This is a genomic window from Bradyrhizobium sp. 147, assembly GCF_023073935.1.
GTDB lineage: Bacteria > Pseudomonadota > Alphaproteobacteria > Rhizobiales > Xanthobacteraceae > Bradyrhizobium.
This window is the reverse complement of the sequence record NZ_JADPKL010000135.1, coordinates 1-57,671: the sequence shown is the minus strand read 5'-3', so window position 1 is coordinate 57,671 and position 57,671 is coordinate 1. Positions and strand designations below refer to the sequence as shown.

The following is a 57,671-nucleotide window of genomic DNA, read 5'->3' as shown; positions in this document are numbered from 1 at the left end:
GGAACGGTGCTCAATGTCGACGGCGGATTCGGCGCCTGATTCAGGCGCCATCCGCTCAAATCAAGGAATTACGCACATGATCGAACTCAGACCCTTCGCAAAGCTCGGCGGCGCCGATCATGGCTGGCTCAAGGCCAAGCATCATTTCTCCTTCGCCAGCCACTACGACCCGAACAACATGGGCCACGGTGCCCTGCGGGTGTGGAACGACGACGAGATCGCGCCGAACACCGGCTTTCCCGCTCATCCCCACGCCAACATGGAAATCATCACCTATGTGCGCGAGGGCGCGATCACCCATCAGGACAGCCTCGGCAACGAGGGACGCACCGCGGCCGGCGACGTGCAGGTGATGAGCGCCGGCAGCGGCATCCGCCACTCCGAGTACAATCTCGAGCCGACCAGAACGCGGATCTTCCAGATCTGGATCGAGCCGACCGCACGCGGCGGTCAGCCGACCTGGGGCTCGAGACCATTCCCCAAGGCGGACCGTTCCGGCAAGCTCGTCACCATCGCGAGCGGCTTCAACGGCGACACCGACGCGCTGCCGATCCGCGCCGATGCGCGGGTGCTCGCCACCACCCTGAAGGCCGGCGAGAGCGCAGAATACACGCCGCAGAAGTCACGGCACCTCTACCTGGTGCCGGCTGCGGGCGCGGTCGAGATCAATGGCGTTCGCGTCGAAGCCCGCGACGGTGCCGCAATCCGCGACGAGGACAGGCTGAAGATCACCGCTCTGGAAGATTCGGAGCTCGTGCTCGTCGATGCGGCGTAGGCGCCGCCAGCACACAGCAACTCGTCATGCCCGGCCTTGAGCCGGGGATGCATCGCCTTCGTAAAGAGCTTTTTGAAAAGCGATGGGTTGCCGGGTCAAGCCCGGCAACGACGGCGAACAAATAACTCACCTCGTCATCCAACGGAGACCACCCATGACCAAAGTTCTCGTCCTCTATTATTCCGCCTATGGCCACATCGAGGCGATGGCGAATGCCGTTGCCGAAGGCGCGCGCGAGGCCGGCGCCAATGTCGACGTCAAGCGCGTGCCGGAGCTGGTGCCGGCGGAGGTCGCGAAAGCCTCGCACTACAAGCTCGATCAGGCCGCCCCCATCGCCAAGATCGAAGATCTCGCCAATTACGACGCGATCATCGTCGGTACCGGCACCCGGTTCGGCCGGATGGCCTCGCAGATGGCCAACTTCCTCGACCAGGCCGGCGGGCTGTGGGCCAAGGGCGCGCTCCATGGCAAGGTCGGCGGCGCGTTCACGTCGAGCGCGACCCAGCATGGCGGCCAGGAGACGACACTGTTCTCGATCATCACCAACCTGCTGCATTTCGGCATGATCGTCGTCGGCATGAATTACGGCTTCGCCGGACAGATGAAGCTCGACGAGGTCACGGGTGGCGCACCCTACGGCGCCACCACCATCACCGGCGGCGATGGCAGCCGCCAGCCCAGCGCCAACGAGCTCGCCGGCGCACGCTATCAGGGCCGCCAGATCGCGGAGACCGCCAGGAAACTACATGGCTGAGCTGCACGGCTGACGCGATCGCGGGGCGGCATTCTCGTTCGGGAATGCCGCTTTAGCGCGTCCCCTTGCCCATCGCCCGCGCCGCAAGCGCGGCGAGCCTCGGGTGACGGCGCAGGCCCTGCGCGGCGTGGTCGCGCCATGCATAGGGCAGGCCCCGCCAGGACAGTGCGATGCTGACATCGGTCAGCGGGACCCTCTGAGCGCCGAAGCGGCGCTTATAGTCCTGATTGCCGATGCTGAGATCGAAGCGGCGCACGCCCCGTGCATGCAGTGCGGCCATGGTGCGCTCGGCGACGAGCAGCCCGGGCGAGCAGCTCGACCATGAATCACCGGCGTGGCTGATGCGCAGCAGGTAGTAGGTCGCATCCTGCCTGACGCCGAGCGAGGTGGCGACGACGCCCTCGTCGCAGACCAGCGCCGAGAGGACGGCATAGCCTTCCGCGACACCCTGGCGGGCGATCTCGCGGTAAAATCGCGCATGGCTCTCGTCGTTGAGGATAAATGGCGAGCCGAGCTTTCTCATGCGCGCCTGCTGCTGAACATCCATGACATCCAGCAGCTCATGCGCGCGAGCGACATCCGCAGCGATCTCGAACCGCGCGCCGGCATGACGGCTGAAGACGCGCCAGCAGCGCGGCATCTGCATGCGCTTGATCGAGGCCCGGTAAGCCTCATAGTCGTCACCCATCAGCACCAGATTGCCGTTGAGCGAGGAGGATCCGATCCGGCCGAGCGAGACCAGCGGGTTCGGCTTGGCGCCGATTTGGGCCGGCATCTTCCTCAGGCGCAGCAGATCGAAGCCATCGGGCAAGGCGCGTAGCGCATCGATTAACGCCTTGCTGATGGCATCTGGCGCATCCACCCCAAGCGACAGGATCGGCGCATTGTTATCGGAGACGCCGAGATCGGCAAATTCGACCACGCGGATGCCGCGCCTGATATGGCTGATCATCGGCACAAGAGCGATGTCCTTGCCGGTCGGGGCATCGGAGATCACGGCGATCAGCGGTGCGAGGTCGTGGAACGCCTCGTACCAGGCGCCGAGCCAGTAACCGTGCTGGAATGCGGTGCGATGGCTTGCATTCAGGCGCAATGCGGCCGGCCGCCAGTCGCGTATGAAATCGACCGCGATTCCCGACGTGCGCGACACCCGGCCTTCTGATTGCTCGACGCTGAGGAACGTCATCCGCGGGACATAGGATTACTGAATGTTTCCGGATAGATTATGTTTTGCCGCGCAGGACAAGTAACGTCGCTGCTTATCGTTAAGCGATGCCAATCAAGCCGCCCGCTGCGACAAGGTGTCAGTGCTCCGGTTCCACCTGCCCTGCGCACTGGAACCGAGCCAGGAAGTGCAAGCCGGCCGCTGCGACAGTGAACATGAACCAGATCGGACTCTGTCGGTCGAGCAGGAAGGTCTCGGTGGCTCCGTAATACAGGCCGAACAGCCATACGGTCAGGAACAGCTTTGCCAGCGCGCGACTGCGGTTATGCGCCTGGGCCGACTGGAAATTGCCGAGCGGTGCGAGCACGAAGACGAGGATCACCAGCAGCAGCCCCGGCAGGCCGATGGTGACCGCGAGGTCGAGATAGCTGTTGTGGCTGTGCGCCGCGCTCGTCGCCCATTCCGCGCCTTGCGCGGTCTGCCGCTCGGTCAAATCATCCCAAAAGGCCGCATAGCCGTGGCCGATGATCGGCTTCTCGGCGACGGCTGCGAGCGCGAATTCCCAGATGGCGGAGCGGCCGGTGAAGGTGGGGTCGAGCGGAAGCAGCCGCGTCATGGCGCCGAGCGCCGGACTCAAGACGCTGCCCACCGTCAGCAGGTTCATCGCGATCAGCGGCACGAAACAGATGATCCGCTTCAGCCACAGGCCCCGCGTGACGTAGACCAGCGACGCCAGCGCGTAGATCGCAAGGCAGAGCACCGAGGACGTCTTGCCGCCGGTGAAGATCAGGAAGATGCCGGCAAGCACCGCGATCGCCGGCCCCATCACGAACGAGCCGACACCGCAAAGGTAGATGCCGACATAGACCAGGACGGTCATCACCGGCGAGGCGACGTTCTTGTGGCCGAAACTGCCGCGCCAGTCACCGGCAAGCTGCGGCTCGGTGATGTCGAACGCGGTGTGAATCGAATATTGCGGCGCGAGGAAGACGCCGAGATAGCAGAGCACGAGCAGCGCGAGCGCGGCACCGCCGAGGCACAGGTTGAAGCTGCGCTGCGTCGGCGGCAATAGCGGCAGGAGCACGGCGAGCGACGTCACGCTCGCCGCGAGCACGAACCGCTGAAACGAAACGCCGCGGTTCTCGGAAAAGGCGATGTTGATCAAGAGCCAACCGATGAGACAGAGATGCAGCGGCGTCAGCAGGGACTTCACCGCTGGCGCATCGGTCACGGCGACGAACAGCACGGCGACCACGGCCAAGAGGCCGAAGGCGATGTAGGTCAGCGCCATTCGCCCGCTGACGACAGTAGCGAAATTCTCACTCCGCAGGTCCGGAAACGGATCGAGCGTCACCAGGATCAACAGCAAGGTCGCGACGGCGACGAGACAGCGCGCTGCCCGCACCGCGTTCAGCCCTGCGAGCCCGCCGCGCAGGACGTGGCCCAACGATCGGGCCTCGACGTCAGTCATGTCAGCGGCGCTGCGATCCAAGCTGCGATCCATAGCTTAAGGCAGGTGAGGCCGGGAAGCTTCAGCTTCTAGCTCACCGTCGTTAACCATCCGTCAACCAGCATGCCGAAGACGACAGGCACATTCTGCGCGGCAGCGCTGCCGCACCCTGCTAGGTTTGCCGCAGGTTCAATGTCACCGGCTTAACGTTATTCCACGAATCCGGCGCCGCGCAGGCGCTCGCGGCAGCGACTTGCCCATAATGCGGGTATCATCCGCAGCAGCCGAGATTTCGATTGCTGGCATTGCCGGCTCGGCAGACGCGCCCTGGTTAACGGATCATTAAAGACGAGCCGCAGCTTGATCACCGCCGACGAGGTTCTCGAACTAACGGCTGCCTCACGCGTGATGCCGGCGGCGCGCCTGCCGCTGCCGGTGAACCCGGGCGCGTCGGTATCTGTCGTCATTCCCGCCAAGAACGCTTCGGCCTATATCGGTGAAACCATCGCCAGCGCGCTGGCGCAACGCGATGTCGCCGAAATCATCGTCGTAGACGACGGCTCGACCGACGACACGATTGCGATCGTCCGCGCCATGCGTGATCCACGGCTGCGCATGATACAAAACGACTCCGCGGGCGTGTCAGCGGCGCGCAATCTTGGCGCGCGGCAGGCGGTCGGCGATTGGCTGCTCTTCCTCGATGCCGACGACCGCCTGCGTTCCGATGGCGTGGCGGCCCTGCTGGCGGCAGCGCGCGCCGCTCCGCGCGCGGTTCTCGTCTATGGCGACTACAACACGATCGACAGCGAGGGACGGCAGATCGGCCGGCGCGATCTGCTGAAGGGACGCCGCAAGCCGACCGGCGACGTGCTGACGCGGCTCGCAGCCGGCAACTTCATCGTCAATGGCGGCATCGTGCTCACCCGTGCGGAGGCTTTCCGCGCTGTGGGCGGCTTCGACGTCTCCCTCAGATATTGTGAGGATTGGCATTGCTGGTGCCGACTTGCCGCGATCGGCGAGTTCGAATTCGCGCCAAAGCTCCTACTCGACTATCGCCTGCACACGGCGAACACGATGAATGCGGCGGTGCGGACGCCGCAGGATTTCTTCCCGGCGGTCGCGCGAGTCTTCGGCGACGGGCTGATCCTGGCGAGACTGCCCGAAGGCACGGCCGGCGCGCTGCGCCGGGCCGCCGAGATTCATCTCGTCACCTATTCGGCGATGCAGGCGGTCCGCTTCGGCAGATATCGCGACGCCTTCGCCTATCTCGCTATGGTCGGCCGGCGGTCGCTCAAATCGCTGCCGCGCTCCGCGCTCCGGGTCGTCCTCGCCCGCTTTGGCATCTAGCTCCGCTGCAGGACGTCAGGACACGATCTTCGAGGCTTCATAGGGCTTCGGCTCGATGCCGAATGCCGCAAGCACGGAGCCGAGCGCGACCATCACGGGATGCATCGCGACGACTGTCTTCGACGATGTCAGCAGACCGGCCGCACGCACCAGCGACAGCGGCAACCGGCCAACCATCTGCGCAAACACCAGCATCCGCGCCGCTGCGCTCTGCGCAGCCTTGGACTGCACGCGATAATTGATCGCGCCGATGCGCAAGCCTCGCTTCGCGATCCAGCCGAGGCTGGTGCGGCTTTGCGGCACGGTTTCGGTGATGACCGCCTCCGCCGTCCAGTGGAATGTCATGCCGGCATCGCGGCACCGCACGAAGAAATCGCAGTCGCCACCGCCGAGGAAATTGAAGCGCAGGTCGAAGGCCGGACGCTCGAACCGCTCGAACACCGCGCGCGTGATCAGACAATTGCCGCAGCCATAGATCAGCGGCACCGCGCCGCTGTAATCATAGGCGGGACAGAACGCGGGATGACGCGACAGCCAGGGCTGGCTGTCGTCGTCGAAGACCGGCAACACCGGCCCGCCGACCACGTCGGCGCCGGTCGCCTCCGCGGTGCGAACCATCAGCTCGAGCCAATCGGGCGAAGCGATCTCGTCGTCGTCGATCATCAGGAAGCGGGTCGCGGCGGGAAACAGGGCCTGGGCCGTCTCGAACGCGGCGTTGATCGCCTGGCAATTGCCCTGCCGCTTCTCGACGAGGCAGATGCCCTGGAGCCTGCCGTCGGCGAGATATTCCGCGGCGACCGGCGCGCTCTCACGCCGCGCGGCATCGTTCTCGACCATGACGACCGCAAAGGAGCGAGCTGTGCGCTGGCTGACCAGCGAGTCCAACGTCAGCCGCAGATGCTGCGGGCGGCGGAAGCAGGGAATGCAGACGACGATGCCGACCGACAGGTCGATGACGCTGGAGCTCGCCGCGATCTCGCGGTTGGGATCGCACACGAGGTCCGAGAAGCGCCTCGCGGACAAGTCTGTCGGGATCAATGTCATGACGTCCTAGATGTCCGAGATATGTTGAAAAAGCCCTGCTTCGATCGCGCGGATCGGCCGCGTCCCGCGGCGGCACATCGCGGCGGGACAGATGCGTCCCAAAATGAACGTCCGGCGAGCGGAAAATCCTCGCGCACGCCGGCGATCTCCAGTCATCTTGGCACAAACATCATGCAGTTAACCGCCTTCGCACGCTTCTGCAGCGAAACCTCGCACCCGTGTTAGTGCAACTCGCGGTCCAATGCGCCGGCAACAGCTCAACATGAACAATGCCCTAGTTAACGCCTATGCGCATTAACCCGACCGTAAGCACTGCGATCAGTGACACGGCGCGGCATCAGATTTGCTCTTCGGGCAAGCGAGTTTTTTCCTGTAAATTTGAATAGAACAAGTGCGGTCAGAAAATCATGAACAAGCCAGCGACGATCGAGTTCGCGACAGCCACGGCAATCAACGTCTCCGCGGCCACTCCCCCCACCCAGGCGCTGCACGATCTGATCCCTGGCGAAGCCCGCGACAGCCTGCTCGCAATTCATGACGTGCTGCGCCGCGAGCTGCCGCAGGGCCGGCTCGCCATCTATGAAGCCGGCGGTGGCTCGTGCAGCGTTCTGCCGCCGGAATTGCCGAGCCGCAGCCACGTCACCGTCGTCGACATCGACGAGGATCAGGTCCGCAACAATACCTACGCCGACGAGGCGATCCTCGGTGACGTCCAGACCTACCGTTTCGGGCAAGAGACCTTCGATCTCGTGATCTGTTACAACGTGATCGAGCATCTTCCCGACGTCGAAGCTGCACTGCTGAATTTCCGCGATGCGCTCAAGCGCGGCGGATTGATCCTGATCGGCGCCCCCAACCCGCGCTCGCTGTCCGGCGTGGTCACCAAATACTCGCCGCACTGGTTCCACGTCTGGTTTTACCGGAACATCCGCGGCATCAAGGATGCCGGCCTGCCGGGCGAGCCGCCGTTCCCGACGTTCTTCCATCCGCTGGTGACATTGCCGAGGCTCGAAGCGTTCGCGGCCGCCAACGGTCTCGAGATGATCTATCGTCGTGAAGTCGAGAGCCCGCGCTATCCCGAGATGCGCCGGCGCAAGCCTTTGTTTGCGGTCCTCGTCGACGCTGGGGCCGCGGTGCTGAACGCCGTGCTGCCGCGCGGCACCGACGTCCGCCGCGGCGATTATCACGTCATCCTGCGAAAGAGCTGACGGCCATGCGCGCGCAGCGGATCGCACAACAAGCGAAGCTTCGCGGCCACGCTGCGTGCGGTAACGAACCGTTAATCTCTGAGCGACCTCAGCGTCGCGGCGACGCACCGAAGAACGGCATGCGCTTAAACGCTTTGTTTGCCATTTCGGTGAATAGTCCCTCAATGAGTATGGTTAATTTTCCCTGTTGCGTTGATTGGGCACCTATGTCCCGGGTGCGTGGCGTGAACCGAAGAGTAACCCCTCAGCCCGCGGCAGTTGGAATGAAAGCTGGGGATCATGCTTGACTATAACCAGCCGATTGATCGGGCTAGATCGGAGGCCCCGCAAGGAAAGCCTCAGGCCGGTCTCAGCGTGCTGGAGTTCGCCAATCTGCTCTGGCGGCGAAAGGTCGCGATTGCCGCCGCCGCCCTGCTCGGCGCGACGCTCGCGGTCACCGTCGGCAAGAGCCTGACGCCCCGCTACACCGCCACCGCACAGCTCTATGTCGACCCGCGCGAGCTTCAGCTCGTCGATCGCGAGCTGACGCCGCGCGCGCAGGACGTCTCCGGCATGTCCATGGTGGTGGAGAGCCAGGCGCGCCTGATCACCTCCAATAGCGTGCTGCTCCAGGTCATCCAGCAAGCCGGCCTCGACAAGGATCCGGAATTCGGCGGTGGCGAGGGCACCAGCCTGATGTCCTCGCTGCTCGGCCTGATCGGCCTTCAGCCCCGCGCGCCCTCGGCCGCGGAAAAGAAGGAAGTGCAGCTCGCGGCGCTCGACGCGCTGAACCGCCACATCACGGTCCGCAAGACCGAGAAGAGCTTCATCGTCGACATCGAGGTCTGGTCGACGGACCCCGCGAAAGCGGCGATGCTCGCCAACACGCTGACCAATGCCTACCTTGCGGAATCCCGCAACTCGCAGGCCTCGGCCGCACGGCGCGCCACCAATGATCTCTCCGGCCGTCTGAAGGAGCTGCGCGAGCGGCTGCGCAACGCCGAGACCGCGCTTGCCACCTACAAGGCACAGAACAATTTCGTCGGCACCCAGGACACGCTGATCAGCGACCAGCAGCTCTCCGCCAGCAACCAGCGGCTGGCCGCGGCCCGCGCGGCGACGATGGATGCGCAGGCGCGGCTCGACCAGATCGAGGCGAGCCGGCGCACGGCGGCGGATGCGGGCGCAATCCCCGAGGCGCTGCAATCGCCGACGATTGCGAACCTGCGCGCGCAATATGCCGACGCCCGCAAGAAATATGCGGAACAAGCCGGCGAGCTCGGCCCGCGCCACCCGGCGCTGCGCCAGACCGAGAAGCAGGTCGAGGATCTCAAGCGCACCATCAACGAGGAAATCGATCGCTTCGCCCAATCCGCCAAGAACGACCTGACGCGTGCCCGCGACTTCGAAGCCTCGCTCAACCGGGCGCTGGAAGCGCAGAAGCGGCAGAGCGTCCAGCTTAGCCAGGCCGCAGTCCGCCTGCGCGAGCTCGAACGCGAGGCCGACGCCAGCCGCGACGTTTACCAGTCCTTCCTCAAGCGTTCTCGCGAGACCGAGGAGCAGGAGAGCCTGAACACCTCCGCAGCCCGCGTCATCGGCGAAGCGACGGTGCCGCAGCGGCGCTCGTTTCCGCCGGCGATGAGCCTGTTTGCCATGATCGGCTTCATCTTCGGTGCGGTCGCGGCGTCAAGCTGGTTCGCTGCGGCCGAGCTCCTGTTCTCTCGTGCGAGCGCGCCGGCGCCAACACCTGCCCGTCCACAGCGCACGCCGGTGCCGGATGCAACGCGAGCTCCGCAGCGCGCGCGGGCTCCAGAGCTCTCGGAGGCCTCGCCGCCCCCGCAGGTCTCAGGGGCTCCGGAAGTAGAGCAAGCTCCGCCGGAACTTGCCGCACCTCCGTTACAGCCTTCGATCGTCGAGAAGCCCCTGATCGAGAAGCCGCTGATCGCACGCCTCCAGGAGGCCGACGTCATTCACACGCTCGGCGCCATTCTCGCCACTGGCGGCGGCGTCGATCTCACCCGGCTGGGCTGGCCGACGCTGCGCCCCGGCTTTCCCCTCACCACGCTGCTCAATGCCTGGCGCGACATGCGCGCTGCCGTGGCCCGGCGCGCCGGTGGCAAGGCGATGCCCGTCATCGCACTCGTCGGGGCAGGCGAGACCACCGGGCGTAGCGTGACCGCATTGAATTTCGCACTGGCGGCCGCGCGCGACGGCACCCGCGTGCTGATGATCGATGCCGACCATCAGGCGCGTTCGCTCTCGAACAAGGTCGATCGTCGCGGCAAGAACGAGCCGAGCAGGCTCGGCTGGCTCTCGATTGGCAGCAAGGACGCCCGCGAGATCAAGACGGTCAACGGCATCTCGGTGCTGCCGGCCGCAGAGGGCGACGCCGGCAAGGCGGCCGACGCCATCCGCAAGGCGATTACACAGGCGCGAGCCGCGGGTGGCTATGATCTCGTGATCCTCGACGGCCCCGCGGTGCCGCTTTCGGCCGGCGGCCGTAAGCTGCTGGACGACACCGACGCGCTAGTGGCGGTGCTGCCGACCAGCCTCGACATCAACGACAGCCTGGAAGAGATCTTGACCACGCTCGGTCGCGCCGAGCGCAAGCTCGTCGGCGTCGTGCTCGACGAGCTCACTCCCGCAGCCCAAACGCGCCAGCGAGGCAGGCAATATGCTTGAGCGTCGCGTCAACTTCGAGGGACGGGCGGCAACTGCCGACGTGCCGCGGATCACCGTCGGCGGCCTTCGCATGGCCGCGATCGACCTGGAAGCGACCGCCGATTTCATGATCGAGGCGACCGATCCTGACAAGCGCATCGGCCGGCCGCTGTTCCTGACCTCGGCCAATGGCGAGGTGCTGGCGCGCTGCTCGACCGAGCCGCAGACCGAGCGCCTGTTCCGCGTCGCCGACCTGATCAACGCCGATGGCCAGCCGCTGGTCGCGGCTTCGAAGCTACAATCCTGGTTTCCGCTGCCGGAGCGCGTCGCAACCACGGACCTGTTCCATGTCGTCGCGCGCAAGGCGGAAGCGCTCGGCCGCACCTTCTACATGCTCGGCGCCAGCGAGGCCGAGAACATCGCAGCGGTCGAGAACGTCCAGAAGATGTATCCGAATCTTAGGATCGTCGGCCGCAGCCATGGCTATCTGCGCGGCGAAGCGCTGCGCGCGAAGGTCGAGGAAATCAACGCGCTTGCGCCGGATTATCTCTGGGTTGCGCTCGGCGTGCCCAACGAGCAGGCATTCGTGGAGGAATTCACGCCGCATCTCACCAATGTTGGCGTTATCAAGACATCCGGCGGCCTATTCAACTTTTTGTCGGGCAGCCGCTCCCGCGCGCCGCAATGGATGCAGAAGATCGGACTCGAGTGGGCCTGGCGCACCTGGCTCGAGCCACGCCGCCTGTTCTGGCGCTATTTGACCACCAACCCCCGCGCGCTCTATCTTCTCTTCAGCCGTAACCGACCCGTCCGTTAGGGAAGAGCTGAACACGACATGACCGACCGACCGACCGTCCTCGTCACCGGGGGCGCGGGCTATATTGGCTCGCATGCCTGCCGCGCACTGACCGCCGCCGGCTATCAGCCCGTCGTCTATGACAATCTCTCGACGGGCCATCGCAGTTTCGTGACCGGCCCGCTGGTGACGGGCGATCTGCTCGACGGCACAGCACTGGCGCGCGCCTTCGCCGATCACAAGATCACGGCAGTGATGCATTTCGCGGCGGCGAGCCTCGTCGGGGAGTCCATGATCGACCCGCAGAAATATTACATCAACAACGTGCAAGGCACGCTGTCGCTGTTGCAGGCGATGCGTAACGCGAACTGCCATCGCATCGTGTTCTCCTCGACCGGCGCCGTCTACGGCAACGCCGATTCCAAGGAACTGCCGGAAGACTTTCCCTGCGTGCCGATCAACCCCTACGGCGCATCGAAATGGATGATCGAGCGCATGCTCGCCGATTACCGCGCGGCCTATGGCTTCGGCGCGTTCTGCCTGCGCTATTTCAACGCCAGCGGCGCCGACCCAGCCGGCGGCATCGGAGAACTGCGCGACAACGAAACCCATCTCATTCCGCGCGCCATGATGGCGCTTCAGGGTCATGTCGACTTCGCAGTGTTCGGCGACGACTACGGCACGCCCGACGGCACCGCGATCCGCGACTACATCCATGTCACCGATCTCGCCGCGGCGCATGTGGCGGCACTGAAGCTTCTGGAAGAAGGGCATGCCGGCGGCAGCTTCAATCTCGGCACCGGCTCCGGCTTTTCCGTGCGCGAGATCCTCAACGCCATCAGGCAGGAGACCGGACGCGAGGTGCCACACACCGTCAAGCCGCGCCGCGCCGGCGATCCCACCTATCTGGTCGCGGATCCCTCTGCTGCGAAGAAGGTGCTGAACTTCGTGCCGCGTCATTCCGACCTGCCTACGATCATCCGCACGGCCTGGGCCTGGCACCAGAAGGCGCATCCCTTCAGGTCGCGTTAGGTAACCGTCCTGCACCTTGCCGGCAGGGGCCTTCAGCGGCTAAAGAGACTATGACGACCGGCGTCGACCGCTTTTCCGGCCGCCGCATGTTTCAGGCCTGGCCGCCGATGGGAGCGGCAGACGTGGCTGCGCGACGCGAGCCGTTCTTCAACGTAAAGACCACGACCGAGTGCGCACATCGGCCTGCTTTCAGGCGGACCCAAGGAGCACTGAGCGAATGCATCAGGCCGCAAGCCTGCAATTCGAGCGCGTGGTGGACGAGTTCGCCCGCTGGCTCGCTGTGCCCGAGGACGAACGTTCGCCGGCGCCGGCCTGGTGGTGGGGACCCGCGATCGCGGTGCTCGACGTGCGCCAGCCTATGCCAAGTGCGTGGTCGCGCACGCTCGGCCTCGGCGAAGGATCGGCCTTTGCCGATGGCGCGCGCCTGCTTCTCGCGCTGTTTGAGGATCAGACCTCACTGCCGTGGCCGGAAGATTTTCCGCGCAAGGCGGAAAGCAAGGATGATGACGTCCGCGAGCTGCACCCGCAGCCCTCAGACGACAGCGCGTTTCAGCCGTAACGCTGCGGCCTCGGTTGCGGCAAGGTCCGGCTCCGGCTGGAGCGGCGGCGCGACGGGCAGTTCTATCGGCCGCAGCAGTTCGGCCATCTGCCGCGCCGGCAGCGGCTTGGAGATCAGATAGCCCTGCATCTCGTCGCAGCCATGGGTGCGCAAGAATGCCTCCTGCTCGGCGTTCTCGACGCCTTCGGCGACGACGGTCATGCCGAGCGCCTTGCCCATGCTGATGATCGCCTGCGCGATGGCCTGGTCTTCCGAATCCTGCGGCAGGTCGCGGACGAAGGAGCGGTCGATTTTTATGGTGTCGATCGGGAAGTGCTTCATCAGCGACATCGATGAATATCCGGTGCCGAAATCGTCGATGGCGAGGCGAATGCCGCGGCTCTGGATGGCGTCGAGCACCTTGAGCGCGCGCCCGACATTGCGCATCATCATGCTCTCGGTGACCTCAAGCTGGAGCAGCACCGGCGACATGCCGCTGGCAGCCAGCGCCTCATCGACGTCCTGCAACAGATGCTCGTCGGCAAACTGCCGCGGCGACAGGTTGACCGCCATCGACAAGGGCAGCAGGCCGCGGCGCTGCCAAGCCATCGCTTGGGCACAGGCTTCATTCAGCACCCAGCGGCCGATCGGCACGATCAGCCCGGTCTCCTCGGCAAGGGGAATGAATTGCGCCGGCGAGACGTTGCCGAGATCGGGATGCGTCCAGCGCAGCAGCGCTTCCACTCCGGTGATCTGGCCGGTCTCCATATCCACCTTGGGCTGGTAATTCAGCGAAAATTGCTGGCGCTCCAGCGCCCGGCGCAGCGCGCTCTCCAGCGACAGACGTTCGATCGATTGCGTCTTCACTTCCTTCGAGAAGAAGCGATAGCCGTTCTTGCCGTCTTCCTTGGCGAGATACATCGCCATGTCGGCATTCTTGGTCAGTGTCTGCGCGTCGGAGCCGTTGGTCGGATACATCGCAATGCCGATCGAGGCCGTGGTGTGGCACTCGTGCCCGGCCAGCTCCATGGGCTCGCCAAGCACGGCGAGCAGCCCGCTGGCGATGCGCTGGACCTCGTCGATTTCGCCGCACCGGTCGAGGATCACCACGAATTCGTCGCCGCCGAGCCGTGCCACCACGTCGCTAGTCCGCAGCGCGCCCCGCAACCGACTCGCCACTTCGAGCAAGAGCAGGTCGCCGGCCTCGTGGCCGAGCGAATCGTTGATGACCTTGAAGCGGTCGAGATCGATGAACAGCACCGCAAAGCGGTGATCGCGACGCTGCGCCGCGCCGATCGCCTCGCGCAACAATCCGTTGAATGTCTCGCGGTTCGGCAGGTCCGTCAGGCTGTCATGCGAGGCGAGGTATTCGATCCGCTCGTCGGCCTTCTTTTTCTCGTCGGCGCGATCGAAATTCTCCATCGCGAAGGCGACGTTGTCGGCGAGGCGCTGCAACAGCTCGACGAACTCGGCGGTGAACGTGTCCTTGTCGGTCGACATGTAGATCATGACGCCGACGGCCAGATCATGAACGATGAGCGGGATCGCCGCGCCCGACCGTGCGCCGTCGCCACGAACAATGTCGTGGAAGGCGCTCACGCGCTGGTCGTTGAGATAGTCGTTGCTGATGCAGGGCTGCCGGGTCCGGAACGCCGTGCCGGCCATGCCCCGACCTTCGGGGCGCTCGGGGTCGACCGAGAGGCGGACATTGCGCGTGGTGTCGGACGACGGTCCTGCGCTTGAAACGATCTTGAGCTGGTCGCTGTCGGCGCCGGCGAGCGCAATGGTCGTCGAGGTGAACTTGGCGCCGTTCGATGCGGCGAGACATACGAGGTCGAACAATTCGGCGCGCGATTTCGCCCGCATGATCGCCTCGTTGGTCGCGCTCAGCGCCGCGAACATGCGAGTCAGGCGCTCCTTCTGCGCCTCGGTGCGCGCCTTTTCCTCGGCGCGGTCGAAATTGTCGAGCGCGAACGAGACGTTCTCTGCGAGACGGGCCAGCAGTTCGACCAGATCGGGCGTGAATGTATCCTCCTCCGGAGCAAGGAACAGCAGGATGCCGATCGGCTCCTGACCGGAGCGTAGAAGCGGGAAACTGGCAGCGGCCCGGGTTCCGTCCTCAACCGCCTTGGAGTGCCAGTGTGCCGAGCGCGGATCGTGCATATAGTCGTTAACGACACTGGGCCGGCGCGTCCGCAGCGAGGTTCCAATGATGCCCTGGCCCTCGGGATGATCCGGGGTAATCGCGCAGGTGCGCCCGACCATTCGCTGCTGGAGCCGTCCCTTCACGGCGACGACCCGGACCAACTCACGTTTCTCGTCGATGATTCCAATCGTCGCAGAGGCGAACATGCCGCCCAGCACGGCCGCCTGACATGCGACTTCGAACAGCTCCTCACGGGTCTCGGCGCGCATGATGGCTTCGTTGGTGGCGCTCAACGCCGCGAACATGCCGCTCAGCCGGTCTCGCTGCTTGTCGGCCTTCGCCTTCTCCTCGGCGCGGTCGAGATTTGCGATCGCAAATGACACGTTGCGTGCGAGTCGTTCCAGCAGTTCAACCAATTCCGGCGTAAAGGTGCCGATCTCGAGCGAATTGAACAGGAATACGCCCTCCTTGCGGTCGCCGTTCAGCAACGGCAACACGGCGGAGGACTTGACGCCGGTGCGGCGGGCACTCTCGTGCCAGGGCTTGAGGCGCTCGTCGGCGAGCAGGTGATTGGAGATGCACGGCTGCCCGGTGCGGAAGCACGTGCCGGTCAGGCCTCTTCCCTCCGGCACCTTGTCGGTCGTGGCGAATTTGAGTCTGCGTACTTCATCGGAGTACGGCCCTGCGGAGGCGACGACCCGCAGCAACCCGGAGGCAGGCTCGGCAAGCGCGATCGTCGCCGAGCCGAACTTTCCACCCTGCACGGACGCCTCGCATACGAGATCGAACAGCTCGGCACGCGACGTGGCCCGGATGATCGCTTCATTGGTCGCGCTCAGCGCGGCGTACATGCGCGCGAGCCGCTCCTCCTCCCGCGCGATCTGCGCTTTCTCCTCGTCGCGATCGAAATTCTGGAGCGCAAAGCACACGTTCTCGGTCATCCGCAGCAACAGCGCGACGATGCCATGGTCCTTCGCCCACGACTTGCTAACGAAGAAGAACATCACGCCGACGCTGGTTCCGCGCTTGATCAATGGTGCGGCGACGCAGGCGACCGCGCCGGCATTGATGCTGGCCCGCTCCCAGGTCGTTCCCTTGGTACGACCGACGAGGTCGTCTTCGACCATCGCCTTCTGCGTCCGGAAGACCTGGCCGGAGATGCCCCGACCGTGAGGATTGTCGGGATTGATCGAGTAGCGTGCTTGTCTGATTAGATCGAGATTTTGTCCGGTCGCGGCCACCGGCGTCAGCCAGTGCGAGTTCTCCTCGCGCAACAGCACGAAAGTCGCCAGCGATTTGCCGCCGTGCACTGCTGCGTCGCAGACCCGCTGATACAAGTCCAACTCGGTACTGGCTTTGAGGATTGCTTCGTTGGTCGCGCTAAGCGCGCCAAACATGCGATTCAGCCGCCGCATTGCCGCCTCGCTGTCCCGGCGCGCTCCTTCTCGCTCGAAATTCTCGAGCGCGTAGGAGATATTGGCCGACATGCGCTCGAACAGCGACACCATCTGCTCGTTCAGCGATCCGGCTTCGCGGCGGGTCACGTAGAGCACGCCGACGCCCTTGCCGTTACAGAGGAGCGGGACTGCCGCAGCCGCGCCGATTTGGGGCTTCGCCGCACCCTCGCGCCACGCCGGCGAACGCGGATCGTTCAGATAGTCATTGCTGATGCACAGCTTCTGATCGCGGAACGCCTCGCCACCGACGCCAGATCCTTCCGGCGTGCCTGCTTCCGTCGTGATCACGATCGAGCGCAGGCGCGCAACGTCATCGCCGCAGCCGGCCGCAAAGTGCAGCCGCCGGCCGTCCGGTCCCACCAGAAACACTGCGACGGCCAAAAAATCTCCGCTCGAAAACCCGGCGTCGCAGACCTTCTGGTACAGCTCGTCCGGCGATTTCGCGTAGAGAATCGCTTCGTTAATGGCGCTCAACGCCGCAAAGGTGCGTGCGAGGGTCGTCGGCACGTTCTCAGCTCCCGGGCATTTCTGCCTATTTTTCCCGGGTGACTTTATGGGTGGCGATCGCCTAAGTGGACGTTATTGCGCGCTGCAAACCCTCGATCAAAGTGAATGAGCGGCGAACGGCCGGCGCCAAACTGTCGAAAATACCGCCGCATGGCATGAACTTTCGACCGAAGGCGCGTTCTCTTTACGAAAATGCAGCCCTGTATTGGTTTACGGGAGATTGATATCGCACCGGCGCTTTGAGACCATGCACCGAACAAACTCCCTGTTAAGGGCACCAAGCCGGGGAAACGCCATGCCGATCGTCGGGGCCGAACGTCTCACGTGCATCAGCGCAGCGCTGCTCCGCGCCGCCGGAGCGTCCGAGGAAGAAGCGGACGCGGTGGCGTTCGGCTGCGTCAACGCCAATCTCGCCGGCCATGACTCGCACGGCGTGATCGCCGTTCCGACCTATATCGACCGCATCAAGGCCGGACACATCGTTCCCGGCGCCAAATGGACCATTGTCCAGGAATCGCCGACCACGACCGTGATCGACGGCCATTGGGGGTTCGGCTACCACGTCAACGCCAAGGCCATGGCACTGACCATCGAGAAGGCGAAGACGGCGAACGTCGCCGCCTGCACCGTGTTCCGGCAGAGCCATGTCGGCCGCCTTGCCGCTTATCCGTTGATGGCGATGCGGGAAGGTATGATCGGAATCGCGACCGCGGACTCCGGCCGCTCGCCGAAGCACGTCGCCCCGTTTGGCGGCAAGGAGGCGCGGCTCGGCACCAACCCGATCTCGATCGCGGTGCCGTCCGACCTCGATGCGCCGTTCTATCTGGACATGGCAACCTCGGCGGTGGCGGCCGGCAAGATCCAGCTCGCGCTCGCCCGCGGCGAGGAGATTCCGGCGGGGTGGATCATCGATGCCGAGGGGCGGCACACCACCGATCCGTCCCAATATCGCAACGGCGGCGCGCTGCTGCCGCTCGGCGGCACCGAGGGCTACAAGGGCAGCGGTCTTGCTGCCATGGTCGAGGTGCTGTGCGGCCTGCTCACCGGTCTCGGCTTCGGCGTCGAGCCGACCGGGCGGCACAATGACGGATGCTTCATGGCGGTGTTCAACGTCGCGGCCTTCCGTCCGCTGAAGGAGTTCAAGCGTGAAGTCGCCGAGTTTGCGCATTACCTCAAATCGACGCCGCCGTCCGAAGGCAGCACGGGCGTGTTCTATCCCGGCGAGATCGAGGGCCTGCGCGAGCGGCAACGCCTGCGCGACGGCATCGAGATCGAGGATACTACCTGGGGGAAGCTGCGCGCGCTGGCGCGCGAGTACCGGCTCGACACCGTCCTCGATCTGGCTTGACGGCATCAGGAGAACAGCAGCATGACGCGGCAGATGGTACTGGTCGGCTTCCTCCAGGCGCAGAACTGCACGAACTTGCCGAGCTCCTGGCGGCATCCGGACTCGCGCAACGATTCGATGTCGGCGGATTATTATCAGGAGATCGCGAGAATCCTCGAAGCCGGCAAATTCCACATGGCCTTCTTCGACGATCGCCTTGCGATGCCGGACCGCTACAGCAACGATCACGCCCACACCGTCGAATACGGCATCCGCTGCGTGAAGATGGACCCGCTGATCGTGCTGACCACGATGGGCATGGTCACCGAGAAGCTCGGACTTGGCGCGACCTGCTCGACCACCTATTACGAGCCGTTCGACGTCGCCCGACGCTTCGCAACGCTCGACCTGATGTCCGGCGGGCGCGCCGGCTGGAACGTTGTCACCTCGCTGAACGACGGCGAGGCGCTCAACATGGGGCGCGACTCGCACCCCGAGCATGATTCCCGCTACGACCGCGCCGACGAGTTCATGGAGGTCGTGCTCGGCCATTGGGACACCTGGGAGGACGGCGCGCTCATCATGGACAAGAAGAGCGGCCGCTTTGCCGATCCCACCAAGGTCAAGCGACTCGATCACAATGGACCGGCCTTCAAGTCGCGCGGACCGTTCACCGTGCCGCGCTCGGACCAGGGCCATCCCGTGATCATCCAGGCCGGCGCGTCCGGTCGCGGCCAGCGCTTTGCCGGGCGATGGGGTGAGGTGATCTTCACCGCCGCGCGCAACCTCGCGGGCGCCAAGGAAGGCTATGCTTCCGTGCGCAACGAAGCCGCCAAGGCTGGCCGCGATCCCGACCAGATGCTCCTCTGCAACCTGACGACGCCGGTCTGCGCGGCGACCAAGGCGGAGGCCGAGGACAAGATGGCGCTGATCAACAAACTTCCGCTCGAGATCGACGCGTTGTCGCTGCTCGCCGAAGCGCTCAACTACGATTTCGCCTCCAAGGATCTCGACGAGCCGCTGACGACGGCAGAGCTGAAGAGCATGCAGGGCATCTTAGGCATTCGCGACGGCGTGCTGAAGAATTCGGGCAAGAACAATCCGAGCGCGCGTGACTTCGTCACCTACTCCGGCCGCGGCCAGGTTCAGGATGCGATGGTCGGCGGTCCCAAGGAGATCGCGGACAAGCTGGAAGAGATGTTCGCCGAGCGCGGCTGCGACGGTTTTGTCATCGCCGCGACTTACGTACCCGGCTCCTACGCGGATTTCGTGCAACACGTCGTGCCGGAATTGCAGCGGCGCGGCCTGTTCCAGAAAGAATACCGCGGCAAGACGTTGCGGGAAAATCTCGGGCTCAAGCGGCCGGCACCCGGTGCCTGGAAGACGCAGCCCGCGATGCCGCGGAATGACAATGAGGGCATAACATGCGCTGGCTGAAATTCACTGCCAGGGACAGGACGTCCTGGGGGATCGTTGAAGACGACCAGGTGATCGCCGTCGACGGCGACCCCTTCAGTGAATGGCGGCGCAGCTCGCGCACGCATCCGCTGTCACAAGTTACCATCGAGCTGCCGCTGATTCCCCGCACCTTCTATTGCGTCGGCCTGAACTACCTGAAGCACCTGAAGGAGGCCGCCGACAAGCGCGGCGAGGTGCCGGCAGTGCCAGACCGTCCCGAGATCGGCTATCGCGCCCAAAACGCGCTGATCGCACATGACCAGGATGTCGTGATCCCTTCCTTTGCAACGGACAAGATCCACTATGAAGGCGAGCTCGTCGTCGTCATCGGCAAAAAAGTGAAGCATCTCACCGAAGCGAACGCGATGGATTGCGTGTTCGGCTACACCATCGGCAACGACGTCAGCGAGCGCAGCTGGCAGAAGGCTGATCGCAGCCTGTGGCGCTCCAAGAACGCCGACACGTTCAAGCCGATGGGTCCGTGGATCGAGACCGAGGCGGACCTCGCCGGGATGCAGACGATCGTCCGGGTCAACGGCAAGGAGACCAATCGCTTCCAAACCAACGACATGATCTTCGGCGTGGTGCCGTTCCTGGTCGAGCTGACGAAGTATTTCACGCTGTGGCCCGGCGACGTGATCTGGATGGGGACGGACGGAGCCTCGCCGGATATCAAGCACGGCGATGTCGTGGAGATCGAGATCAGCGGCATCGGGACGTTGCGGAATAGGTTTGTCAGGGAGAAGGTATAGCGCACGCTGCACCCACAGTGTCGTCTCGGCGAAAGCCGGGAGCCATACCGCCGCAGCCGATGTCATGATCGGGACTCGTTGTTACAGCTTCGCAAACAATTGGCATTCGTGATCATGGGTCCCGGCTCCCTGCGCAATGGCGCAGCAGGGCCGGGACGACCACGGATAATCCGTGCACACCTGCGTCAAAACGGCAGTGCCACGCTCGTCTTGATCTCCTTCAGCACCACATTGCTGCGGACGTAGCGGATGCCGGGGATGCGGAACATGAATTCGTCCAAGAATCTGTTGTAGGCGGCCATGTCCTGCACGACGACGCGCAAGTGATAATCGGCATCGCCCGTGGTCGCAAAGCACTCCAGCACCTCGCGGCGCGTGGTGACCCGCGCGACAAATTCATCGACGAACTTGGCGTCATGCCGCTCCAGCGAGACGTGGAGGATGGCGGACATCGCAAAGCCCGCCCGCTCGCGATCGATCAGCGCTGCATAGCCACGGATGACGCGGCTTTCCTCAAGCGCGCGCACCCGGCGCCAGCAGGCCGAGGTGGACATGCCGACCTCGTCGGCAAGCTGCTGGTTGGTGGCGCGGCCGTCCTTCTGGAGGTGCGCAAGAATCCGCGCATCCTGCTCTTCGATCATGGAATCCTCACAAACCGGATAACTTGACCGAATGATAGGCCAAATCGGGTTATATCTACCAGAATAACCGCGCCTACCGGGAAAGATAGGTAAGACCTACCAGCCGTCCGAGCCTAACCTCTGCTGATCCGGCAGGAAATGCCGCGGGAGGTCCGCATGGACGCCATTCCGTCCCTCGACATCTACGAACTCTCCGACCGCTATGACCGCGAGCAAGGCCGTGTCTTCCTCACGGGCACACAGGCGATCGTCCGTATCGCACTCGACCAGGTCAGGCGCGATCGCGCCCGCGGCCTCAATACCGCGGGCTTCATCTCCGGCTATCGCGGCTCGCCGCTTGGCGGCGTCGATCTCGAGCTCTGGCGCATCCAGGAGCGATTAAAGCGCGACCGCATCGAATTCCTCCCCGCAGTCAACGAAGACCTTGCGGCAACCGCCGTGCTCGGATCGCAGCAAGTCGAGACGCAAGGGGACCGCGAGGTCGATGGCGTGTTCGGGCTCTGGTACGGCAAGGGCCCCGGCGTCGATCGCTCGGGCGATGCGCTCAAGCACGGTAATGCCTATGGCTCCTCGCCGCATGGCGGCGTGCTGGTGGTCGCCGGCGACGATCATGGCTGCGTCTCATCCTCGATGCCGCACCAGTCCGACGTCGCCTTCATGAGCTGGTTCATGCCGACGCTGCACCCGGCAAGCGTCGGCGAATATCTCGAGTTCGGCGAATATGGTTACGCACTGAGCCGCTTCTCCGGCATGTGGGTCGGCTTCAAGGCGATTTCGGAGATCGTGGAGTCTGGCGCGTCCGTGGCGCTAAGCCCGCCCCGCGACTTCCGCACGCCCGACTTCGCGCCACCACCGGGAGGCCTGCACTATCGCTGGCCAGACCTGCCGGGTCCGCAGATCGAGGAACGGCTGGAAGCGAAGAAGCACGCCGTCTACGCCTTTGCGAAGGCCAATCCGATCGACAGGCACATCTACGACATTCCGGGTGCCACCTACGGCATCGTCACCACGGGCAAGGCGCATCTCGACCTTATGGAAGCGCTGCGGCTGATGGACCTCGATGAAACGGCCTGCCGCAGCATCGGCATCGACATCTACAAGGTCGGCATGGTCTGGCCCCTGGCGCTCCATGACGCCATGGAGTTCGTGAAGGGCAAGCGCGAGATCCTCGTCGTCGAGGAGAAGCGCGGCATCATCGAGAGCCAGTTCAAGGAATATTTCTACGATTATCCGGGCGCGAAGCCCGAGCGCATGGTCGGCAAGCATGACGAGCGGGGGGCGCGGCTGATCTCGTGGATCGGCGAATTGTCGCCGCGCGCGCTGGCTGCCGTGCTGGCGCGCCGGCTCGACCCGATGTTTCCAGGCCTCAATCTCGCCGCGCGGGCAGCTGCCTTGATGCCGGAGGCCGCGCGCACGATCAACGTCCCAGGCGCGACGCGCACACCCTATTTCTGCTCGGGATGTCCGCACAACACGTCGACCAAGGTGCCGGAGGGCTCCAAGGCACTGGCCGGCATCGGCTGCCACTTCATGGCGAGCTGGATGGACCGTGAGACCTCCTCGCTGATCCAGATGGGCGGCGAGGGCGTGAACTGGGCGGCTTCATCGAAATTCACCGGCCACAAGCACGTGTTCCAAAATCTCGGCGAAGGCACCTATTATCACTCCGGCTCGATGGCGATCCGGCAGGCGATCGCGGCCAATGCCAACATCACCTACAAGATCCTGTTCAACGATGCCGTAGCGATGACCGGCGGCCAGCCAGTCGACGGGCCGGTCAGCGTGCATGCCATCGCCCACAGCGTCCGCGCCGAAGGTGTTGAGCGTATCGCGCTGGTGTCGGACAATCCCGCGCAATTTTCTCCGCCCGACCTGCCAACCGGCGTCACCATCCATCCACGCGAGGAGATGGACGCGGTGCAGCGCGAGCTGCGCGAGGTGCCAGGCGTCTCCGTGCTGATCTACCAGCAGACCTGCGCCACCGAGAAGCGCCGGCGGCGCAAGCGCGGCCAGATGAACGACCCGAAGCGCTATGTCTACATCAATGATCTCGTCTGCGAAGGCTGCGGCGATTGCTCGGTCGAGTCCAACTGTCTCAGCGTCGAGCCGAAGGAAACGCCGTTCGGCCGCAAACGCCAGATCAATCTCTCGGCCTGCAACAAGGATTTTTCCTGTCTCAACGGCTTCTGTCCGAGTTTTGTTACCGTCGAAGGCGCCACGCGTCGCCAGAAAACCGCGAGCCGGGTCGACGCGATCGGCCGTGCCGCGACGCTGCCTCTGCCCGCCTTCGCGACGCTCGACCGGCCCTACGACCTGCTGGTGACCGGCGTCGGCGGCACCGGCGTAATTACGGTCGGCGCGCTGATCGGCATGGCCGCGCATCTCGAACGAAGCGGCGTCTCGGTGCTGGATTTTACCGGCTTTGCGCAGAAATTCGGCCCCGTGCTGAGCTACATCCGGCTTGCCGCTTCCCCCGGGGCGCTGCATCAGGTTCGTATCGACCAAGGCGCGGCCGATGCGGTGATCGGCTGCGATCTCGTCGTGAGCTCCTCGTCGAAGGCCTCCGGCACCTATCGCCGCGGCACGCGCGCCGCGGTCAATACCGCGGAGATGCCGACCGGCGACGTCGTCCGCTTCCGCGATGCCGACCTCGCCTCCACTGCCCGCCTGCGCGCCATCGGCCGCGTGATCGGCGACGGCAATCTCGATACGATCAACGCGAATGCGCTGGCCGAACGGCTGCTCGGCGACGCCGTCTATGCCAACATCATCATGCTGGGTTTTGCCTGGCAGCACGGACTGGTGCCGGTCTCGCTGCAAGCGCTGCTGCGCGCGATCGAGCTCAACGGCATCGCCATCGAACGCAACAAGCAGGCGTTCGCCTGGGGCCGCATCGCCGCTGCCGCTCCGGATTTTCTGCCGAAGACGGACGGCGTGCCCACGGCCGAGACACTCGACCAACTCATCGAACGCCGCGCCGATTTCCTCACCGCCTATCAGGACGAAGCCTATGCGGCGGGCTACCGGGCGCTCGTCGCGAGGGTCCGCCGCGCCGAGGCTGTCCTGAACAGCGAAGCTCTGACCGGCGCGGTTGCCCGCGCCCTGTTCAAGCTGATGGCCTACAAGGACGAGTACGAGGTGGCGCGGCTGCATATGCAGAGCGGCTTCCTCGACGAGCTAAAAGGCGAGTTCGAGGATGGCTTCCGCATCCAGTATCACCTTGCCCCGCCTTTCCTGCCGTCAAGCCGCGATGCACGTGGGCGTCCGCGCAAGCGCGCCTTCGGGTCGTGGATCCAGGCACCGCTCCTCATGCTGGCGCGGTTGAAGGGGCTGCGCGGAACACCGTTCGATCCATTCGGCTACACGGCCGAACGGCGTGCCGAGCGGGAGCTGATCGCCTGGTACGAAGGCCTGATCGAGCGGATGCTCGGCGAGCTCGACGCGGCACGCCTGCCGAATCTCACGGCCATCGCTAGGGCTCCCATGGACATTCGCGGTTATGGCCCGGTGAAGGAGGCTGCGATCGCGAAGGTGAAGACCGACGTCGAATCCTTGCTGGCGCGGCCGGTCGCGGCCAAGGCAGCCTGACCGCATTCGTCCTCATGAATAAGGGTTGATCAGCTTCTGCTGCTCGGCGCTGTGATGCACGAGCATGTCGATGAAGGTCCTGACCTTCGCCGTCAGATGGTGGCGATGCGGATAGACCGCGTTCATAGACAGCTCGACGGTCCGATATTCCGGCAACAGACGGACCAGCCGACCCGATTCGAGATCGTCTTGAACGAGAAACCCGGCCATTAGGCAGATGGCTGCGCCCTCCAGCGCCACCTTCCGCAATGCTTCTCCGCTGTTGGTGACGAAGCTGCCTGAGATGCGCACCGATGCCGGCGCACCCTTGCGATCGAGGAAGCGCCACTCGTCACCGAAAGGATAATTCAGGTGCCGGCCGCAATTATGCGCCGAGAGCTCATCGAGCTTCTGCACGCGGCCGTGCTTCTCGAGATAGTCGTGCGAACAGCACAGCACATGGCGCCACGTGGCGAGACTCCGCACGATCAGGCTGGAATCCCGCGGCTGGGTCATGCGCAAGGCGACGTCATAACCTTCCTCGATGAGATCGACGTCGGCCTCGCCCATGCGCAGGTCGATCTTGAGCTCCGGATAAGTCGACAGGAGCTGCGCGACTACCGGCGCGGCGAACGGCACCATGTGCGTGGCGACGTGGATGCGCAGCGTGCCGCGGGGGACCGACTGCAATTCGCTCGCGATGTCGTCGGCCTGTTCGAGATCGGCGAGGATCTGCGTGGCACGGTCGTAATAGGCCTTGCCGATTTCGGTGAGGCTGACTTTCCGCGTGGTCCGATTGAGCAGCCGCACCCCCAGCCGCTCTTCGAGCGCCTGGACATGATTGCTCACCATTGTCGTCGACATGTCGAGCCGGCGGGCCGCGGCGGAAAAGCCGCCACTATCGACCACCCGGACGAACGCCGTGAGGCTGCTGAAGCGGTCCATGTCTCGGAGCTCAGATTATCCATCTGGACTGGATAATTCTTCCACTAATACCACGATTATCACAGCTATGAGGACAACGCATCTTAGAGCCAGCGGTGCCCCTTAGGAGGCGCCCGGGAATGTCGAGGATGTCATGTCAAACGCTTCGTATGTTACTGAAACAAATGAGAAAATCTGGCTTCGCCCGTCTCGCCAGGCGCTCCAGCGGGGCGCGGTCGGCCTGGCGCTGGCCCTCGGCGTCGTGGTCGCTGCCGATTATGGCTACGATTACCTGAAGACCGGCCGCTATCTCGAATCCACCGACGACGCCTATGTGAAGGCCGATTCCACGATCATCGCGCCTAAGGTCTCGGGCTACATCGCGAAGGTGCTGGTCGGCGACAACGAGAAAGTCAAAGCGGGCCAGCTGCTGGCCAAGATCGACGATCGTGACTTCAAGACAGCCCTCGACCAGGCCCGCGCCGATGTCGAGGCCGGCGAAGCCTCGGTGCGCAACATCGATGCCCAGCTCGAATTGCAACAGCCGATCATCGCGCAGAGCACCGCCGATGTCATCGCTGCTGAGGCCAACCTGAAATTCGCCCAGGAGGAACGCGCCCGCTACGACGACCTGATGAAGTCGGGCTCCGGCACCATCCAGCGCGCGCAGCAGACCGATTCAGCGCTGCGCGCCAGCACCGCGCAATTGCAGCACGCCAAATCCGGCCTCTTGGCGGCGCAGCGCAAGGTCGACGTGCTCACCACCCAGCGGGCCCAGGCGACGGCCCAACTCGAGCGCGCCCGCGCGGTGGCGCAGCAGGCGGCGCTGAACCTGTCCTATACCGAGATCACCGCGCCGGTCGACGGCACGGTTGGCGCACGGAGCCTACGCGTCGGCCAGTACGTACAAGCCGGCACACAATTGATGGCCGTGGTGCCGCTGGATGCCGTCTATGTCGTCGCGAACTTCAAGGAGACGCAGCTCACGCATATGCGCCCCGGCCAGCCAGTCGAGCTACGCGTCGACAGCTTCCGCAGCCAGACCCTGCGCGGCCATGTCGACAGTCTGTCGCCGGCAAGCGGGCTCGAATTCGCCCTGCTGCCGCCGGACAACGCCACCGGCAATTTCACCAAGATCGTGCAACGCGTGCCGGTCAAGATCGTGCTCGACGACCACAGCCTGACCGGCCTGCTGCGCCCCGGCATGTCCGCGGTGCCGACCGTCGACACCAAGCAGGCGGTGCTGGCCGAGCGCGAGACGGCCAGGCATCTCGCCGACAACACATCCCGTCCGAATGGCGGCTGAGCTGACGAGGCTTCCATGAGCACGCTCCAACCCACCCTCAACGCCGCAGCCGGCCTCCCCGCCCCGGCTGCGCCTGCCACCCCGGCGGTTTCCGCAAGAACATGGATCGCGGTGATCGGCGCGACCCTGGGCGCCTTCATGGCGGTGCTGAACATCCAGATCGTCAACGCTTCGTTGGCCGATATCCAGGGTGCGATCGGCGCCGGCATCGACGACGGCGGCTGGATCTCGACCTCTTATCTGATCGCCGAGATCGTGGTGATCCCGCTCTCAGGTTGGCTCGCGCAGGTGTTCTCGATCCGCCTCTATCTGCTCACCAACGCGATCCTGTTCCTGGCTCTGTCGGCGGCCTGCGCGCTGGCGCAGGATCTGTCGCAGATGATCGTGCTGCGCGCGGTGCAAGGCTTCACCGGCGGCGTGCTGATTCCGATGGCCTTCACGCTGATCATCACGTTATTGCCGCGCGGAAAACAGCCCGTGGGCCTTGCGCTGTTCGCGCTATCGGCGACGTTCGCACCCGCGATCGGCCCGACCATCGGCGGCTATCTCACCGAGAATTTCGGCTGGCAGTACATCTTCTACGTCAACCTCGTGCCCGGCGCGATCATGGTCGGTATGCTCTGGTACGCGCTCGACGCAACGCCCATGAAGCTGTCGCTGTTGCGGGAAGGCGACTGGGCCGGCATCATCACCATGGCGATCGGGCTGTCCACGCTGCAGACCGTGCTGGAGGAAGGCAACAAGGACGACTGGTTCGGCTCGCCGTTCATCGTGAAACTGTCGTTAATCGCTGGCGTTGCGCTCACCGCCTTCCTCGTCATCGAGCTCACAGTGAAGAAGCCGCTCTTGAACCTGCGCCTGCTGGTGCGGCGCAATTTCGGCTTCGGCATGCTCGCGAACTTCCTGCTTGGTATCGCACTCTACGGCTCGGTGTTCATCCTGCCGCAATATCTGGCTCGCATCCAAGGTTACAATGCCGAGCAGATCGGTTTCGTGCTGGCCTGGACCGGGTTGCCGCAGCTCGTTCTGATCCCGCTCGTCCCTCGCCTGATGCAGAGGTTCGACGCACGGCTGGTGATCGGCGTCGGTTTCGTATTGTTCGCGGCCTCCAACTTCATGAACATCACCATGACCAGCAACTATGCCGCCGATCAGCTGTTCTGGCCCAACGTCGTCCGTGCGATTGGCCAGGCGCTGGTGATGGCGCCGCTGTCCGCGGTGGCAACATCAGGCATCGAGCCGGAAAACGCAGGCTCGGCGTCAGGCCTGTTCAACATGATGCGCAATCTCGGCGGCGCCGTCGGCATCGCGCTGCTCCAGACCGTGCTGACCAAGCGCGAGCAGTATCACTCCAACGTGCTGATGCAGTCGGTCTCGGTGTTCGAGCAGGCGACGCGCACACGGCTGGAGCAGCTCACCCAGTATTTCATCAATCACGGCATCCTCGACCATGCGGATGCGTCGCATCGAGCCTATGTCGCGATCGGCCGTATCGTGCAGAAGCAGGCCTATATCCTCGCCTTCAGCGACACCTTCTATCTGCTTGGCGCGGCGCTGATCGTGGCCCTGGTCGCAGCCCTGTTCCTGAAGAAGCCCGGCCAGACTTCCCCCGGCGGAGCCCACTGACCTCTATCCAAGCAAGGAGAACGACCATGAAGCCGCGCATGAACTACTACCAGGCCGCGCCCGACACGATCAAAGCACTGATGGCGCTGGAGACGCAGATCCAGTCGACAGGCCTGGAGAAGTCACTGATCGAGCTCGTCAAGATCCGGGCCTCGCAGATCAACGGCTGCGCCTATTGCATCAACATGCATACCGAGGACGCGCGCAAGCGCGGCGAGACCGAGCAGCGCATCTATCTGCTCGACGCCTGGCGCGAATCTCCGCTCTATTCCGACCGCGAGCGCGCCGCGCTGGCCTGGACCGAAGCAGTGACCTTGATCTCGCAGACGCACGCGCCGGACGACGTCTACGAGCAGGTCCGCGCACAGTTCTCCGAGGAGGAAACGGTCAACCTGACCATGCTGATCGCGACCATCAACGCCTGGAACAGGATCGCGATCTCGTTCCGCGCAGTTCACCCGGTGAAGGTCAAGGCGTCGGTGGGGTGAGGAGTGGCGTCATGGACGCAACGTCGCCTCCACCCCCACAACTGTCGTCGCCCGGGTCAAGCCGGGCGATGACAGCAATGGGTGTGGCTTAAACCGCCGTCGCCTTGGCGAACTCCACGTAGATCTCGCGCAGCCGCGTTGCCAACGGGCCGGGCTTGCCGTCGCCGATCTTTTTCCCATCGATCGCGACCACCGGCTGCACGAACAGTGAGGCCGACGTCGCAAAAACCTCCTTTGCAGCCAGCGCCTCGGCCACCGTGAAAGAACGCTCCTCAACGCGGAGCTGGCGCTCTTCGGCGAGCGCCACCACGGCCTTGCGGGTGCAGCCCGGCAGGATCGCATTGGAGTTCTTGCGGGTCACGATGACATCGTCCTGCGTCAGGATGAATGCCGAGGACGAGCCGCCTTCGGTGACATAGCCGTCTTCCAGCATCCAGGCTTCGCCGGCGCCGGCTTCGGCCGCGGCCTGCTTCGCCAGCACCTGCGCCAGCAGTGCCACGCTCTTGATATCGCGCCGTTCCCAGCGGATGTCGGGCACGGTGATCACGCTGATGCCGGTCTTCGCCGACGCGGCGTTGATGATATCCTTCTCCGAGGTGAACATCACCAGGCTCGACTTGACGTCACCCTTGGGAAACGCAAAGTCGCGGCCCTTGTCGGCACCGCGCGTGACCTGGAGGTAGACGAGGCCGTTCTCGAGCTTGTTGCGTGCGATCAGTTCCTTCTGGAACTCGGTGATGCGCTCGAGCGTCTCCGGTAGCGTCAGCTTGATCTCGCCGACCGAGCGCTCCAGCCGCGCCAGATGCGAGGCATTGTCGACCAGCTTGCCATCGAGAACGGCCGAGACCTCGTAGATGCCGTCGGCGAACAGAAAGCCGCGGTCGAGGATCGAGACTTTCGCGTCCGAGAGCGGGACGAATGAGCCGTTGACGTAGGCAATCGAGTCCAAGGCAGGTCTCCTGGCGGAAAGGGGATTTGCCCACCGGTATAGGAGATTTGGCGCGGACGATAAACCCTCGATGCGTCATTCCGGGGCATTCGCAAAGCGAATGAGCCAGGAATCGATCTCATCTCGCGTACTGCCGCACAATGGATTCCGGGCTCGCGAAGTCGTCGCGCCGGAATGACAGCGGTGATTAATGCGACAGGATCTTCGACAGGAATTTCTGCGCGCGGTCGCTGCGGGGCTTGCCGAAGAAATCGTCCTTCGCTGCGTCCTCGACGATCTCGCCGCGGTCCATGAAGATGACGCGGTTGGCGACCTTGCGAGCAAAACCCATCTCGTGGGTGACGACCATCATGGTCATGCCTTCGCGGGCGAGATCGACCATGACGTCGAGCACTTCACTGACCATTTCGGGGTCCAGCGCCGAGGTCGGCTCGTCGAACAGCATGACGATCGGATCCATCGCCAGCGCGCGAGCGATGGCGACGCGCTGCTGCTGCCCGCCGGAGAGCTGCGCCGGGAATTTCTGCGCCTGCTCGATCAACCCGACGCGCTCCAGAAGCTGCATGCCTTTGGTCTGCGCCTTGTCACGCGGGCGCCCCAGCACCTTCTCCTGGGCGAGGCAGAGATTGTCGATGATCTTGAGATGCGGAAACAGCTCGAAGTGCTGGAAAACCATGCCAACGCGCGAACGCAGCTTCGGCAGATTGGTCTTGGGATCGTTGACCTTGGTGCCGTCGACCAGGATGTCGCCGCTCTGGAACGGCTCCAGCGCATTGACGCATTTGATCAGCGTGGACTTGCCCGAGCCCGAGGGACCGCAGACCACGACGACCTCGCCCTTGGTGACGCTGGTGGTGCAATCCGTCAGCACCTGGAAACTCGGCGTGTACCATTTGTTGACGTGGCTGATTTCGATCATGACGGACACGCTCTATCGGATGATGGCGATGCGCGCCTGGAGGCGGCGAACGCCGTAGGACGCGATACAGGAAATGGTGAAGTAGACGATTGCTGCGAACAGATACATTTCGACCAGGCGCCCGTCGCGCTGCGCCACCTTGCTGGCGGCGCCGAGGAAGTCGGTGATCGACAGCACGTAGACCAGCGAGGTGTCCTGGAACAACACGATGGTCTGCGTGATCAGGACCGGCAGCATGTTGCGGAAGGCCTGCGGCAGCACGACATAGCGCATGGTCTGGGCGTAAGTCAGCCCCAGCGCGCTGGCGGCAGCCGGCTGCCCGCGCGAGATCGACTGGATGCCGGCGCGCATGATTTCGGAGAAGTACGCCGCCTCGAACATGATGAAGGTGATGAGCGACGATGCGAACGCGCCGACGCTGATGGGGCGCGAGGCGCCGGTCAGCCACTGCCCGATATAGGGCACCAGGAAATAGAACCAGAAGATGACCAGCACCAGCGGCAGCGAGCGCATGAAGTCGACATAAACGCCGGCGATCCGGCCAAGGATCTTGAAGCCGGAGAGCCGCATCAGCGCGAGTGCCGTGCCGAAGACCAACCCGCCGAGTGCTGCGAGCCCCGTTAGCGTCAGCGTGAACGTCATGCCCTCATAGAACAAATAGGGCAGCGCGCGGCGGATGACGTCGAAATCGAGATTGCCGAACATCGCTATTTCCCCGTGATGTAGCCGGGGATCGCAACCCAGCGCTCGAGGAAGCGCATCGCGGTCACGACGACGGCGTTGACGAGGAGATAGAGGATAGTCGCAGCGGTGAAGGCCTCGAACACCTGGAACGAGAATTCCTGCATGGAGCGCGCCTGTCCGGTCAACTCGAGCAGGCCGATGGTGATCGCAACCGCCGTGTTCTTGATGGTGTTGAGAAACTCAGAGGTCAAGGGTGGCAGGATGATGCGGAACGCCATCGGCAGCAGCACGTAGCGATAGCCCTGCACCGTGGTCAGACCCAGGGCGGTTGCGGCCATCTTCTGCCCGCGCGGCAGCGAACCGATGCCGGCCTGCAATTGCACGGCGACGCGGGCCGACATGAAGAAGCCGACACCGATCGCGGCCGTCCAGAACGGCGCGTTCGGCAGCTGCTTCAGCCAAGTGCCGGCGCCTCTTGGCAGCAGTTCCGGCAGCACAAAGAACCACAGGAAGAGCTGCACGAGCAGCGGCATGTTACGGAAGAATTCGACATAGGCAAAGCCGAACCAATTCGCTCCCCTCGACGGCAGCGTGCGCATCACGCCGACGATGGAGCCGGTGATCAGCGCGATGACCCACGCCAGCGCCGCGGTCTTGAGGGTCAGCACCAGCCCCGACAGCAGCATGTCGAGATAGGTGCCGGTCCCCATCGGGTTCGGCTGGAAAAAGATTCCCCAGTTCCAGTTGTAGTTCACGTGTCCCCCGCGCGAACGCGCCGATCATGGATGTCCCGGCGTCTATGCAAATGTCCGGCCATTCTCCCTCCAGAATGTCCGAAATGTACCGCCTCTCCCGCAAGCGGGGAGAGGCGAACAGCTCGATCTTACTTGTAATCGTCCGGATTCGGCGAGTCCGTCGGCTTGGCGAACTCGTTCTTCAGCTCTGGCGAGATCGGCGTGTTGAGGTTCAGTCCCTTCGGCGGGATCTTCTGGGTGAACCACTTATCGTAGATCTTCTGGGCTTCGCCGGACGTATAGAGCGCCGCCGTCGCCGCATCGACCACCTTCTTGAAGGCGGGGTCGTCCTTGCGCAGCATGATGCCATAAGGCTCGGGCTTGGAGAACGCATCCTTGGAGATGGCATAGTCGTCCGGGTTCTTCGAGCCGGCCACCAGGCTCGCCAGCAGGATGTCGTCCATCACGAAGGCGACCGCGCGGTCGGTCTCGACCATCAGGAAGGCCTCGGCGTGGTCCTTGGCCGGAATGATGTTAGCGCCGAGGCCCTTGGCAACGTTGGCCTCGGTGAGCTGCTTGATGTTGGTGGTGCCGGCGGTCGAGACCACGGTCTTGCCCTTGAGATCGTCGATCGACTTCAGGCCGCTCGACTTCTTGAACACGTAGCGGCTGGCCGTCAGATAGTGGGTGTTGGTAAAAGCGACCTGCTTCTGGCGCTCGGCATTGTTGGTGGTCGAGCCGCATTCGAGATCGATGGTGCCGTTCGCCATCAGCGGGATGCGGGTCGCCGAGGTCACCGGATTGAGCTTGACCTCGAGCTTGTCCAGCTTGAGCTCCTTCTTCACGGCGTCGACGATCTTGTAGCAGATGTCCATCGCGAACCCGATGGGCTTCTGGTTGTCATCGAGATAGGAGAACGGGATCGAGGAGTCGCGGAAGCCCAGCGTGATCGCGCCAGTGTCCTTGATGTTCTTCAGCGTGCCGGTCAGCTCCTGGGCCCCGGCCTGGCTGACGGCGAAGGTGGCGGCAAGCGCGAGCCCGATGTAACGGAAATGTTTCACTTTTTATTCCCCTTTCAGATGATGCGGCCCGGATGCAAGCACAAATCGAGCCGGATTAGAATGTAACTTTCGGCTGGATCAAAGGCTCAGGTTAACGGCGCCGGCAACTCGCCGAGATCCCAGAACAGCCCGGCCATCACCGTCAAGGCCTCTTCGGTCAATGGCAGCAGGATGTGCTCATTGGGCGCATGCTGGGAGCAACCGGGATAGGAGTGCGGCACCCAGATCGTCGGCAGGCCCAGGATTTCGGAGAACACGTCGTTGGGCAGCGAGCCGCCGAAATTCGGCAGCACGGCCGGCGCCTTGCCGGTCGTCTCCTGCACTGAATTGGCCGCCCAATTGATCCAGGGGCTGTCGAAATCGGTCCGCGATGCGGCAAAACTCTGGGCCGCCCGCACCTCGACCATCGGAAAACCCTTTGCGACCAGATGCGCGCGGATGGCCTCGATCAGACCCTCGATCTTCGTCCCGACCACGAAACGCAGTTGCAGCACGGCATTGGCATGTCCGGGAATGGCGTTCGCCGGCTTCTCGATATTGCCCGATGCCATCGCCAGCACTTCCAGCGTGTTCCAGGCGTAGAGCCGTTCGGCCGCCGACAGGCTCTCCTCGCCCCAATTCTCCGCCAGCGCCGGCTCATCCGCGGTCGGCACCACCTGCACGTCGGCGAGATAGCTGCGGATCTGGTTGGTGAGCCGCGGCGGCTTCAGCGCGTCAAGCTGGAGACGGCCGTGGCCGTCAACCAGCGTGGAGATCGCGTTGACCAGGATGGTCGCGGGGTTGGCGAGCACGCCGCCCCAATTGCCGGAATGGTGACCGCCGTCGCGCAAGTTCACATCGAGATGGATGCGGATGCCGCCGCGGCAGCCCAGAAACAGCGTCGGACGGTCGGCGGACAGACGCGGCCCGTCCGAGGCCATGAACAGATCGGCCTTGAGCGCATCGCGATTGAGGTCGCAGACCTTGCCGAGATCGGGCGAGCCGATCTCCTCGCCCATCTCGACGATGAATTTGGCGTTGAAGCCGAGCTTGCCGCCTCTCGCCTCGCGCACGGCGCGCAGCGCCGCCATGTTGATGCTGTGCTGGCCCTTGTTGTCGGCAGTGCCGCGGCCATAGAGGCGCGTGCCCGCAACCGTCGTGCGCCAGGGATCGCGGCCGTCGCGCCACTCGCCCTCCATGCCGTCGACGACGTCGCCATGGCCGTAGATCAGCACGGTCGGCGCTGAGGCACTCTCGTGGTGCTCGGCAAACAGGAACGGCGCCTTGCCGCTCGGGGATTCGACGATGCGGCTGGTGAAATCAAGCGCGGCAAAGGCCGGTTGCATTTCCTGTTCCAGATAGGTGCGCAGCTCAGTGCCGCGCGAGGGATTCTGGCTCTCGGTCCGATAAGCGACGCGGCGGTCGAGCTCGGTGAGGAACGCACCGGATTTGAAATCCTCGCGGGCGCGGGCGATGGCGTCGGCTCTGGTCATGACTTGCTTTTCGAGATTTTGAGACGAAGGACATTACCCGAGACGGGCGGCTCTTCGAAAGTGGCGGGACTTCGATGGTTGTTGGAGTTCTCTTGGAATTTGGTTCTTGCTCTCTTGAGACTGGCTTGCCAAGTGCGGCAGCGCTGCGGATTTTGGCCTTGCCAAGGCCGAGACATCCAAGTCTAGGATATGCAAGAACTTCGCCAAGTTCGGGCGCACGTCTACCATTCGAAGAGCGCTCAGTACAGAGTGCCGAGGGACCGTCATGGCCAAAGAGATCAGGCTCAACGCTTTTGCGATGAATTGCGTCGCACACCAGTCACCGGGCCTGTGGACCCATCCGCGTGATCGCACCGCCAACTATAACCGCCTGCCCTATTGGATTGATCTCGCCAAGACGCTGGAGCGCGGCCGATTCGACGGGCTGTTCCTCGCCGACGTGCTCGGGGTTTATGACGTCTACGGCAACAGCCCTGACGCAGCCTTGCGCAACGCAGCACAGACGCCGTCGAACGAGCCGCTGCTGCTGCTCTCGGCGATGGCGGCAGTAACGCAAGATCTCGGGTTCGGCGTCACCAGCAACCTGTCCTTCGAGCCGCCCTACCCGTTCGCGCGACGGATGTCGACGCTCGATCACCTCACCGAGGGACGGATCGGATGGAACGTCGTCACCGGCTATCTCGACAGCGCCGCGCGCGGCGCCGGCAAGGACAAGCAGACCGGGCACGACGACCGCTACGACATCGCCGACGAATATATGGAGATCGTTTACAAGCTCTGGGAAGGAAGCTGGGAGGACGATGCCGTGCTGCGAGACCGGACGCGCGGCATCTTCACCGATCCCGCGAAAGTTCATCGCGTCAACCATGAGGGCGCGAACTACCGCATCAACAACACCATTCATCTCAGCGAACCGTCGCCGCAGCGCACGCCCGTGCTGTACCAGGCCGGCACCTCGCCGCGCGGCCGGCAATTCGCGGCGAAGCATGCCGAATGCGTGTTCATGTCGGGACCGTCGGCCAAGGTGATCGCGCCGCGCGTGGCAGCAATCCGGCAAGAGGCCGCCGCGCTCGGCCGCAACCCGGCCGAAATCCTGATGTTCTCGATGATGACGATCATCCTCGGACGGACGGAAGCCGAGGCGAAAGAGAAATACGCCGACTATCGCCGCCATATCAGCCCCGAAGGCGCGCTGGCGCTGATGTCGGGCTGGACCGGCGTCGACTTCTCCGGATACGACCTCGACCAGCAGGTCCGGCACGTCCAGAACGACGCTGGCCGCAGCGCCATGGACAACGTCACCCGGGCCGATCCGGACCGGGTCTGGACCGTGCGCGACGTCATCGAGCATGTCGGCATCGGCGGCGCCGGCCCGGTCGTGATCGGCACGCCGGAGATGGTTGCGGACAAGATCGAGCAATGGTTCGAGGCGACCGATGTCGACGGCCTCAACGTCGCCTTCGCGATCTCGCCCGGCGATTTCGAGGACATCGCCGACATGCTGGTGCCGGAGCTGACCCGGCGCGGACGGTACAAGCCGGGCTATGCCAAGGGCACGCTGCGGGAGAAGCTGTTCGGCCAAGGACGTGCCCGGTTAGGCGCGCCGCATCCGGCAGCGGGGTATCGGGTGGGGAAGACGGGGTAGGAGCCACATCCTCACTGTCATGCCCCGGCCTGCCCTCTTCGCTGAAGCTTAGCCGGCCGAGTGAGTTTGCAGGCCCGGCGTAGCCTAGCGCAGCCGGGACCGGGGCAGCCAGTACGCCGCGGCCTATCGAGGAATCACAGCCGTCTCTGGAATACTGGATCGCCCGCCTTCGCGGACGATGACAGCTGAGAACTTGGAGGCAGCGCTGCCACTTACACCCTCCCGTCCACCAGCACCTCGATCAGCTTCGTCCCCGGCCGGCCAAGCGCCGACGACAGCGTCGCCTTCAGCTCGCGGGGATCGCTGACCTTGATCGCCTCGCAGCCGAGCGCCTTGGCGACGCCCGCAAAATCCACCGGCGGATCGACGAAATCCATGCCGACGTAATTGTCATCGCCATGGAATGCGAGCAGGCGCTGCTTGATGATGCGGTAGCCGCCATTATTGGCGATGACGACGTTGAGCGGCAGCTTGTGATGCGCCGCCGTCCACAACGCCTGGATCGAATACATCGCGCTGCCATCGCCAGAGAAACAGACGACGGGGCGATCCGGATTGGCGATGCTGACGCCGACCGAGGCAGGCAGGCCCCAGCCGATGCCGCCGGAGGCGAGACCGTGATAGCCGTAGCGTTCGCGATGCGGGCGCAGGTTGGTGATCTGGCGGCTGGAGGTGAGCCCTTCGTCCACGAGAATGGCATGGTCGGGCATGGCCTGGATCATTTGCAGCACCAGAAAGTCCGGGTCGATCGGTGTGCGGCCGGCGCTCTTGTTGATCTGCTCGATCAGCGCGGCGCGGCGCGCAGTCCAATTCTTCGGCACGAGCTCGGCGAGGCGCTGCTTGGCGCGGCTCGCGAGTGTTACGCCGCCCATCTCTTTCAGCACCGGGATCAGCGCGCGCAGCGTTTCCTTCAAATCCGCCTTCAGCGCGATCTCGGCGCCGTAATTTTTGGCGATCTCCCAATCGACGAGACCGATCTGCACGATGCCGAGACCATCCGGCAGCGCATCGAGCTCGCTATGGACCGACATCCGCAGCGGATCGCCGCCAAGCGCAATCAGGAGATCGTAGGGCGCGAGCGTATCGCGCGCCGCTTTCTGAACGCGCGCCAGCGTGCCGACGAAGCTCGGACTCTCCGAGAGGAAGTGCGCACCATAAGCTGTCGAGGATTGAAACGCGGCGGCGCCGAGCAACTCCGCCAATTCAGCCGCCTCCTTCAGCGCGTCACTCTTGACCACTTCGTCCATGGTGACGATCACAGGACGCTCGGCTTTCAGCAGCCGGGCAGCAAAGGCCCTGAGCGCGCCATCTGATGGTCTGGTACGCGCGTCGATGCGGGTGGAACGGCCGAGATCGATGCCCGCCTCGCTATTGAGAATGTCGCCAGGCAGCGAGATGAACACGGGGCCGGTCGGCGGCGTGGTCGCGACCTTTGCCGCGCGGCGCACGATGCGCGGCAGGTCCTCGAGCCGCGTCACCTCGACCGCCCATTTCACCAGCGGCTCGGCCATGCGTACCAAGGGACCGTACAGCACCGGCTCCATCAAGCCGTGGCCCTGCTCCTGCTGGCCGGCGGTGAGGATCATCGGCGTGCCCGTGAACTGGGCGTTGTAGAGCGAGCCCATCGCGTTGCCGAGGCCGGGCGCGACATGGACGTTGCAAGCGACGAGCTTTCCGGAGGCGCGGCTGTAACCATCGGCGATCGCGACGACCAGGCTCTCTTGCATCGCCATCACATAGGTGAGATCAGGGTGATCCTTCAGCGCATGCATGATCGGCAACTCGGTCGTGCCGGGATTGCCGAACAGATGAGTGATGCCTTCGTCCTTGAGCAGCGCGAGAAAGGCGGAGCGGCCGGTGATCTTGTTCTTCATGTTTCCTCCAGGAGCGGACGTTGCCGCAAGGACGGGCGTATGATGGCCGAAGTCGGAGGAAGCGTGCAAGGAAGCGCGGTCATGGCTGCGTTGCGCGAGCGCCACTCCGTGTCTCGGACGCGGCGCAAACGTGTAACGTTGCGACGCAGAGCCGGGACCCAGAACTCGCACGACGATGGTTGGTAGCATGGGCCGCGGCTCAGCAGCGCACCGCCGAAGGGGCGCTGCGCTGCGTCCAGGGCACGAGAGCTGTGTGCGCGGTGCGCTACAGCTCCTCCCGGCCCAATTCGAACGGATCCTCGCCCCTCGCCCGCTTCTTCCTTTTCGAGCGCTTCCAGACCACGCCCGGAAAGCCTTTCAGCGGGACCAGCGGCTCGCCGGCATAGGCCCATTCCTGCAGCTCTTCGATCGCGATGTGATAGAGCGGCTGACGGCCGGTGCGCTCGTTGAACAGCGCGCGGGGGATGTTGACCATGTGCGGCCCGCGCGGGCGCTCATAGGCGATCGGCGTGCCGCAATGCGAGCAGAAGCTGCGGGTGGTGTTCGTGGCCTTGTCCTCGTACCGCGTGAGCGCAGTCTTGCCAGCGGTGATGCGAAAGCGCTTCTTCCAGCTCCCGACGTAGGTCGCGTAGGCCGCGCCATGGGCGCGGCGGCTGGCGGCGGAATGATCATGCCAGGCCCAGCGCGCAGGCACGTCGATCTCGAAGCTGACCTTGCCGCAGAGACATTGCCCGGTGGCAATTCCTGCGGCGGCGGCGGCTTTGGCCATGGGGATTCTCTCCGTCGTCATTGCGAGGACGAGAATACACGATTGTCATTCCGGGGCGCGGCGAAGTCGCGAGCCCGAATCCATCAGGCGCACGCCAGGATGCGACATGGATTCCCGGCTCGAGGCGTTGCGTCGCCCCGGAATGACGGAAACAGTTCAGGCCGGCGTCAGTTCGTCATACGCCGGATAATCCGTGTACCCCTTCTCCTCCCCACCGTAGAACGTCGCACGATTGTACGGCGTGATCGGGAAGCCGTGCCGAAGACGCCGCGGCAGGTCGGGGTTGGAGATGAAGATGCGACCGAAGGCGATGATGTCGGCATATCCGTCGGCGATCGCGGCATTCGCGCTCCCGCCGGTGAAGCCGCCGGCGGTCATCAGCACGCCGCTGTAGAGCGGGCGGAACAGCACCATCGCGGAGGGCACGTTCTCCCAATGCACATCGGCGCGGCCCGCGCCGCTGGAACGCGGCTCGATGAAGTGCAAATAGGCAAGACCGAGCTTGTCGAGCGCCGTCACGATATGGGTATAGAGCGGCATCGGATCGGGCTCGCCGGAATCATTGGCGATGCCGTGAGGCGACAGCCGGACGGCGACGCGGTTCGCTCCCCAGACATCGATCGCGGCCTGCGTCACTTCGAACAGCAGCCGCGCACGGTTCTCGACCGATCCGCCATACTGATCAGTGCGCTGGTTGCTGCGCGATTGCAGGAACTGCTCGAGCAGATAGCCGTTGGCGCCGTGGATCTCGACTCCGTCGAAGCCGGCGGCGAGCGCATTCTTGGCACCCTGCCGGAATGCCTCGACGATGTCCTTGACCTCTTCGGTCTCCAGCGCGCGCGGTGTCTCGTAGTCCGAAATCTTGCCGTCGGCGGTCATCGCCTTCATGCCTTCGGCCTTGATCGGGATCGCCGAGGCCGACACCGGCAGCGCGCCACCGTGGAAGGAGGAATGCGAGACGCGGCCGACATGCCAAAGCTGGAGGAAGATGATGCCGCCTTTGGCGTGCACCGCGTCGACCACCTTGCGCCAGCCCGCAACTTGCGCCTCCGAATAGATACCCGGCGTCGCCGGATTGCCGCGGCCGTGCGAGAGCACAGGGGAGGCTTCCGCGATGATCAAGCCGCCCGGCGTCGCGCGCTGGCCGTAATATTCGGCGTTGAGCGGCCGCGGCGCGAAAGTTTCGCGCTCCGCCCGCATGCGCGTCAGCGGCGCCATCGCGACGCGGTGCGCGAGCTTGTACGGACCGACCTGCAACGGTCGAAACAACGCCTCGAATTTCATGCTGGCCTCAAATGGCTACGAATGGCTGACGATCATATAGCGGGGCGGCTACCGGAAGGGCGCCGCCCCACGAAGGCAATATTCCTCCTTGCGAAACGGAGGAGGGAAACTACGCCGTCTTGATCCAGACGGCCTTCACGTTGAGATATTCCTCGACGTGCTGCTTGCCCGACTCGCGGCCGTAGCCGCTCATCTTGTAGCCGCCGAAGGGCACAGCCGGGTCCATCGCCTGGTAGCAGTTCACCCACACCGACCCGGCGCGCAGACTCTTCGCTACCGCATGGGCCTTGCTGACGTCGCGGGTCCATAGGCCCGAGCCGAGGCCGAAAGTGGTGTTGTTGGCGCGCTTGACCAACTCATCCATGTCCTTGAACGCGATCGCGGAGATGACGGGACCGAAGATCTCCTCCTGCGCGATGCGCATGTTGTCCTGGACGCCCGCGAACACCGTGGGTGAGACGAAGAAGCCTTTCGACAGAGCGCCTTCGGTGACACGTCCGCCGCCGGCAAGCGCCTTGGCGCCTTCCTTCTGGCCGATATCGAGATAGCCGGTGACACGCTCCAATTGCTGCTCGGATACCAGTGGGCCGATCTGGGTGTTGGGATCGAGGCCGTTTCCGACTTGCAGCTTCTTGCCGAACTCCGCAACGCGGCCGACGAACTCCTCGTAGATCGACTGCTCGACGAACAGGCGCGTTCCGGCGCTGCAGATCTGCCCCGAATTGGCGAACACCGCCATCGCGGCGCCCGGTACCGCAGCATCGAGATCGGCATCGGCGAACACGATGTCCGGCGACTTGCCGCCGAGCTCGAGCGAGACGCGCTTGAGGTTGCCGGCCGACGCACGGATGATCGACTGGCCCGTGACATGCGAGCCGGTGAAGGCGACCTTGTCGACGTCGTGATGGGAGGCGAGCGCCGCGCCCGCGGTCTCGCCATAGCCGGGAACGACGTTGATGACGCCGGGCGGCACGCCCGCTTCCATCGCAAGCTCGGCGATGCGCAGCGAGGTCAGCGGCGCTTCTTCGGCAGGCTTGAGCACCACCGTGCAGCCGGTCGCGATCGCCGGACCGATCTTCCAGATGGTCGCCGTCAGCGGCCCGTTCCAGGGGATGATGGCACCGACGACACCGACCGGCTCCTTCAGCGTGTAGGAGAAGATCTCGCCAGGCAGCGAGTTCTCGATGGTCTCGCCATGGATCGCGGTGGTTTGGCCGGCGTAGTAACGCAGCATGCCGATGGCGCGCAGGCGATAGGCGCGGGTCCGGCTGACGGGGGCCCCCATGTCGAGCGTGTCGAGTTGCGACAATTCGTCGAAATTCTTCTCGACGAGATCGGCGAGCTTGAGCAGCAGGTTCTGCCGCTCGAACGGCTTGACCTTGCTCCAGGGTCCTTCGAAGGCGCGGCGGGCCGCGGCGACTGCACGGTCGATGTCTTCCTTGTCTCCCTCGGCGACGGTTGCGAGCAGCTCGCCGGTGGCGGGATTGCGGGTTTCGAAACGCTTGCCTGAGGCAGCGTCGACCCACTTCCCGTCGACCAGCATCTGCTTGTAGGACCCATTGGCGAATGGATGGCGCGTGATCGGAATAGCCTGCGACACAGCCATGGCTGCACTCCCTGTCAGGTGATTGATTGGTTCGATCTGGGCGGGATCGTTCGTCCCACAAAATACAGCGGCGCCGGAGAGGCGTAAAGGCGGCGCGGAGCGAAGACCTCCCATGCCGACTTGTGCAGGGTGGCACGAGACACGTGCTATAACGCGGCGGAACGCAACGTAGCTTCGCCGGAGGCCGCCATGTCACATCCCGCCATCGTCAAAGACAACGTTGCCGTGATCACAGGAGGCGCGTCCGGGATCGGATTTGCCGCCGCCACGGCGTTCGCGCGCATCGGCATGAAGCTGTGCATCGCCGATCTCGATCAGGTGCGGCTGGCCGAGGCCGCAACAAAACTGTCATCCGTCGCAGGTGCTGCGAATGTGATGACGTTTACCGCCGATGTCAGCAAGGCCGAGAGCGTGACGGAACTCGAAGGCGCCGTAGGCGAACGCTTCGGGGGCACCGACATTCTGATGAACAATGCCGGCATCCAGCCCGGCAGCACATTGTTCGCCAGGCCGGACAATTGGCAGCGCATCATCGGCGTCAACATGTGGGGCGTCATCAACGGCTCGCGCATCTTCGCGCCGGGCATGATCGCGCGCGGCAAACCAGGCCTCATCATCAACACCGGATCGAAGCAAGGCATCACCACCCCGCCGGGCGATCCCGCCTACAATGTCTCCAAGGCCGGCGTGAAAGCTTTTACGGAAGCGCTCCAGCACGAGCTGCGCAACACGAAGGGCTGCCACATCACCGCGCATCTGCTCATCCCCGGTTTCGTCTTCACCGGCCTTACCGCGAAGGGCCGCACCGAGAAGCCCGCAGGCGCCTGGACGCCGGAGCAGACCGTCGACTTCATGCTGGCGCGGATCGAGGCCGGCGACTTCTACATCCTGTGCCCGGACAACGACGTGCCGCGCGCACTCGACGAGAAGCGCATGCTGTGGGCCGTCGGCGACATCATCGAGAACCGCCCTCCGCTGTCGCGGTGGCACTCGGATTACGCGGATGCGTTCAAGACGTTTGTGGAGGGCGACTGACTATCAGACCCTCATGCTGAGGAGCTGGAGCACGACAGCACCGTGAGATCAGCCCGCCTACAGCGTCTCTTGCTTGTGCCCGCAATCCTTGCAGGCGTACTTGACGCGGGTCTGGCCCTTTTCCGCCTGCATCCGGTTCGGCGCGCCGCACTTGCCGCAGACGGCCTCGATGCGGGTGGTGCCCTGCTTGACGACGATGGATCTCTTTTCCATCGATTCGCGGATCAGGCGCTCGGCCTCCTCACGCAACGATTGTTTCGACAATGCTCGTCTCCGCCTCTGGAAAGCGCGAGAGCCATATCGCACCTGCGTTCAAATCACAATCGGCAAAGCCTGCTCTGATCTGGACAACCAGGTAGCAAGCCTCAGCATGTAAAGGATCTCGGCAACATATGAGCGCAACACCCCGCCATCATGGTTCGACTGCATTTTGCAGGCGATGCCACGATTGTTGCAAATGACCGGAGATACGGCGGGGGCGATGCTCAGCATCAGCCGCCCGCCATAGAGCGCTCCTCTTCCGCGCCCCTCTCCTCAAGCCGCCTTGGACACCTCCATCAGCAGCCGCTCGGCCTTGGCGTCCTCGATGCGGTTCACGAGGCGGCTGCTCTCGTGATTGTCGCGCACGGTCTTGGTCAGCGTGATGCAGGTCTGGATCAGCATGACGATGCCCATGGTGAGATAGCCCTTCACCCAGAGGTCGATCGGCAGGAAGAAGATGCCGATGGCGACGAGGAAAGCGGAGGCTGCGAAGGACGCGTAAGTGAAGCTCACCCAAGCACTGCTGTGCGGCTGGCCGTTCTTGTTCATGGTGGTCTCCTGTCGTTCGAATGATGATTGGTTCGGGAGATTGGGGTTGAGATCAGGCAGTCGGCATGCGCTTGGACTTCAGCCGCGCCAGCACATCGTCTGCGGTCGTCTTGAGCCGGGGACCAAAGCCCTGTTCGGCGAGTCTCTCGGCAGTGGCGAGCGGACCGGTGGTCGCGTCGAGCTCCACCAGGGCATCGTCGGCGGCCTGGGCCTCCATCTGCCGCTCGCGCAAACGCCTCAACGTGCCCTCCGCCTCCGGCAGCGTGGATTCGTAGGGACGCGCAGCCTCGATGCCACTGCGACGAAGCGAGCGCACCGCTTCCGATGCGCGGGCAATGCGGCGGCCGCGATCGAGGTCGGTGATGCGGGCCTGCGCGCTCGCGACATGGCGCTTCAACCGCGCGATCTCGGTCGCGAACAGCGCGCGTGCCGTCATCGACGCATCGCGATCGGCCTCGAGGCTCGCGATGGCTTCCGCCGCGTCCTTGGCGAGGTCCTCGCGGCCGCCGTCGAGCGCCGCAACGGCACGGGTCTCGAGATCGGCGATGCGGGCATTCGTCGCTTCGAGCTTGCGGCCCTCCTGCTGGTCCTGCGCGATCGCCAGCGCCAGCGTGCGCTTGCTGCGCTCGACGGCCGCGGCCGCATCACGCATCTGCTGATCGAGGATGAGAAGGGCGGTCCGGTCTTCCAGCTCCTCGCCCGCCGCGGCTACGCTGCCGCGGAAAAGGGTCACCACGGTCTTGAACATTTGTTGCTCCCTGTTATGAGCGTTGCTCACACGTGCTTTGTAGCATATCTTGAGCATTGCTCAAGATATTTATGAGCGGCGCTCACGAATTTGGTAAACAAATGTCTAAAACCTCGGAACGTCGAGAGAAACTGCGATCAGACCTAATTCTGGCGGCGGAACGAATGATCGCCGAACGGGGATTGGCTGGCCTGAAGACCCGGGATCTTGCCCGCGAGATCGGCTGCGCCAATGGCGCGATCTACAATCTCGTCGCCGACGTCGACGAATTGATCCTGCGGGTCGGCTCGCGCACATTGCTTCGGCTCGACAAGGCGCTCAGCGCCGCCGAAAGCGCGAGCGAGCCATCGCCACAAGAAGCCCTGGTCCGCATCGCGATCGCCTATTGTGATTTTGCCGCGGAAAATCTCCAGCTCTGGCGCGCGCTGTTCGAGCACCGCATGGAGGCCGACAAGATCGTCCCCGACTGGTCGATCGAGGACCAGATGCAGCTGTTCCGCCACATCTACCAGCCGCTGTCCGCGCTGCTTCCAACACGCAGCCCGGAAGAACTGAGCATCACCGCGCGCAGCCTGTTCTCGGCGGTCCATGGCATGGTGGCGCTGGGGTTGGAACAGAAGCTGGTCGCCGTGCCCCTGCCGGCGCTGCGCAAGGAAATCGCAGGCCTCGTACGCGCAATGCTGGTTGGGCTAGTCGCCCTCGCAGAGTAGAGCCAGCGCGGCGAAAACCGTTGGCGGTGGCTGACTAAAATTTCGCCTGTCGCATCGCGATTGCCGCGCTTAGCCTTCACGCAGCCCTATCCCCTCGCCCCACCCCGGAGTTCTCTATGCCCCTCCTCGTCCGCGGCGGCACCGTCGTCAATCACGATTATTCGCGCCGTGCTGACGTGCTGATCGACGGCGAGACCATCGTCGCGGTCGGAGCCTCACTCGATGCACCCGCGGGCGCTGAAGTGATTGACGCCGGCGGCGCCTACGTCCTCCCGGGCGGCATCGACCCGCATACCCATCTCGAAATGCCGTTCATGGGCACCGTCACCGCCGACGATTTCGAATCGGGAACCAAAGCGGCGCTCGCCGGCGGCACCACGATGGTGGTGGATTTCTGCCTGCCCGATCCCGGCCAGTCGATGCTCGCGGCGTATCAGGACTGGCGCCGCAAATCCGAGAAGGCGGCTGCCGACTATGGTTTCCACATGGCGGTGACATCGTGGTCGAAGCAAATCCATGACGAGATGGAGACCGTGGTCAAAACCTACGGCATCAACACGTTCAAGCATTTCATGGCTTACAAGGGCGCGCTGATGGTGAACGATGACGAGCTCTACAACTCGTTCGCGCGCTGCGCTCATCTGGGCGCCATGCCGGTGGTCCATGCCGAGAACGGCGACGTCGTCGCCCTGATGCAGGAGGCGCTTATCGCACGCGGCGTCACCGGCCCCGAAGGCCACGCTTACTCGCGACCGCCGGAGGTCGAGGGCGAAGCCACCAACCGCGCCATCATGATCGCGGACATGACGGGCACGCCGGTCTACATCGTGCACACCAGCTGCCGCGAAGCGCATGAGGTGATTGCGCGGGCGCGCGCGGCCGGCAAGCGCGTCTATGGCGAACCGCTGATCCAGCACCTGTTGCTCGATGCCGGCGAGTACCAGAACAAGGACTGGGATCACTCCGCCCAGCGCGTGATGTCACCGCCGTTCCGCGACAGATCGCATCAGGACAGCCTGTGGGCCGGCCTGCAAGCCGGCTCGCTCCAGGTCGTCGCGACGGACCATTGCGCCTTCACCACCGCGCAGAAACGGTTCGGCCTCGGCGACTTCAGGAAGATTCCGAACGGCACCGGCGGGCTCGAAGACCGCCTCGCGCTGCTGTGGACCGCGGGCGTCGCCACCGGGCGGCTGACCAAAGAAGAATTCGTCGCGGTGACTTCGGCGAACATCGCCCGCATTCTCAACATCTATCCGCGGAAAGGCGCCGTCGCCGCCGGATCGGACGCCGACATCGTGGTGTGGGATCCCAAGGCAACCAGGACCATCAGTGCCAAGCGGCAGATGAGTCGGATCGATTACAACGTGTTCGAGGGCTTTTCCTGCACCGGCGGGCCGGCCGCGACGTTGTCCCGTGGCCGCATCGTCTGGAAAGATGGCGATCTGCGCGCCAAGGCAGGCGACGGCCGTTATGTCGAGCGGCCGCCATTCTCGCCGGTACATCTGGCCAATTCGACCTGGAAGAAGCTCACCGCCCCCCGCGCGGTCGAACGCGGCGCGGTGACGCCGTAATACTCCTCGCCGCGAGATCAGAGCGATCGCTTCTGCGGCAATGCCTCGGGCAACTACAGCTTGAATCTTGGAGAGGGCTTAGGAACGAACGTCCGGACGCCTCGTTGTCGCGTATCTTTCCTTCCAGAGCGCGAGCCCCCCATGTATCACCACGTCAAAAAGCTGATGTTCACCGTGCGCGTCGACGAACCCGATCCGCGCTTCGGCAATATGCTCCTCGAGCAGTTCGGCGGCGCCAATGGCGAACTCGCGGCCGCGATGCAATATTCGATTCAGGGGCTGAATTGCGAGGACCCCGACCGCAAAGACCTGTTGATGGATATCGGCACCGAAGAGCTCAGTCATCTCGAGGTCGTCGGCTGCCTGGCGCGGATGCATCTTGCGCCTTCAAAGAACGACCGTCAGGCGGCGGAAGCCGATCCGCTCATTGCCATTGCCGGCGGCGGTGGCATCAATCTGTTCAATTCGCAGGGGAATCCCTGGACCGCCGACTATCTCAAGATCACCGGGGAGCTCGACGTCGACCTGCGCAGCAACATCGCCGCCGAAGCGCGAGCCAAGATCGTCTACGAGCGTCTGATCAATTTCTGCGACGACGCCGGCAGCAAAGACGCACTACAATTCCTGATGACGCGCGAGATTACGCATATGAAGGCCTTCGCGCGCGCACTCGAAAGCCTGTCCAAACCGGCCTTCAGTGTCGGCCGGATCGCTCCGACTCCTGGCCTCGTGAACCAGTACTTCAACGACTCCACCGGCAGCGGTGACCACGGCGAAATCGACACCCGCGGTCCGTGGAACGAAGGCGAAGACTGGGTGTTCACCGAGTCCCCGGCACTGCAGTCCGCGGAGCCCGGCGCTACCACAACGATCGTCACGGAGAGCTCGCCGCCCGTCGACGAAGCCGGCCTGACCGATCTTCTGCTTCACGAGCTACGTGACATTCTCCATGCCGAGAAGCAGTTGACCAAGGCGCTTCCGAAGATGGCGCAGGCCGCGCGTTTCGACCAGTTGCGGGAACTGTTCGAGCAGCATCTCGCCGAGACCGAGAACCAGGTCGAACGCATCAACGAATGCTTCGAGCTCCTCGGCGAGAACGCTCGGGCCAAGCCTTGCAAAGGCATGATGGGCCTGATCGAGGAAGGCCAGGAGGTCATGAAGGAAGGCGAAGAGAAGGAAGACGCAGCCGCCGACCTCGCGCTGATCTCAGCGGCTCAACGCGTCGAGCATTACGAGATGTCCGGCTATACCACGGCACGCAATCTGGCCCAGCAGCTCCGTCACAGCGCGGTCGTCGCCTTGCTCTCGAAGTCGCTCGCCGAAGAAGAGAATGCCGATCTCCTGCTCAATCAAGTGGCGCGGTCGCTGATGTCGGTGGCGAAGATGCCCGCCGCACTGGAGCAGGCCGAATAGGAATCTGGCGAACGCGTGCGCACTGAGTTCAACCGCCCCCCCTCTACGGGGCGGTACGCGCTGCTCCTCGCACTGCGCTGGCCGCGCTGGCTGACTGGCCGTTCTCGCTCTTGACGATCGCGAACTGCTTAGGTGCCGGTGCTGTTCAATTATGCCGCACTCGACCTGCGGCGAGCCGATCTTCTTGCGCAACCGCGGCCGGATTTTCGACGCCTTCTGCACCAGCCGCCCGCAACAGGGCGGCACCGGGATGGGGTTGGCGATGGCACAGACGGTAATGGCGAGCCATGGCAATCCGGCTCGAGCCGGCCGACCAGGGCGCGGCTTTCGAACTTCAATTCCCTGTCGCCTATTCCCTGTAGCCTAGATGGCGAACACCCAGGCGGCGACGATGGTGCCGATGGTGACCAGACCGGCGATGGTCCAGCCGGCGGCATATTCCAGCTCCGGATGGCCGGTCGCCCGCATGATCTCTGCCGGATCGGCGGAATGCTTCTCTGCCATGACAGCCTCGCACATTACTCCCCGCGTCCTATGTAAGTCGCATCAGCCGCCATAAGGTTCCATCACGGACGTGCGAGGAATGACGCAGCTAGGCTTGTTCGCAGAACCACAAGTAGGGCCCGCTGGGCTTCGCTATACGGACAATTTTATCGAGGCGGCCGTTGAGCAGGCCTTGATCGGCCGCATCGCGGCATTGCCGCTCCAGCGCTTCCAGTTCGGCGCCTTCGAGGGCAATCGCCGGGTGGCCTCGTTCGGCTATCGCTACGACTACTCCCTGCAACGTCTGGCCGAGGCGGAGCCAATCCCGGACTGGGTGGCGCCCGTCGCGCGCCAGGTCGAGGCATGGGCGGGACTGCCGTCGGGCGACATCCGGCAGGTGCTCTGCACCGAATATGAGGTTGGCGTCGGCATCGGCTGGCACCGCGACAAGCCGCATTTCGACAAGGTCCTCGGCCTGTCGCTCGGCGCGCCCTGCAAATTCCGCTTTCGCCGCCGCAACGGCGACCGATGGGAGCGCCACGCGCTCGAAGCCATGCCGCGCTCGCTCTACATGATGGACGGCGAGGCACGGTCGCAATGGGAGCACAGCATTCCGCCGGTCGAGGCGCGCCGCTATTCGATCACCTTCCGAACCATGAAGCGGGCCTGACAGGCCGTCCAAAACAAAAACTGCGAAAACAACCCCATGCACAGTAGAAAGCCGTTTCCGGCTCGAGGCTTTGCGGCGCTGGGCAACGGCTTGACGGATCGAGATAAAACGGCTGCGCCGCGCAAATCGTCCTGCGGCCCGTCAACTTGCGTTCCAAGAGCGGCTGCAGGCCGGGCGGGATGTCCGTCCCGTGCCGACCGAGGTGCCGTGAAATCGCCTCAAGCCGAGCCAACTAATGCGGCGAATTGAATAGACAGGCCAAACCGGCAAGCCAATATGAGGCACGCAAAGCCGGCATCACCATGAAGAATTATCTGGCATTTTTCCTAACTCTGACCATGACCTCGGCCTCCGCGCACGGACCCTTGCCGGCGCGGCCGTCGCCGCCCTCCGATCTCGTCCAAGTGGGCCTCACCGATTCCGACACGACCGCCGGCGGCACCGCGCGGCTGTGCGAGCAGGTTACCTTCTCGCGCGGCCTGCGCTATGGCGAGAGCGAGGCCAATGTGCTCGACGTCGCGACCAGCGCGACGAAGGCGGATACCCCGCGGCCGGTGCTGCTGTTCGTGGCCGGCGACACCTTCACCGGCGACCGCGCCGCGCCGGAGCTGGCCCGCCAGATCCAGGACCAGGCGATGTGCTTTGCCGCGCGCAACGATATGATCGGGGTGCGCGTGGGCTATCGTCTGGCGCCCGGCGCGACCTGGCCCGCCGGCGCGAGCGACGTGGCGGCGGCACTGTCCTGGGTCCACGGCAATATCGACCTGTTCAACGGCGATGCCCGCGAGATCGTCGCGGTCGGCTACGGCGCCGGCGCCTTCCATGTCGCCACCCTGCTGGCGCATCCCGAGCTTCAGGCCGACCGCGCCGACGTCGCCGCCGTGATCCTGGTGTCCGGCATCTACCGTGCGGGCAAGGACGCCAGCGACAGCGAGAAGGCCTATCTCGGCAGCGACGCCAGCCAATATAACAAGCGCTCGGTCTTCCCCGGCATCCTCAATGTCGACGTGCCGATCGTGCTGGCCTGGGCCGCGGACGATTCCGCCGGTGTTGTGGCGCAGGGCGAGACCCTGAAGAAGACGCTCTGCGGCGCCGGCCATTGCCCGCGCAGTGCGCTACTGCGCAGCCGCGACGGCATCGCGAGCGCCTTCGGCCTCGACGGCTCCGGCGACAGCCTCGCCGAGCCGACGCTGCTGCTGGTGCATCAGCTCGAGGCGCGGGGACTGCCATAGCGGGCGTGACAGCAGGCCTGCCATTTCATTCGGTCCCTAAGTTGCGTTGATGCGGACGATCAAGCCATACGATCGTCAAACGCTTGACCTACACCAACCAGCCTTGGTGGGGATCGAGCCGACCTCTCCGGGGCCAACGTTGAGGTGCCGACCATGCGCATCACCGGCAGACTATCGTTCGTTTTGATCCTCGCCTACGCCTCCCTCGGGGCGATGTCGCAGCAACATGCGGAGCAACCCACGACCGACAAGGAAATCCGCATCGGCAATGTCATGCCGTATTCGGGACCGCTGTCGGAGTTCGGCGCCATCGGCCAGGCGGAGGCCGCCTATTTCGACATGATCAACGCGCGTGGCGGCATCAACGGCCGCAAGATCCGCTTCATCTCGCGCGACGACAATTCCGATCCGGCGACGGCGCTGGAGCTGACGCGCAACCTGGTCGAGACCGGCGACGTGCACCTGATGTTTGGGTCGTTCGGTACGCCCGGCAATCTCGCCACGCGCTGGTATCTCAACGAGAAGAAGATCCCGCAACTGTTCGTCGCCTCCGGCGACGAGGAGCTGAGCCAGCCAAGCGCGTTTCCCTGGACCATGGGCTGGCAGCCGTCGTTCCGGTCCGAGGGACGCATCTACGCCAACTACATCCAAACCTATTATCCCCGGAAGAAGATCGTGGTGCTCTGGCAAAACGACCAGTTCGGGCGCATGCTCTACAAGGGCGTCCAGGAAGGCCTTGGCGATTTGAACCGTCATGTCCTCGTCGACATCGCCTTCGACATTGCCGACGAGCATCTCGACGGGCACGTCTCGATTCTTAAGCGCGCGGGCGCCGACATCTTCATCTTTCTCGGCGTGCCGTCGACGGCCTCCAAGGTGATCAAGCTGGCGGCCTCATTTAATTGGCATCCGGTGTTCATCGTGAACGATGCCGCCGCCTCGATCGCCAATGCAATGGCGCCAGCGGGCCTCGAGAACTCCGCCGGCGTGATCTCCGCGGTCTTTCTGAAGGATCCGAGCGATCCCGCATGGAAGGACGATTCCGCCATGAAGGAATGGTTCGCCTTCATGGACAAATACCATCAAGTCGAAAGCACGAACAACAGCGCGGCCGTCTTTGGCTACGCCGCGGCCGAGGCGCTGACGCTCGTGCTGAAGCAATGCGGCGACGACTTCTCGCGCGAGAACATCATGCGTCAGGCGGCGTCGATTAGGGGTCATCACCCCTCCGTTGCGCTGCCCGACATCAGGATGAATACCTCGCCCAATAGCTATCTGCCGATCAAGCAGATGCGGCTCGTCCAGTTCGACGGCCGTTCCTGGCAGCCTTTTGGCGACGTGATCGAGACCGCCTTCACCGAAGGCGCGGCGCGGTGAGGCGCCTCAGGCGTGAGTGAGGTACATATGGCCCCCCGGGCTAAAACCTCTCCCGCTTGCGGGAGAGGTCGGCGCGAAGCGCCGGGTGAGGGCTCTCTCCGCTTGGGGATTGTCCCGTTGAGGAGACACCCTCTCCCCAACCCTCTCCCGCAAGCGAGCTACCGTATTCACGCATCTCTGTCGGAGCCATTCGCCGATTAAGCCCAAAAAGTGAGTCATCCGAGTCACTTGTCTCGATTCTGCAGCGCGTGAGCGTCCAAAACCTGGCTTTTGCTAAGTCATTGAGGATGATTCCATTTTCGAGATGTGTGAATCTGGTAGCGCAAGCGGGAGAGGGGGCAGACCTTCCTCGCGGCCACAACGGGGCTCAATCAGACAAGCCTGATCGAACCTTCACGCCGGCTTCAGCGAAGCCAGCGCGCTTTCCAGCAGCGAGCGGACCCGCGCTGGATTACCGGACTTTGCCACTGCGGTGGCGCAACCTCATTGCATGAGAGTCGCAGCAGGCACCTTTTCGTTTGATCGCGAATGCTTAAGATCGGCGCCTTCCTGCATCCGCTCCGCCGGGAGAGACCCATGACCGAGACTATCCGCATCAGGCGCTTCCATGCGCGGCCGGTCATCGTGCCGATGAACCTGCCGCTCCAGACCTCGACGGGGGCAATCGCAAAAGCGCCGCTGGTGCTGATCGACTGCGAGACCGACCAAGGCGTGCGCGGCCACGCCTATCTGTTCTCGATCACGCCGTCGGCCTTGAAGCCGTTGACGACCATGGTCACGGAGATGTCAGACCTCGTCGCCGGCGACGAACTGCTGCCGTTCGAGATCGAGCGCAAGCTGGCCCAGCGCTTCACGCTGCTGGGCCTCGCCGGCCTGCAACGGCTGGCGCAATCCGGCATCGACATGGCGGCCTGGGACGCTCTCGCGCGCATACGCGGCCTGCCCCTGGCCCGCCTGCTCGGCAGCGCGCCGAAGCCGGTCAAGGCCTACAATTCGAAGGGGCTCGGCCTCATGCCTGCAGGCGCCGCGGTGGATGAAGCGCACAAGCTGCTGGCCGAGGGTTTTCGGGCGGCAAAGATCCGCGTCGGTCGGCCCGATGCGCGGGAGGATCTCGCCGTCGTGCGCGCGGTGCGCAAGGCCGTCGGCGATCAGGTGACGCTGATGTGCGACTACAATCAGGCGCTGACGGTCACGGAAGCCATCCGCCGCGGCGAGATGCTCGACGACGAGGGCTTGAGCTGGATCGAGGAGCCGATCCGCCACGACGACTATGCCGGCTGCGCCCGCATTGCCGACGCGCTGCACACCCCGGTCCAGATCGGCGAGAATTTTGACAGCGCGTTTTCGATGCAGGCGGCGCTCTCAGCGGAAGCCTGCGACTACGTGATGCCTGATGTCCAGCGCATCGGCGGCGTCACCGGCTGGCTGCGCGCTGCCTCGCTGGCGCACGCCGCCGGCATCGAGATGTCGACGCATCTGTTCTCGGAAGTCAGCGCGCACCTCTTGTGCGTGACGCCGACCGCACATTGGCTGGAATATGTCGACTGGGCGGACGCGGTGCTGTCGACGCGACTCGCGATCAAGGACGGTTTTGCGCTGCCGAGCGAGGAGCCCGGCAACGGGATTGCGTGGGACGAGGCGGCAGTGAGGAAGTATCTGGTCGGGTGATCGAAAGGCCAGCGTCGCTTGTTTCGCTTCTTCCACTCGCGCGGAGGGATGTAGGCAGGGCGAGGCCTTGGGTCCCCTTCGCCGAGGTTTGCTGTGTCGCCAACAGCGACGCGATTGGCGAACGTTACGCTTTGTCAGCCATGAGCCAAATCTGCCTTCTATCAAGCACCGTTTGATCCGATCGAGACTCAGCTTACGCCACCTCATGTAGCAGTTCTGTCGCGGCTGTTTCGACGTCGTACTCGTTGATCCATCTGCCCGCGGCCCTCCAACTCGCCAGTTGCTGCGCTCTGCGCGGGGCGTCCCCATCTTCGGAATGAAAGAATCGGCCCGCTTCGCGTGAAGCTGCCTGCACCTGGCTCGTATGTGCATGCCGTAGTCGCTCATAGGCCCGTTCCGGAATTTGAGCAGTGCCGGCATTCTCCAGTAAAACGGCAAGCGCAAAGCCATCCTCGATGGCCTGTCCGGCACCTTGTCCAAGGTGCGGGAGCATTGGATGAGCAGCGTCGCCAAGCAGCGACCTTCGTGCCGTTGACCAATAAGGCAGTGGATCCCGATCATAGATGCCCCAAAGAAATGTTTCATCAAGCGCGGCAATCATCTGCAAAACGTGAGCATCCCAGCCCACATATTCCGCCGCCAGACTCCCAAGATCACCGGGGGCCGACCAGGATTCGGTGCCATACCGATCCGCAGGCACAAAGGCTACGATGTTGATGAGGCGTCCGCGCGAGACTGGATAGCAGATGAAACTTCGGCCTGGTCCGATCCACATCCTTAATGAACGCAGGTCGCGCGCCCAGGGTAGGCATTCGACGGGAACCAAGCCCCGGTAGGCCATGGTCCCTCCGCTCGTCGGCTGCGTTTTGACACCGATCTCGCGCTGGCTAAAGGAGTGGATACCATCGGCCCCAATGAACAAGTCTGCCTCGACGCAGGCCCCGTTCGCAAATGTCAGTCGCACGCCGGCGCCCGTCTCATCTACCTCGACGCATCTATGGCCGAAATGGAGCGTTCCCGGCGGTTGTGCCTCTGCCAGCAGACTAACAAATTCCGCCCTTAGGACGGAGTAACTGTCGAACTCGCCTGGAAGCCGTGCCCTTGCAGGCAGTGGAGACATGCCGATGGGCGCCCCATGAGAGTTCAATAGCGTGAGACCCATATTTGCCGAACCGATGCGCTGGAGTTGGTCTTCCAGTCCGATCCTCCTAAGCAAGCGCACTGCATTGCGGCCCAACGTGAGGCCGGCCCCAACTTCCCGAATTGCGGGCGCCTGCTCAAAGACTTTCACTTTCAAGCCTCGGGCCCGCAACGCGAGGGCGGCCGTCAATCCGCCAATGCCCGCGCCAGTGATCGCAACTTCGAGCCGTCGGCTCGTCGCTTTCCTCGACCGCTGGAATTTGGGGCGCTAGCCGACTGGTCTCCACGCACGAGGACACTTGCCCCCGCCGACGGCGGATGAGTGACCGCGGCCTCATCGGGCCAATCGGAAGACCCGGGCCTTACAAAGAGAAAACGTGACGTCACCGGGACTTGTGCATCCGGATTGCCATCCTGGCCAATGACGATGAGTCCCGCTCCACCGTTGGCTACTGTCAAGATGACAGGCTCACCCTTCCATGTCTGAATTGGCGCCATTCCGACGGTTAGAAATTCACCGACCGGCTGATCAAAATATTGAAGTCTCAGTTGTGGAGCAATCTCCGCCGTCGCAAGTCCAAAACCAAGCTGCTGAGCGCGTGCGTATATATTCGATAGCGACACAGTATCGGCCTGAAAGCCCAATTCGGTGACCGACACCGCAAATAGATCTACGCTGCGCTTCGTGACGCTAAGCGAAAAGGCTGGTCGCGCGAGAATTTCCCCAGCCGAGTCTCCGATGCCACAACCTACTGCATTCAACGCATTGGTGAGAGCAGACACATCTGCAAACGTCCCTATGGCGATCGTTTTCCACACAGGAACATCGACGGCGGATCGGATTGGAGCTCGTCGCGCGCTTGATAGCGGCGATTTCTTCAGCGTCAGTTGGTTGTGCAAGACATCTCGTGCCGTGCATTGAGATCTCGCGTCGCTCGCGAACAGGACGATGTAAGGGACGAGGAGGAGCGCCACAATGATGGGACGATGGGATCGTCTTGGCATGCGCCAGGCTCCGGCCTGCCGGCCGTCTCCTTCAGTGCTGCTCATTGCATACCTCAGTCGGTGGAAGTGGAGACGCCAACGATGTCGCCGAAGAACACCCAGCGGCTGCCGTCAAAGCGCGCCATTCGCGCTTGGCGCCACGGGATGCGGTCGCCAGGTGAGATGTTCACTCTCACGCCGGGCAGAAACATTGGAAGCTGAAGATCTCGGACGTTTGTCGCCTGCTTCAGCAGATTTTCACGCGAGAGGTCGTCACCGCAACGCCTCAGCACTTCCTCGATCATTTGCGCCGTCGAATAGGCCAGAATCGCGCTTGGATCGTCATTCGTCTCCCCGGGCATCCATTGCTTCAGGAAGGCGAGGTAATCCTTCACGGCAGGATCGTCGGCCCATGTGGGATCGTCGATCGACTTGATCCAGCGTGCCGTTACGGCACCGCGAGATGCTTCGAGCCCCGCAGGCCGAAGGACCGTCGGAATGTCGCTCACTCCCGAGAGCAGGATGTGCTCGACGCTCCAGCCAAGCTCGTGTGCCTTGCGGATCGATTGTGCCGCGAACTTTGGCGACGAGGCATGGAACAGGGTGTCTGCCCCTGATGCCTTGAGTGCGACGATTTGCGAGTCGACGGTCGGGTCCATCACGTCATAGGCGGCTTCTCTTACGATCATGCCGGATGCTTTGGCTCCAAGTGCCGTCCGAAACGCAGTGACGTTGCCTTTACCGAGGTCATCGTTCTGATAGAGCACTGCGACCTTTGCTGCTGGCTTCGAGTTCAACAGGTAGTCAGCATAAAACTTGGTCTCGACGGCCTGCGACATGAAGAATGTGGTGGTCCACGGCAGGTTCTCCGGATCATGAAGTTTCGGCGAGCTGGCCAGGATCAGGATTTGCGGAACCTTGTTGGTGTTGAGATATTTGACGGTCGCAAGATTGGTCGGAGTGCCGGTCGACCCCACAATCGCAAGAACGCGGTCGTCCTCCACCAGCTTCCGCGTTTGCTCGACCGTCTTTGGCGGCGAGAAAGCATCATCGAGTGAGATCAGTGTGACCTTGCGGCCGTTAATCCCGCCGGTCTCGTTGATCTTCCTGAAGTAAGCCACTTCGACGCGGCCAAATATGGCGAGCGCCGATAGAGGTCCCTTATAGGGCACAGTCTGCCCGATCTTGATCTCGGTATCAGTTACCCCGGGTCCGTAGCTCTTTTGGGAAAATGCCTGCGAATGCAGTGCCGTAACCAATAAGGCTGCAGCAACGAGAGAACGTTTCATGTACGCCTCCATGCTTTATCCGCGACGTAATAATGCGGTATGAGTAGTGCCAAGTCCCGAAAATGGGACGAAATTTTCCGAAACTGCCGGCGACAACTCGTGAAGCCATCTCCACAGACGGTTGTGATCGGTGACTACACCGTGGACTTATCACGCGAGCTGCTGCTCGACGTCCACGGCGAGCCTGTTCCGTTGCGACCGAGGGCCTGGCTCGTGCTCAAGCTCCTCTCACTCCGCGTCGGTTGTCTGGTCGGCAAGAGCGAATTGCTGGACGAGGTCTGGTCCGACTGCGAGGTTACCGAGGACTCGCTTGTTCAGGCCATCGGAGACGTTCGCCAGGCACTCGGGAAGTTCGGCCGCACGGCGCTGCGAACTCTCCCGCGCCGTGGATATATGCTGGTCACGGTTGAGCGCGGCACCGATGCCGCTACTCCGCAAGACCCCGCAGGTGCAAGCGTCATCAGCATGGGAGATCGCCTCCGTGGCGTAGCCTTGAGTGTGTTTCGGCATGGAATAAGGACCCCGTTTTCGGGGTGATCGGCATCCAATCGGGACCCCGGGATAAGGGTCCACAGTGGCTTCCATCGAGTCATGGA

General features: G+C 63.8%; 50 protein-coding genes and 1 pseudogene (1 of these 51 running past the window's edge). 27 read left to right on the top strand and 24 right to left on the bottom strand.

What is annotated here, in order from left to right; genetic code table 11:
- From IVA87_RS31335 to wrbA, 3 genes are all read left to right on the top strand, one after another.
- On the top strand, nt 1–39 hold the final stretch of the coding sequence (locus tag IVA87_RS31335) for a 3-oxoacyl-ACP reductase family protein (protein WP_247299326.1). The gene continues 714 nt to the left of window position 1, outside the view; 39 of the gene's 753 nt are visible here — the last part of the coding sequence; its start codon lies off the left edge, out of view; the stop codon is at nt 37–39.
- 37 nt (nt 40–76) lie between these two features.
- Nucleotides 77–775 (top strand): pirin family protein, encoded by a 699-nt coding sequence (locus IVA87_RS31330; protein WP_247299324.1) that lies wholly within the window; start codon nt 77–79, stop codon nt 773–775.
- A gap of 154 nt (nt 776–929) precedes the next feature.
- Nucleotides 930–1,529, top strand: coding sequence for an NAD(P)H:quinone oxidoreductase (gene wrbA / locus IVA87_RS31325; protein WP_247299322.1), 600 nt, complete (start codon nt 930–932; stop codon nt 1,527–1,529).
- 52 nt (nt 1,530–1,581) lie between these two features.
- On the opposite strand, the gene IVA87_RS31320 is transcribed toward wrbA, so the two are convergent.
- Both IVA87_RS31320 and IVA87_RS31315 read right to left on the bottom strand, forming a co-directional pair.
- Complete coding sequence (locus IVA87_RS31320) at nt 1,582–2,715, bottom strand: GNAT family N-acetyltransferase (protein WP_247299320.1); 1,134 nt, start codon at nt 2,713–2,715, stop codon at nt 1,582–1,584.
- Nucleotides 2,716–2,833: 118 nt separating this feature from the next.
- A complete protein-coding gene (locus IVA87_RS31315) occupies nt 2,834–4,186 on the bottom strand; it encodes an O-antigen ligase (protein WP_247336823.1) in 1,353 nt (450 codons plus the stop codon).
- Between the two features lie 318 nt (nt 4,187–4,504).
- Between IVA87_RS31315 and IVA87_RS31310 the strand changes: the two genes are divergently transcribed.
- Nucleotides 4,505–5,491, top strand: a complete 987-nt coding sequence (locus tag IVA87_RS31310; protein ID WP_247336820.1) for a glycosyltransferase — start codon at nt 4,505–4,507, stop codon at nt 5,489–5,491.
- Nucleotides 5,492–5,506: 15 nt separating this feature from the next.
- On the opposite strand, the gene IVA87_RS31305 is transcribed toward IVA87_RS31310, so the two are convergent.
- Entirely contained in the window at nt 5,507–6,535 is a 1,029-nt protein-coding gene (locus tag IVA87_RS31305; RefSeq protein WP_247299315.1) for a glycosyltransferase family 2 protein, read from the bottom strand.
- Between the two features lie 407 nt (nt 6,536–6,942).
- Here IVA87_RS31305 and IVA87_RS31300 point away from each other — a divergent pair, with 407 nt between their 5' ends.
- From IVA87_RS31300 to IVA87_RS31280, 5 genes are all read left to right on the top strand, one after another.
- Complete coding sequence (locus tag IVA87_RS31300) at nt 6,943–7,743, top strand: methyltransferase (RefSeq protein WP_247299305.1); 801 nt, start codon at nt 6,943–6,945, stop codon at nt 7,741–7,743.
- Nucleotides 7,744–8,022: 279 nt separating this feature from the next.
- The gene (locus IVA87_RS31295) at nt 8,023–10,404 is read left to right on the top strand and encodes a Wzz/FepE/Etk N-terminal domain-containing protein (RefSeq protein ID WP_247299304.1); all 2,382 of its coding nucleotides are present in this window, start codon (nt 8,023–8,025) and stop codon (nt 10,402–10,404) included.
- Nucleotides 10,397–11,200, top strand: a complete 804-nt coding sequence (locus tag IVA87_RS31290) for a WecB/TagA/CpsF family glycosyltransferase (RefSeq protein ID WP_247299302.1) — start codon at nt 10,397–10,399, stop codon at nt 11,198–11,200. The genes IVA87_RS31295 and IVA87_RS31290 overlap by 8 nt, the downstream gene beginning before the upstream one ends.
- A gap of 18 nt (nt 11,201–11,218) precedes the next feature.
- Nucleotides 11,219–12,211, top strand: a complete 993-nt coding sequence (galE, locus tag IVA87_RS31285) for a UDP-glucose 4-epimerase GalE (protein WP_247299301.1) — start codon at nt 11,219–11,221, stop codon at nt 12,209–12,211.
- Nucleotides 12,212–12,428: 217 nt separating this feature from the next.
- A complete protein-coding gene (locus tag IVA87_RS31280; protein WP_247299299.1) occupies nt 12,429–12,770 on the top strand; it encodes a hypothetical protein in 342 nt (113 codons plus the stop codon).
- On the opposite strand, the gene IVA87_RS31275 is transcribed toward IVA87_RS31280, so the two are convergent.
- Complete coding sequence (locus tag IVA87_RS31275; protein ID WP_247299297.1) at nt 12,744–16,859, bottom strand: GAF domain-containing protein; 4,116 nt, start codon at nt 16,857–16,859, stop codon at nt 12,744–12,746. The two genes, IVA87_RS31280 and IVA87_RS31275, sit on opposite strands and share 27 nt — an antisense overlap.
- A gap of 295 nt (nt 16,860–17,154) precedes the next feature.
- Between IVA87_RS31275 and IVA87_RS31270 the strand changes: the two genes are divergently transcribed.
- Genes IVA87_RS31270 through IVA87_RS31260 form a run of 3 tightly spaced genes read left to right on the top strand, consistent with a single transcriptional unit; the run spans nt 17,155 to nt 20,396 of the window.
- On the top strand, nt 17,155–18,207 hold the full coding sequence (locus IVA87_RS31270) for an Ldh family oxidoreductase (protein ID WP_247299295.1): 1,053 nt from the start codon (nt 17,155–17,157) through the stop codon (nt 18,205–18,207).
- A gap of 21 nt (nt 18,208–18,228) precedes the next feature.
- Entirely contained in the window at nt 18,229–19,623 is a 1,395-nt protein-coding gene (locus IVA87_RS31265) for an LLM class flavin-dependent oxidoreductase (RefSeq protein ID WP_247336815.1), read from the top strand.
- Nucleotides 19,611–20,396 carry a fumarylacetoacetate hydrolase family protein gene (locus IVA87_RS31260; protein WP_247299292.1) on the top strand — a complete coding sequence of 262 codons (786 nt, stop codon included), beginning with the start codon at nt 19,611–19,613 and terminating at the stop codon, nt 20,394–20,396. The genes IVA87_RS31265 and IVA87_RS31260 overlap by 13 nt, the downstream gene beginning before the upstream one ends.
- 185 nt (nt 20,397–20,581) lie before the next feature.
- On the opposite strand, the gene IVA87_RS31255 is transcribed toward IVA87_RS31260, so the two are convergent.
- The gene (locus tag IVA87_RS31255) at nt 20,582–21,037 is read right to left on the bottom strand and encodes an Lrp/AsnC family transcriptional regulator (RefSeq protein WP_247299291.1); all 456 of its coding nucleotides are present in this window, start codon (nt 21,035–21,037) and stop codon (nt 20,582–20,584) included.
- 156 nt (nt 21,038–21,193) lie between these two features.
- Between IVA87_RS31255 and IVA87_RS31250 the strand changes: the two genes are divergently transcribed.
- Entirely contained in the window at nt 21,194–24,625 is a 3,432-nt protein-coding gene (locus IVA87_RS31250; RefSeq protein ID WP_247299290.1) for an indolepyruvate ferredoxin oxidoreductase family protein, read from the top strand.
- 12 nt (nt 24,626–24,637) lie between these two features.
- On the opposite strand, the gene IVA87_RS31245 is transcribed toward IVA87_RS31250, so the two are convergent.
- On the bottom strand, nt 24,638–25,549 hold the full coding sequence (locus IVA87_RS31245) for a LysR family transcriptional regulator (RefSeq protein ID WP_247299289.1): 912 nt from the start codon (nt 25,547–25,549) through the stop codon (nt 24,638–24,640).
- Nucleotides 25,550–25,682: 133 nt separating this feature from the next.
- Between IVA87_RS31245 and IVA87_RS31240 the strand changes: the two genes are divergently transcribed.
- The 3 genes from IVA87_RS31240 to IVA87_RS31230 are packed head-to-tail and all read left to right on the top strand — an operon-like array spanning nt 25,683 to nt 28,948.
- Nucleotides 25,683–26,834 carry an HlyD family secretion protein gene (locus IVA87_RS31240; RefSeq protein ID WP_247299288.1) on the top strand — a complete coding sequence of 384 codons (1,152 nt, stop codon included), beginning with the start codon at nt 25,683–25,685 and terminating at the stop codon, nt 26,832–26,834.
- A gap of 15 nt (nt 26,835–26,849) precedes the next feature.
- Nucleotides 26,850–28,460: an MDR family MFS transporter gene (locus IVA87_RS31235; protein WP_247299287.1), complete on the top strand. Its 1,611-nt coding sequence runs from the start codon at nt 26,850–26,852 to the stop codon at nt 28,458–28,460.
- 26 nt (nt 28,461–28,486) lie between these two features.
- Entirely contained in the window at nt 28,487–28,948 is a 462-nt protein-coding gene (locus tag IVA87_RS31230; protein WP_247277651.1) for a carboxymuconolactone decarboxylase family protein, read from the top strand.
- Between the two features lie 88 nt (nt 28,949–29,036).
- Here IVA87_RS31230 and IVA87_RS31225 read toward each other — a convergent pair whose 3' ends face one another.
- The 6 genes from IVA87_RS31225 to IVA87_RS31200 all read right to left on the bottom strand — a co-directional run bounded on the left by IVA87_RS31225 (nt 29,037) and on the right by IVA87_RS31200 (nt 34,767).
- Nucleotides 29,037–29,897, bottom strand: coding sequence for a D-amino-acid transaminase (locus tag IVA87_RS31225; RefSeq protein ID WP_247336811.1), 861 nt, complete (start codon nt 29,895–29,897; stop codon nt 29,037–29,039).
- Nucleotides 29,898–30,084: 187 nt separating this feature from the next.
- Complete coding sequence (locus IVA87_RS31220) at nt 30,085–30,816, bottom strand: amino acid ABC transporter ATP-binding protein (protein WP_247277653.1); 732 nt, start codon at nt 30,814–30,816, stop codon at nt 30,085–30,087.
- 12 nt (nt 30,817–30,828) lie between these two features.
- Nucleotides 30,829–31,521, bottom strand: coding sequence for an ABC transporter permease subunit (locus IVA87_RS31215; protein ID WP_247299284.1), 693 nt, complete (start codon nt 31,519–31,521; stop codon nt 30,829–30,831).
- Between the two features lie 2 nt (nt 31,522–31,523).
- Complete coding sequence (locus tag IVA87_RS31210) at nt 31,524–32,255, bottom strand: amino acid ABC transporter permease (protein ID WP_247277760.1); 732 nt, start codon at nt 32,253–32,255, stop codon at nt 31,524–31,526.
- A gap of 128 nt (nt 32,256–32,383) precedes the next feature.
- Entirely contained in the window at nt 32,384–33,295 is a 912-nt protein-coding gene (locus IVA87_RS31205) for an amino acid ABC transporter substrate-binding protein (protein WP_247277654.1), read from the bottom strand.
- Nucleotides 33,296–33,381: 86 nt separating this feature from the next.
- Nucleotides 33,382–34,767, bottom strand: coding sequence for a M20 family metallopeptidase (locus tag IVA87_RS31200; RefSeq protein ID WP_247299282.1), 1,386 nt, complete (start codon nt 34,765–34,767; stop codon nt 33,382–33,384).
- A 265-nt stretch (nt 34,768–35,032) separates the two neighbouring features.
- Here IVA87_RS31200 and IVA87_RS31195 point away from each other — a divergent pair, with 265 nt between their 5' ends.
- The gene (locus IVA87_RS31195; protein ID WP_247299281.1) at nt 35,033–36,412 is read left to right on the top strand and encodes an LLM class flavin-dependent oxidoreductase; all 1,380 of its coding nucleotides are present in this window, start codon (nt 35,033–35,035) and stop codon (nt 36,410–36,412) included.
- Between the two features lie 212 nt (nt 36,413–36,624).
- Here the strand turns inward: IVA87_RS31195 and IVA87_RS31190 are convergent, their stop codons facing one another.
- The 4 genes from IVA87_RS31190 to IVA87_RS31175 all read right to left on the bottom strand — a co-directional run bounded on the left by IVA87_RS31190 (nt 36,625) and on the right by IVA87_RS31175 (nt 41,945).
- On the bottom strand, nt 36,625–38,286 hold the full coding sequence (locus IVA87_RS31190; protein ID WP_247299278.1) for a thiamine pyrophosphate-binding protein: 1,662 nt from the start codon (nt 38,284–38,286) through the stop codon (nt 36,625–36,627).
- A gap of 265 nt (nt 38,287–38,551) precedes the next feature.
- Nucleotides 38,552–39,055: a GFA family protein gene (locus IVA87_RS31185; protein ID WP_247336808.1), complete on the bottom strand. Its 504-nt coding sequence runs from the start codon at nt 39,053–39,055 to the stop codon at nt 38,552–38,554.
- A gap of 156 nt (nt 39,056–39,211) precedes the next feature.
- Nucleotides 39,212–40,339, bottom strand: coding sequence for an alkene reductase (locus IVA87_RS31180; RefSeq protein ID WP_247336805.1), 1,128 nt, complete (start codon nt 40,337–40,339; stop codon nt 39,212–39,214).
- Between the two features lie 109 nt (nt 40,340–40,448).
- The gene (locus IVA87_RS31175; RefSeq protein WP_247277660.1) at nt 40,449–41,945 is read right to left on the bottom strand and encodes an aldehyde dehydrogenase family protein; all 1,497 of its coding nucleotides are present in this window, start codon (nt 41,943–41,945) and stop codon (nt 40,449–40,451) included.
- A gap of 189 nt (nt 41,946–42,134) precedes the next feature.
- Here IVA87_RS31175 and IVA87_RS31170 point away from each other — a divergent pair, with 189 nt between their 5' ends.
- Nucleotides 42,135–42,980, top strand: coding sequence for an SDR family NAD(P)-dependent oxidoreductase (locus tag IVA87_RS31170; protein WP_247336802.1), 846 nt, complete (start codon nt 42,135–42,137; stop codon nt 42,978–42,980).
- Between the two features lie 57 nt (nt 42,981–43,037).
- Here the strand turns inward: IVA87_RS31170 and IVA87_RS31165 are convergent, their stop codons facing one another.
- Genes IVA87_RS31165 through IVA87_RS31150 form a run of 4 tightly spaced genes read right to left on the bottom strand, consistent with a single transcriptional unit; the run spans nt 43,038 to nt 44,538 of the window.
- Nucleotides 43,038–43,244, bottom strand: coding sequence for a hypothetical protein (locus IVA87_RS31165; RefSeq protein WP_247299272.1), 207 nt, complete (start codon nt 43,242–43,244; stop codon nt 43,038–43,040).
- Between the two features lie 48 nt (nt 43,245–43,292).
- Nucleotides 43,293–43,472, bottom strand: coding sequence for a hypothetical protein (locus IVA87_RS31160; RefSeq protein ID WP_247299271.1), 180 nt, complete (start codon nt 43,470–43,472; stop codon nt 43,293–43,295).
- A 42-nt stretch (nt 43,473–43,514) separates the two neighbouring features.
- A complete protein-coding gene (locus IVA87_RS31155) occupies nt 43,515–43,790 on the bottom strand; it encodes a YiaA/YiaB family inner membrane protein (RefSeq protein WP_247299270.1) in 276 nt (91 codons plus the stop codon).
- Between the two features lie 52 nt (nt 43,791–43,842).
- Complete coding sequence (locus tag IVA87_RS31150; protein ID WP_247336799.1) at nt 43,843–44,538, bottom strand: PspA/IM30 family protein; 696 nt, start codon at nt 44,536–44,538, stop codon at nt 43,843–43,845.
- 101 nt (nt 44,539–44,639) lie between these two features.
- On the opposite strand from IVA87_RS31150, the gene IVA87_RS31145 reads away from it, so the two are divergent.
- The 4 genes and pseudogenes from IVA87_RS31145 to IVA87_RS31130 all read left to right on the top strand — a co-directional run.
- A complete protein-coding gene (locus IVA87_RS31145; protein ID WP_247299268.1) occupies nt 44,640–45,248 on the top strand; it encodes a TetR/AcrR family transcriptional regulator in 609 nt (202 codons plus the stop codon).
- A 116-nt stretch (nt 45,249–45,364) separates the two neighbouring features.
- The gene (gene hydA, locus IVA87_RS31140) at nt 45,365–46,819 is read left to right on the top strand and encodes a dihydropyrimidinase (RefSeq protein WP_247299267.1); all 1,455 of its coding nucleotides are present in this window, start codon (nt 45,365–45,367) and stop codon (nt 46,817–46,819) included.
- A 141-nt stretch (nt 46,820–46,960) separates the two neighbouring features.
- Complete coding sequence (locus IVA87_RS31135; protein ID WP_247299266.1) at nt 46,961–48,232, top strand: DUF892 family protein; 1,272 nt, start codon at nt 46,961–46,963, stop codon at nt 48,230–48,232.
- Nucleotides 48,233–48,401: 169 nt separating this feature from the next.
- Nucleotides 48,402–48,594 (top strand): annotated as a pseudogene (locus IVA87_RS31130) (ATP-binding protein); the annotation flags it as partial.
- A gap of 1 nt (nt 48,595) precedes the next feature.
- Here the strand turns inward: IVA87_RS31130 and IVA87_RS31125 are convergent.
- Entirely contained in the window at nt 48,596–48,736 is a 141-nt protein-coding gene (locus IVA87_RS31125; protein WP_212327277.1) for a hypothetical protein, read from the bottom strand.
- A gap of 79 nt (nt 48,737–48,815) precedes the next feature.
- Here IVA87_RS31125 and IVA87_RS31120 point away from each other — a divergent pair, with 79 nt between their 5' ends.
- The 4 genes from IVA87_RS31120 to IVA87_RS31105 all read left to right on the top strand — a co-directional run bounded on the left by IVA87_RS31120 (nt 48,816) and on the right by IVA87_RS31105 (nt 53,662).
- Complete coding sequence (locus IVA87_RS31120; RefSeq protein WP_247299265.1) at nt 48,816–49,385, top strand: alpha-ketoglutarate-dependent dioxygenase AlkB; 570 nt, start codon at nt 48,816–48,818, stop codon at nt 49,383–49,385.
- A gap of 302 nt (nt 49,386–49,687) precedes the next feature.
- Nucleotides 49,688–50,617: a carboxylesterase family protein gene (locus IVA87_RS31115; protein ID WP_346657674.1), complete on the top strand. Its 930-nt coding sequence runs from the start codon at nt 49,688–49,690 to the stop codon at nt 50,615–50,617.
- A 153-nt stretch (nt 50,618–50,770) separates the two neighbouring features.
- Nucleotides 50,771–51,994: an ABC transporter substrate-binding protein gene (locus IVA87_RS31110; protein WP_247336796.1), complete on the top strand. Its 1,224-nt coding sequence runs from the start codon at nt 50,771–50,773 to the stop codon at nt 51,992–51,994.
- A 576-nt stretch (nt 51,995–52,570) separates the two neighbouring features.
- Nucleotides 52,571–53,662 (top strand): enolase C-terminal domain-like protein, encoded by a 1,092-nt coding sequence (locus IVA87_RS31105; RefSeq protein WP_247336793.1) that lies wholly within the window; start codon nt 52,571–52,573, stop codon nt 53,660–53,662.
- 193 nt (nt 53,663–53,855) lie between these two features.
- Here the strand turns inward: IVA87_RS31105 and IVA87_RS31100 are convergent, their stop codons facing one another.
- The 3 genes from IVA87_RS31100 to IVA87_RS31090 all read right to left on the bottom strand — a co-directional run bounded on the left by IVA87_RS31100 (nt 53,856) and on the right by IVA87_RS31090 (nt 57,075).
- Nucleotides 53,856–54,974 (bottom strand): FAD-dependent monooxygenase, encoded by a 1,119-nt coding sequence (locus IVA87_RS31100; protein ID WP_247336892.1) that lies wholly within the window; start codon nt 54,972–54,974, stop codon nt 53,856–53,858.
- A 14-nt stretch (nt 54,975–54,988) separates the two neighbouring features.
- A complete protein-coding gene (locus IVA87_RS31095; RefSeq protein WP_346658385.1) occupies nt 54,989–55,702 on the bottom strand; it encodes a hypothetical protein in 714 nt (237 codons plus the stop codon).
- 158 nt (nt 55,703–55,860) lie between these two features.
- A complete protein-coding gene (locus IVA87_RS31090) occupies nt 55,861–57,075 on the bottom strand; it encodes an ABC transporter substrate-binding protein (protein ID WP_247336791.1) in 1,215 nt (404 codons plus the stop codon).
- Between the two features lie 39 nt (nt 57,076–57,114).
- Here IVA87_RS31090 and IVA87_RS31085 point away from each other — a divergent pair, with 39 nt between their 5' ends.
- Complete coding sequence (locus tag IVA87_RS31085; RefSeq protein ID WP_247336789.1) at nt 57,115–57,612, top strand: winged helix-turn-helix domain-containing protein; 498 nt, start codon at nt 57,115–57,117, stop codon at nt 57,610–57,612.
- Nucleotides 57,613–57,671 lie beyond the last annotated feature (59 nt).

Bases quoted from the DNA above. Each gene is read 5' to 3' on its own strand.
- IVA87_RS31295 (WP_247299304.1), top strand. From the start codon at position 8,023: ATGCTTGACTATAACCAGCCGATTGATCGGGCTAGATCGGAGGCCCCG.
- IVA87_RS31145 (WP_247299268.1), top strand. From the start codon at position 44,640: ATGTCTAAAACCTCGGAACGTCGAGAGAAACTGCGATCAGACCTAATT.
- IVA87_RS31200 (WP_247299282.1), bottom strand. From the start codon at position 34,767: ATGACCAGAGCCGACGCCATCGCCCGCGCCCGCGAGGATTTCAAATCC.
- IVA87_RS31160 (WP_247299271.1), bottom strand. From the start codon at position 43,472: ATGCTGAGCATCGCCCCCGCCGTATCTCCGGTCATTTGCAACAATCGT.
- IVA87_RS31090 (WP_247336791.1), bottom strand. From the start codon at position 57,075: ATGAAACGTTCTCTCGTTGCTGCAGCCTTATTGGTTACGGCACTGCAT.
- IVA87_RS31230 (WP_247277651.1), top strand. From the start codon at position 28,487: ATGAAGCCGCGCATGAACTACTACCAGGCCGCGCCCGACACGATCAAA.
- IVA87_RS31290 (WP_247299302.1), top strand. From the start codon at position 10,397: ATGCTTGAGCGTCGCGTCAACTTCGAGGGACGGGCGGCAACTGCCGAC.
- IVA87_RS31245 (WP_247299289.1), bottom strand. From the start codon at position 25,549: ATGGACCGCTTCAGCAGCCTCACGGCGTTCGTCCGGGTGGTCGATAGT.
- IVA87_RS31235 (WP_247299287.1), top strand. From the start codon at position 26,850: ATGAGCACGCTCCAACCCACCCTCAACGCCGCAGCCGGCCTCCCCGCC.
- IVA87_RS31125 (WP_212327277.1), bottom strand. From the start codon at position 48,736: ATGGCAGAGAAGCATTCCGCCGATCCGGCAGAGATCATGCGGGCGACC.
- IVA87_RS31220 (WP_247277653.1), bottom strand. From the start codon at position 30,816: ATGATCGAAATCAGCCACGTCAACAAATGGTACACGCCGAGTTTCCAG.
- IVA87_RS31215 (WP_247299284.1), bottom strand. From the start codon at position 31,521: ATGTTCGGCAATCTCGATTTCGACGTCATCCGCCGCGCGCTGCCCTAT.
- IVA87_RS31150 (WP_247336799.1), bottom strand. From the start codon at position 44,538: ATGTTCAAGACCGTGGTGACCCTTTTCCGCGGCAGCGTAGCCGCGGCG.
- IVA87_RS31320 (WP_247299320.1), bottom strand. From the start codon at position 2,715: ATGACGTTCCTCAGCGTCGAGCAATCAGAAGGCCGGGTGTCGCGCACG.
- IVA87_RS31330 (WP_247299324.1), top strand. From the start codon at position 77: ATGATCGAACTCAGACCCTTCGCAAAGCTCGGCGGCGCCGATCATGGC.
- IVA87_RS31185 (WP_247336808.1), bottom strand. From the start codon at position 39,055: ATGGCCAAAGCCGCCGCCGCCGCAGGAATTGCCACCGGGCAATGTCTC.
- IVA87_RS31120 (WP_247299265.1), top strand. From the start codon at position 48,816: ATGACGCAGCTAGGCTTGTTCGCAGAACCACAAGTAGGGCCCGCTGGG.
- IVA87_RS31265 (WP_247336815.1), top strand. From the start codon at position 18,229: ATGACGCGGCAGATGGTACTGGTCGGCTTCCTCCAGGCGCAGAACTGC.
- IVA87_RS31250 (WP_247299290.1), top strand. From the start codon at position 21,194: ATGGACGCCATTCCGTCCCTCGACATCTACGAACTCTCCGACCGCTAT.
- galE (WP_247299301.1), top strand. From the start codon at position 11,219: ATGACCGACCGACCGACCGTCCTCGTCACCGGGGGCGCGGGCTATATT.
- IVA87_RS31115 (WP_346657674.1), top strand. From the start codon at position 49,688: ATGAAGAATTATCTGGCATTTTTCCTAACTCTGACCATGACCTCGGCC.
- IVA87_RS31240 (WP_247299288.1), top strand. From the start codon at position 25,683: ATGTCAAACGCTTCGTATGTTACTGAAACAAATGAGAAAATCTGGCTT.
- hydA (WP_247299267.1), top strand. From the start codon at position 45,365: ATGCCCCTCCTCGTCCGCGGCGGCACCGTCGTCAATCACGATTATTCG.
- IVA87_RS31190 (WP_247299278.1), bottom strand. From the start codon at position 38,286: ATGAAGAACAAGATCACCGGCCGCTCCGCCTTTCTCGCGCTGCTCAAG.
- IVA87_RS31110 (WP_247336796.1), top strand. From the start codon at position 50,771: ATGCGCATCACCGGCAGACTATCGTTCGTTTTGATCCTCGCCTACGCC.
- IVA87_RS31300 (WP_247299305.1), top strand. From the start codon at position 6,943: ATGAACAAGCCAGCGACGATCGAGTTCGCGACAGCCACGGCAATCAAC.
- IVA87_RS31170 (WP_247336802.1), top strand. From the start codon at position 42,135: ATGTCACATCCCGCCATCGTCAAAGACAACGTTGCCGTGATCACAGGA.
- IVA87_RS31105 (WP_247336793.1), top strand. From the start codon at position 52,571: ATGACCGAGACTATCCGCATCAGGCGCTTCCATGCGCGGCCGGTCATC.
- IVA87_RS31260 (WP_247299292.1), top strand. From the start codon at position 19,611: ATGCGCTGGCTGAAATTCACTGCCAGGGACAGGACGTCCTGGGGGATC.
- IVA87_RS31175 (WP_247277660.1), bottom strand. From the start codon at position 41,945: ATGGCTGTGTCGCAGGCTATTCCGATCACGCGCCATCCATTCGCCAAT.
- IVA87_RS31280 (WP_247299299.1), top strand. From the start codon at position 12,429: ATGCATCAGGCCGCAAGCCTGCAATTCGAGCGCGTGGTGGACGAGTTC.
- IVA87_RS31180 (WP_247336805.1), bottom strand. From the start codon at position 40,339: ATGAAATTCGAGGCGTTGTTTCGACCGTTGCAGGTCGGTCCGTACAAG.
- IVA87_RS31085 (WP_247336789.1), top strand. From the start codon at position 57,115: ATGAGTAGTGCCAAGTCCCGAAAATGGGACGAAATTTTCCGAAACTGC.
- IVA87_RS31255 (WP_247299291.1), bottom strand. From the start codon at position 21,037: ATGATCGAAGAGCAGGATGCGCGGATTCTTGCGCACCTCCAGAAGGAC.
- IVA87_RS31305 (WP_247299315.1), bottom strand. From the start codon at position 6,535: ATGACATTGATCCCGACAGACTTGTCCGCGAGGCGCTTCTCGGACCTC.
- IVA87_RS31135 (WP_247299266.1), top strand. From the start codon at position 46,961: ATGTATCACCACGTCAAAAAGCTGATGTTCACCGTGCGCGTCGACGAA.
- IVA87_RS31270 (WP_247299295.1), top strand. From the start codon at position 17,155: ATGCCGATCGTCGGGGCCGAACGTCTCACGTGCATCAGCGCAGCGCTG.
- IVA87_RS31195 (WP_247299281.1), top strand. From the start codon at position 35,033: ATGGCCAAAGAGATCAGGCTCAACGCTTTTGCGATGAATTGCGTCGCA.
- IVA87_RS31155 (WP_247299270.1), bottom strand. From the start codon at position 43,790: ATGAACAAGAACGGCCAGCCGCACAGCAGTGCTTGGGTGAGCTTCACT.
- wrbA (WP_247299322.1), top strand. From the start codon at position 930: ATGACCAAAGTTCTCGTCCTCTATTATTCCGCCTATGGCCACATCGAG.